The sequence below is a fragment of the Streptomyces sp. H39-C1 genome (genome assembly GCF_027158125.1).
Lineage (GTDB): Bacteria > Actinomycetota > Actinomycetes > Streptomycetales > Streptomycetaceae > Actinacidiphila > Actinacidiphila fildesensis.
On the sequence record NZ_JAPVLS010000018.1, the window covers coordinates 1 to 42,312 of the forward strand.

The 42,312-nt window shown below is 71.5% G+C and carries 39 protein-coding genes and 1 pseudogene; 6 read left to right on the top strand and 34 right to left on the bottom strand.

Annotated features, from left to right (window positions below; all coding sequences use genetic code 11):
• From O3W51_RS14390 to pyrR, 14 genes and pseudogenes are all read right to left on the bottom strand, one after another.
• A pseudogene (locus tag O3W51_RS14390) lies at positions 1 to 1,104 on the bottom strand (primosome assembly protein PriA); the annotation flags it as partial.
• Positions 1,105 to 1,200: 96 nt separating this feature from the next.
• A complete protein-coding gene (gene metK / locus O3W51_RS14395; protein WP_138352590.1) occupies positions 1,201 to 2,409 on the bottom strand; it encodes a methionine adenosyltransferase in 1,209 nt (402 codons plus the stop codon).
• A 232-nt stretch (positions 2,410 to 2,641) separates the two neighbouring features.
• Positions 2,642 to 3,850: a bifunctional phosphopantothenoylcysteine decarboxylase/phosphopantothenate--cysteine ligase CoaBC gene (gene coaBC, locus O3W51_RS14400; protein WP_138352591.1), complete on the bottom strand. Its 1,209-nt coding sequence runs from the start codon at positions 3,848 to 3,850 to the stop codon at positions 2,642 to 2,644.
• Between the two features lie 99 nt (positions 3,851 to 3,949).
• Positions 3,950 to 4,219: a DNA-directed RNA polymerase subunit omega gene (gene rpoZ / locus O3W51_RS14405; protein ID WP_138352592.1), complete on the bottom strand. Its 270-nt coding sequence runs from the start codon at positions 4,217 to 4,219 to the stop codon at positions 3,950 to 3,952.
• Positions 4,220 to 4,263: 44 nt separating this feature from the next.
• Entirely contained in the window at positions 4,264 to 4,857 is a 594-nt protein-coding gene (gene gmk, locus O3W51_RS14410; RefSeq protein ID WP_269286054.1) for a guanylate kinase, read from the bottom strand.
• A 38-nt stretch (positions 4,858 to 4,895) separates the two neighbouring features.
• Positions 4,896 to 5,219: an integration host factor gene (locus tag O3W51_RS14415; protein ID WP_138352594.1), complete on the bottom strand. Its 324-nt coding sequence runs from the start codon at positions 5,217 to 5,219 to the stop codon at positions 4,896 to 4,898.
• Positions 5,220 to 5,474: 255 nt separating this feature from the next.
• Positions 5,475 to 6,320, bottom strand: coding sequence for an orotidine-5'-phosphate decarboxylase (gene pyrF / locus O3W51_RS14420; RefSeq protein ID WP_138352595.1), 846 nt, complete (start codon positions 6,318 to 6,320; stop codon positions 5,475 to 5,477).
• Positions 6,317 to 7,426 carry a quinone-dependent dihydroorotate dehydrogenase gene (locus tag O3W51_RS14425; RefSeq protein ID WP_138352596.1) on the bottom strand — a complete coding sequence of 370 codons (1,110 nt, stop codon included), beginning with the start codon at positions 7,424 to 7,426 and terminating at the stop codon, positions 6,317 to 6,319. Before O3W51_RS14425 ends, pyrF begins: the two co-directional genes overlap by 4 nt.
• Positions 7,427 to 7,503: 77 nt before the next feature.
• Complete coding sequence (gene carB / locus O3W51_RS14430; RefSeq protein WP_198357472.1) at positions 7,504 to 10,815, bottom strand: carbamoyl-phosphate synthase large subunit; 3,312 nt, start codon at positions 10,813 to 10,815, stop codon at positions 7,504 to 7,506.
• On the bottom strand, positions 10,808 to 11,950 hold the full coding sequence (gene carA, locus O3W51_RS14435) for a glutamine-hydrolyzing carbamoyl-phosphate synthase small subunit (RefSeq protein ID WP_269286057.1): 1,143 nt from the start codon (positions 11,948 to 11,950) through the stop codon (positions 10,808 to 10,810). The genes carB and carA overlap by 8 nt, the downstream gene beginning before the upstream one ends.
• The gene (locus O3W51_RS14440; protein WP_244809091.1) at positions 11,947 to 12,591 is read right to left on the bottom strand and encodes a PH-like domain-containing protein; all 645 of its coding nucleotides are present in this window, start codon (positions 12,589 to 12,591) and stop codon (positions 11,947 to 11,949) included. The genes carA and O3W51_RS14440 overlap by 4 nt, the downstream gene beginning before the upstream one ends.
• The gene (locus tag O3W51_RS14445) at positions 12,588 to 13,874 is read right to left on the bottom strand and encodes a dihydroorotase (RefSeq protein WP_138352599.1); all 1,287 of its coding nucleotides are present in this window, start codon (positions 13,872 to 13,874) and stop codon (positions 12,588 to 12,590) included. Before O3W51_RS14445 ends, O3W51_RS14440 begins: the two co-directional genes overlap by 4 nt.
• Entirely contained in the window at positions 13,871 to 14,902 is a 1,032-nt protein-coding gene (locus O3W51_RS14450; protein WP_138352600.1) for an aspartate carbamoyltransferase catalytic subunit, read from the bottom strand. Before O3W51_RS14450 ends, O3W51_RS14445 begins: the two co-directional genes overlap by 4 nt.
• Before the next feature lie 83 nt (positions 14,903 to 14,985).
• Positions 14,986 to 15,558: a bifunctional pyr operon transcriptional regulator/uracil phosphoribosyltransferase PyrR gene (pyrR, locus tag O3W51_RS14455; RefSeq protein ID WP_138352601.1), complete on the bottom strand. Its 573-nt coding sequence runs from the start codon at positions 15,556 to 15,558 to the stop codon at positions 14,986 to 14,988.
• 237 nt (positions 15,559 to 15,795) lie between these two features.
• On the opposite strand from pyrR, the gene bldD reads away from it, so the two are divergent.
• The gene (gene bldD, locus O3W51_RS14460) at positions 15,796 to 16,296 is read left to right on the top strand and encodes a transcriptional regulator BldD (protein ID WP_138352602.1); all 501 of its coding nucleotides are present in this window, start codon (positions 15,796 to 15,798) and stop codon (positions 16,294 to 16,296) included.
• Between the two features lie 116 nt (positions 16,297 to 16,412).
• Here the strand turns inward: bldD and O3W51_RS14465 are convergent, their stop codons facing one another.
• The 15 genes from O3W51_RS14465 to O3W51_RS14535 all read right to left on the bottom strand — a co-directional run bounded on the left by O3W51_RS14465 (position 16,413) and on the right by O3W51_RS14535 (position 31,145).
• Positions 16,413 to 17,873 carry a pyridoxal phosphate-dependent decarboxylase family protein gene (locus O3W51_RS14465; RefSeq protein WP_138352603.1) on the bottom strand — a complete coding sequence of 487 codons (1,461 nt, stop codon included), beginning with the start codon at positions 17,871 to 17,873 and terminating at the stop codon, positions 16,413 to 16,415.
• A 94-nt stretch (positions 17,874 to 17,967) separates the two neighbouring features.
• Positions 17,968 to 18,393: a transcription antitermination factor NusB gene (gene nusB / locus O3W51_RS14470; RefSeq protein WP_138352604.1), complete on the bottom strand. Its 426-nt coding sequence runs from the start codon at positions 18,391 to 18,393 to the stop codon at positions 17,968 to 17,970.
• 1 nt (position 18,394) lies between these two features.
• Entirely contained in the window at positions 18,395 to 18,961 is a 567-nt protein-coding gene (gene efp, locus O3W51_RS14475) for an elongation factor P (protein WP_138352605.1), read from the bottom strand.
• 53 nt (positions 18,962 to 19,014) lie between these two features.
• A complete protein-coding gene (locus O3W51_RS14480; protein ID WP_138352606.1) occupies positions 19,015 to 20,124 on the bottom strand; it encodes an aminopeptidase P family protein in 1,110 nt (369 codons plus the stop codon).
• A gap of 69 nt (positions 20,125 to 20,193) precedes the next feature.
• Positions 20,194 to 20,892 carry an AAA family ATPase gene (locus O3W51_RS14485; RefSeq protein WP_138352607.1) on the bottom strand — a complete coding sequence of 233 codons (699 nt, stop codon included), beginning with the start codon at positions 20,890 to 20,892 and terminating at the stop codon, positions 20,194 to 20,196.
• A 136-nt stretch (positions 20,893 to 21,028) separates the two neighbouring features.
• Positions 21,029 to 21,469 (bottom strand): type II 3-dehydroquinate dehydratase, encoded by a 441-nt coding sequence (gene aroQ, locus O3W51_RS14490; protein WP_138352722.1) that lies wholly within the window; start codon positions 21,467 to 21,469, stop codon positions 21,029 to 21,031.
• Positions 21,470 to 21,474: 5 nt separating this feature from the next.
• A complete protein-coding gene (gene aroB / locus O3W51_RS14495; protein WP_138352608.1) occupies positions 21,475 to 22,566 on the bottom strand; it encodes a 3-dehydroquinate synthase in 1,092 nt (363 codons plus the stop codon).
• Entirely contained in the window at positions 22,563 to 23,078 is a 516-nt protein-coding gene (locus tag O3W51_RS14500) for a shikimate kinase (RefSeq protein WP_138352609.1), read from the bottom strand. Before O3W51_RS14500 ends, aroB begins: the two co-directional genes overlap by 4 nt.
• Positions 23,075 to 24,259 (bottom strand): chorismate synthase, encoded by a 1,185-nt coding sequence (gene aroC, locus O3W51_RS14505; RefSeq protein WP_138352610.1) that lies wholly within the window; start codon positions 24,257 to 24,259, stop codon positions 23,075 to 23,077. Before aroC ends, O3W51_RS14500 begins: the two co-directional genes overlap by 4 nt.
• 172 nt (positions 24,260 to 24,431) lie before the next feature.
• Positions 24,432 to 25,274 carry a shikimate dehydrogenase gene (locus O3W51_RS14510; protein WP_138352611.1) on the bottom strand — a complete coding sequence of 281 codons (843 nt, stop codon included), beginning with the start codon at positions 25,272 to 25,274 and terminating at the stop codon, positions 24,432 to 24,434.
• Positions 25,274 to 27,091, bottom strand: a complete 1,818-nt coding sequence (gene mltG, locus O3W51_RS14515) for an endolytic transglycosylase MltG (RefSeq protein ID WP_269286066.1) — start codon at positions 27,089 to 27,091, stop codon at positions 25,274 to 25,276. Before mltG ends, O3W51_RS14510 begins: the two co-directional genes overlap by 1 nt.
• Positions 27,092 to 27,211: 120 nt before the next feature.
• On the bottom strand, positions 27,212 to 27,676 hold the full coding sequence (ruvX, locus tag O3W51_RS14520) for a Holliday junction resolvase RuvX (RefSeq protein ID WP_138352613.1): 465 nt from the start codon (positions 27,674 to 27,676) through the stop codon (positions 27,212 to 27,214).
• Positions 27,677 to 27,678: 2 nt separating this feature from the next.
• Positions 27,679 to 30,348, bottom strand: a complete 2,670-nt coding sequence (gene alaS, locus O3W51_RS14525; protein ID WP_138352614.1) for an alanine--tRNA ligase — start codon at positions 30,346 to 30,348, stop codon at positions 27,679 to 27,681.
• The gene (locus O3W51_RS14530; RefSeq protein WP_138352615.1) at positions 30,348 to 30,704 is read right to left on the bottom strand and encodes a DUF6167 family protein; all 357 of its coding nucleotides are present in this window, start codon (positions 30,702 to 30,704) and stop codon (positions 30,348 to 30,350) included. The genes alaS and O3W51_RS14530 overlap by 1 nt, the downstream gene beginning before the upstream one ends.
• 6 nt (positions 30,705 to 30,710) lie before the next feature.
• On the bottom strand, positions 30,711 to 31,145 hold the full coding sequence (locus tag O3W51_RS14535) for a DUF948 domain-containing protein (protein WP_138352616.1): 435 nt from the start codon (positions 31,143 to 31,145) through the stop codon (positions 30,711 to 30,713).
• 182 nt (positions 31,146 to 31,327) lie between these two features.
• On the opposite strand from O3W51_RS14535, the gene O3W51_RS14540 reads away from it, so the two are divergent.
• The gene (locus O3W51_RS14540) at positions 31,328 to 33,478 is read left to right on the top strand and encodes an ATP-binding protein (RefSeq protein ID WP_198357476.1); all 2,151 of its coding nucleotides are present in this window, start codon (positions 31,328 to 31,330) and stop codon (positions 33,476 to 33,478) included.
• 22 nt (positions 33,479 to 33,500) lie between these two features.
• On the opposite strand, the gene rpsD is transcribed toward O3W51_RS14540, so the two are convergent.
• Entirely contained in the window at positions 33,501 to 34,112 is a 612-nt protein-coding gene (gene rpsD / locus O3W51_RS14545; protein ID WP_138352618.1) for a 30S ribosomal protein S4, read from the bottom strand.
• Positions 34,113 to 34,236: 124 nt separating this feature from the next.
• Here rpsD and O3W51_RS14550 point away from each other — a divergent pair, with 124 nt between their 5' ends.
• Entirely contained in the window at positions 34,237 to 34,965 is a 729-nt protein-coding gene (locus O3W51_RS14550) for a DUF2470 domain-containing protein (RefSeq protein WP_138352723.1), read from the top strand.
• Between the two features lie 10 nt (positions 34,966 to 34,975).
• Positions 34,976 to 35,275, top strand: coding sequence for a YciI family protein (locus tag O3W51_RS14555; RefSeq protein WP_138352619.1), 300 nt, complete (start codon positions 34,976 to 34,978; stop codon positions 35,273 to 35,275).
• Between the two features lie 34 nt (positions 35,276 to 35,309).
• Here O3W51_RS14555 and O3W51_RS14560 read toward each other — a convergent pair whose 3' ends face one another.
• The 4 genes from O3W51_RS14560 to O3W51_RS14575 form a co-directional block, all read right to left on the bottom strand.
• On the bottom strand, positions 35,310 to 36,659 hold the full coding sequence (locus O3W51_RS14560; RefSeq protein WP_198357478.1) for a replication-associated recombination protein A: 1,350 nt from the start codon (positions 36,657 to 36,659) through the stop codon (positions 35,310 to 35,312).
• A 10-nt stretch (positions 36,660 to 36,669) separates the two neighbouring features.
• Positions 36,670 to 37,389: a gamma-glutamyl-gamma-aminobutyrate hydrolase family protein gene (locus tag O3W51_RS14565; protein WP_138352621.1), complete on the bottom strand. Its 720-nt coding sequence runs from the start codon at positions 37,387 to 37,389 to the stop codon at positions 36,670 to 36,672.
• Between the two features lie 86 nt (positions 37,390 to 37,475).
• Complete coding sequence (gene eat / locus O3W51_RS14570) at positions 37,476 to 38,975, bottom strand: ethanolamine permease (protein ID WP_198357479.1); 1,500 nt, start codon at positions 38,973 to 38,975, stop codon at positions 37,476 to 37,478.
• A 117-nt stretch (positions 38,976 to 39,092) separates the two neighbouring features.
• Positions 39,093 to 39,848, bottom strand: coding sequence for a FadR/GntR family transcriptional regulator (locus O3W51_RS14575; RefSeq protein ID WP_138352623.1), 756 nt, complete (start codon positions 39,846 to 39,848; stop codon positions 39,093 to 39,095).
• Between the two features lie 74 nt (positions 39,849 to 39,922).
• Between O3W51_RS14575 and O3W51_RS14580 the strand changes: the two genes are divergently transcribed.
• Together O3W51_RS14580 and O3W51_RS14585 are read left to right on the top strand one after the other, a co-directional pair.
• Positions 39,923 to 41,284 carry a glutamine synthetase family protein gene (locus tag O3W51_RS14580; RefSeq protein ID WP_138352624.1) on the top strand — a complete coding sequence of 454 codons (1,362 nt, stop codon included), beginning with the start codon at positions 39,923 to 39,925 and terminating at the stop codon, positions 41,282 to 41,284.
• Between the two features lie 12 nt (positions 41,285 to 41,296).
• A partial coding sequence (locus O3W51_RS14585; protein WP_269286075.1) for an aldehyde dehydrogenase family protein occupies positions 41,297 to 42,312 on the top strand: 1,016 nt, incomplete at its 3' end.

A 42,312-nucleotide genomic window follows, 5' to 3' on the forward strand; every position in this document is an offset into this window, starting at 1 on the left:
ACGGGTGGCGTCCACCGGCAGCGCCCACTGGGTCTCGACGAGCTGGGCGCCTTCGACGGTGCGGATGAGGCCGCCGAGCAGGAAGGCCGCCCGCTCCTCCGTGGCCCGCAGCAGCAGCACGTCCCGGGCGTGCGGCATGGGGGCGTGCGGCTCGGCGTGGCTGGAGTCGCCGTCGTCCCACAGCGCGACCAGGCCGAGGTCCTGCACCGGGGCGAACATCGCGGCCCGGGTGCCGACGACCGCCCGGACGGCGCCCCGGCTGACCGCCAGCCAGCGCCGGTAGCGCGCCTCGGGGCCGGCATCCGCGGTGAGCAGGACGTGGTGGCCCTCGCCGAGCAGCGCGGTGAGCGCCGCGTCGACCCGGGCGGCGGCCCGGCCGTCGGGCAGCACCGCGAGCGCGCCGCGGCCCGAGGCGAGGGGGGCGGCGATGGCGGCGGCCAGCTCGGCGGGCCAGTGCGGGCCCGGCAGCGCGGTCCACACGGCGCGCGGGGAGTCACCGCGGCCCAGCGCGCGCAGCAGCGCGGGGCCGGTCGGATAGCGCGACCAGGTGCCGGGCTCCGGTGGGGCGGGGGTGGCGGGCGGTTCCGGGGAGGGCTTCTTCTCCACCCGGCCGTGCCGGGCGGGCACGGCGAGCTGGATCACGTCGGCGAGCGATCCGGCGTACCGGTCGGCGACCGCGCGGCAGAGCCGCAGCAGCGCCGGGCTGAGCACCGGCTCCGGGGACACCACCTGGGCGATCGCCGCGAGCGGGCCTGCGTAGTCGGACTCGGTGAGCCGGGCGACGACGAAACCGTCGATCAGCCCGCCGCCCTCACGGCGTCCGCTGACGACGTTGTGCGCCCCGGCGCCGAAGCGGACCCTGACCCGGACCCCGGGCTGCGCGTCCGCGTCCATCGCGGCGGGCACCGCGTAGTCGAAGTACTTGTCGAGGTGCAGCACGCCTTTGTCGACCAGGACGCGGGCGACGGGCAGCCCCTCGGCGAGATCGGCACCGCGCCAGGTGCCACGCCTGGCCTTGGGTTCCTTCGCCTTGCGCACGGACTCGCGGATGAGCGCCAGCTGCTCCCCCGCCGGTGGATTCGTCCGCTCGTCCTCGCTGCTCACAGCCCCAGTCCTACCAGACGTCCCGGACAGCGCGACGGCCCCGGACCGCAGGGTCCGGGGCCGTACGCGTGGTGCGGGTGTGTCTGCTGCCGGGTCCTACAGACCGGCGGCGGCGCGCAGCGCCTCGACACGGTCGGTGCGCTCCCAGGTGAAGTCCGGCAGCGCGCGGCCGAAGTGGCCGTACGCGGCGGTCTGGGAGTAGATCGGACGCAGCAGGTCCAGGTCGCGGATGATCGCGGCCGGGCGCAGGTCGAAGACCGACGCGATGGCCTGCTCGATCTTCTCGACGTCCACGGACGCGGTGCCGAAGGTCTCGACGAACAGACCCACGGGCTCGGCCTTGCCGATCGCGTAGGCGACCTGGACCTCGCAGCGCGAGGCGAGGCCCGCGGCGACGACGTTCTTGGCGACCCAGCGCATGGCGTACGCGGCGGAACGGTCGACCTTGGACGGGTCCTTGCCCGAGAAGGCACCGCCGCCGTGACGGGCCATGCCGCCGTAGGTGTCGATGATGATCTTGCGGCCGGTGAGGCCGGCGTCGCCCATCGGGCCGCCGATCTCGAAGCGACCGGTCGGGTTCACCAGCAGGCGGTAACCCTCGGTCTCCAGCTTGATGCCGTCACCGAGCAGCGCCTTGAGCTCGTGCTCGACGACGAACTCGCGGATGTCGGGCGCGAGCAGCGACTCGAGGTCGATGTCCGAGGCGTGCTGCGAGGAGACGACCACGGTGTCGAGGCGGACGGCCTTGTCGCCGTCGTACTCGATGGTGACCTGGGTCTTGCCGTCCGGGCGCAGGTACGGGATGGTCCCGTTCTTGCGGACCTCGGAGAGCCGGCGGGCGAGCCGGTGTGCCAGGTGGATCGGCAGCGGCATCAGCTCGGGGGTCTCGTCGCAGGCGTAGCCGAACATCAGGCCCTGGTCGCCGGCGCCCTGCTTGTCGAGCTCGTCCTCGTCACCCTCGACACGCTGCTCGTAAGCGGTGTCCACACCCTGGGCGATGTCGGGCGACTGCGCGCCGATGGACACCGAGACGCCGCACGAGGCGCCGTCGAAGCCCTTCTTCGACGAGTCGTAGCCGATCTCGAGGATCTTGTTGCGCACCAGGGTCGCGATGTCCGCGTATCCCTTGGTGGTGACCTCACCGGCGACGTGCACCTGGCCGGTGGTGATCAGCGTCTCGACCGCGACCCTGGAGGTCGGGTCCTCCTTGAGGAGGGCGTCGAGGATCGTGTCGCTGATCTGGTCAGCGATCTTGTCGGGATGTCCCTCGGTGACGGACTCCGAGGTAAACAGGCGGCGGGACACATTGCTCCCTGGGGTTGCAGCGGCTGCTGGCTGATCATGGGGTGGGACGCGCGGGGCTGCGCCCGGCGTTCCGTGGCTAGTTTATCGTTCGCTCCGGCCGGACCGACAAGCCATCTCGGTACTTGGATATGCCGTGACCTGCGACACCACTGGCGCCGGTACGACGATCGGCCTTGTCGCACGGGCAGAATGCCGCAGAATTCCGGTTTTGGTACACCCGGAGGAAACTATTTCACGTCAACCGGGCCAGCGTGAGATCCCACACCTGGTCGGCGAGGGCTTCCTTCGGACCGTACGGTACCGGGGTCTCGCTGCCGTCCGCACCCAGCACCACGGCTTCGTTCTCCTCGGAGCCGAACGCCTTGTGGTCCCCGACCTCGTTGACAACGAGCAGGTCACAGCCCTTGCGGAGCAGTTTGGCCCGACCGTTCGCCAGTACATCGTCGGTTTCGGCGGCGAACCCGACGATGAGCTGTCCGGGGTATGAACGTTGTGTGGCGAGTTCGGCGAGGACGTCGGGGTTGCGGACGAGTTCCAGGGGCGGCTGCTCCTGGTCGTCCTTCTTCTTGATCTTGCCTTCGGCGTAGTACGCGGGCCGGAAGTCCGCCACGGCCGCCGCCATGACGACCACATCGGCGTCCGCCGCCGCCTTCAGCACCGCCTCGCGCAGCTGCAGCGCGGTGCCGACCCGCACCACATCGGCGCCCGCCGGGTCGGCGAGGTCGGTGTTGGCGGCCACCAGGGTGACCCGGGCGCCGCGGGCGACCGCCGTACGGGCCAGTGCGTAGCCCTGCTTGCCCGAGGAGCGGTTGCCCAGGTAGCGCACCGGGTCCAGCGGCTCACGGGTGCCGCCGGCGCTGATCACCACATGGCGCCCGGCGAGATCGGTCGCGAGCCCCCGCGGGCCGCGGGCGAGCACCCGGCGGCAGACCTCGAAGATCTCGGCGGGGTCGGGCAGCCGGCCCTTGCCGGTGTCCACACCGGTCAGCCGGCCGACGGCGGGCTCGATCACGATCGCGCCCCGGCGGCGCAGGGTGGCGACGTTCTCCTGGGTGGCGGGGTGTTCCCACATCTCGGTGTGCATGGCCGGCGCGAACACCACCGGACATCGCGCGGTGAGCAGAGTGTTGGTGAGCAGGTCGTCGGCGAGGCCGTGCGCGGCCTTGGCGAGCAGGTCGGCGGTGGCCGGGGCGACCACCACGAGGTCGGCGTGCTGGCCGATCCTGACGTGCGGGACTTCCTGGACGTCGTCCCACACCCGGGTCGAGACGGGGTTGCCGGACAGCGCCGACCAGGTGGCCTCTCCCACGAAGTGCAGCGCCGAATCGGTGGGGACCACGCGTACGCCGTGCCCGGACTCGGTGAGCCGCCGCAGCAGCTCGCACGCCTTGTAGGCGGCGATCCCGCCGCTCACCCCCAGGACGACCTGTGGCTGGCCCATCGTCTCTCCCGCCGAGCTGTGGATTCTCTGGTGTCCATCACACACCACGGGCCCGGCAGCGGTGCTGCCGGGCCCGTGGTGACAAGGATTCGGGTACTGCTAGCCGGCCGACTCGATGGCCTCGGAGGTCAGCAGTCCCGCGTTGATCTCGCGCAGCGCGATCGACAGCGGCTTCTCGTGGACGTGGGTGTCCACCAGGGGGCCGACGTACTCCAGCAGGCCTTCACCGAGCTGGGAGTAGTACGCGTTGATCTGGCGCGCGCGCTTGGCCGCGTAGATCACCAGGCTGTACTTCGAGTCCGTGGCCTCGAGCAGCTCGTCGATCGGCGGGTTGATGATGCCCTCGGGCGTGGTGATGGAAGAGGACATTCTCTACCTACCCCTACTTGCTTGTGGAAAAGAATGGAAGTGGATCATACAACTCTCATCAAGGCTAGCAGCTCACGTGCTACATCCTCGACGGAGGTATTGACAAGGGTGATGTCGAACTCGGATTCGGCAGCCAGTTCGACCTTGGCCGCGGCCAGCCGCCGCTCGATCACCTCGGGCGATTCGGTGCCCCGCCCGGTGAGCCGGCGGACCAGCTCGTCCCAGCTCGGAGGGGCCAGGAAGACGAGCTGCGCCTCGGGCATCGACTGGCGGACCAGCCGGGCACCCTGCAGATCGATCTCCAGCAGCACGGGTTCGCCCGCGTCGAGCCGGTCCAGGACCGCCTTGCGCGGGGTGCCGTAGCGGCTGCCCGCGAACTCGGCCCACTCCAGCAGTTCACCGTTGGCGACGAGCTTGTCGAACTCGTCGTTGTCCACGAAGAAGTAGTGCACTCCGTGCTGCTCGCCCGGCCGTGGCCGACGAGTGGTGGCCGACACCGAGAGCCATACCTCGGGGTGGACCTTGCGCATATGAGCGACGACCGTGCTCTTGCCGACCCCGGAGGGGCCGGAGAGCACGGTCAGCCGCGGACGTACGTCCGGGGGCACGGGGGACGTCCCCCGGGATGTTGCAGCCATGAAGCGATTATCCCGGTTCCCGGAGGTGCTGGGGACCGTCAGGCGGCGCCGCCGCCGAATTCACGCTCCAAAGATGCGATCTGGTTGGAGCCGAGACCCCGCACCCGGCGGCTTTCGGAGATGCCGAGCCGCTCCATGATCTGCTTGGCGCGGACCTTGCCCACACCGGGCAGGGACTCAAGGAGGGCCGAGACCTTCATCTTGCCGATGACATCGTTCTCTCGGCCCGACTTGATGACCTCGTGCAGCGAAGCGCCGGAGTGCTTGAGCCGATTCTTGACCTCGGCGCGCTCCCGGCGAGCCGCAGCGGCCTTCTCGAGCGCGGCAGCGCGCTGTTCAGGGGTAAGGGGCGGAAGAGCCACGCCTACGTCACCTCGGATATCGAACTGTCGGATACGGACCGGTTGTGGAACCTAGTCGCCCTCACCTGCAGGGCAACGAACGAAGCACTTGCGTGCTCGCTCTCGTCGGAGACTAGCGGTCACGGCGGCTCAAGTCAGCGAGAACAGACGAAAAGTCCTGGTCAGACTCGATCCGCTGGGATTTTTAGGACATATCGGCACCGGTTGACGCTGTCGCGGCTCCCGACAGGGGTCCTGAAGGGCGCCGGTTGCCGCTCAGCCCGCCAGGGCGGCACGGACCTCGTCGGAGAACCGGGCCGCGGCGTCCCGCAGTCCGGCCGCGTCGGGGCCGTGCCGCAGCACATCGCGGCTCACGCTCGGGAGGACGTTGCCGACCGCGGACCCGAAGAGCCCGGGAAGACCGGCGGGCGTCGCGCCCTGGGCGCCGATACCGGGGGCCAGCAGCGGCCCGTTGACGTCCAGGTCCGCGCCGGCCTCGCCGAGGGTGGCACCGACCACGGCGCCGACGGATCCGAGCGGCCGCTCGCCGGCGTTCTCCGCCGCGATGTGGTCGAGCATCACCTGGGCGAGCGACTTACCGTTCGCCGCCGTGGCCCGCTGGACCTCGGCGCCCTCCGGGTTGGAGGTCAGAGCGAGGACGAAGACCCCGGCGCCGGAGATCCGCGCCGCGTCCAGCGCGGGGCGCAGCGAGCCGAAGCCGAGGTACGGGCTGACGGTGACCGCGTCGGAGAAGAGCGGGGAGTCCTTGTCGAGGAACGTGGCGGCGTAGGCGGCCATGGTGGAGCCGATGTCACCGCGCTTGGCGTCCATCAGCACCAGCGCGCCGGCGGCGCGGGCGTCGGCGACGGCCCGCTCCAGCACGGCGATGCCCTTCGAGCCGAAGCGCTCGAAGAACGCGCTCTGCGGCTTGAGGACGGCGACCCGGTCGGCGAGGGCCTCGACCACGGTGCGGGTGAAGCGCTCCAGACCGGCCACGTCGTCGTTGAGGCCCCAGGAGGTCAGCAGCGCCGCGTGCGGGTCGATGCCGACGCAGAGCTGACCGCGGGTGTCCATCGCGTGCCGCAGCCGCGCGCCGAAGGGTTCCAGGTTCTCCACGCTCATGAGCTCACCTTCCGGTGTTCGGCGCCGACCGCGTCGGCGAGGGTGGCGTACGGGCTCGCGGCCAGCCGGGCCGCGAGGCCCTTGTGGAGGGCGCGGCACCAGAACGGGCCCTCGTAGATGAAGGCGCTGTACCCCTGGACCAGGGTGGCGCCGGCCAGGATGCGCTCCCAGACGTCGTCGGCGGTCGTGACGCCGCCGACCCCGACCAGGGTGATCCGGTCGCCGACCCGGGCGTACAGCCGGCTCAGCACCTCCAGTGAGCGGGATCGCAGCGGAGCGCCGGACAGCCCGCCGGTCTCCTGGACCAGCGCCGGGTCCGAGGTCAGCCCCAGGCCGTCGCGGGCGATCGTGGTGTTGGTGGCGATGATGCCGTCCAGACCGAGTTCGACGGCGAGGTCGGCGACCGCGTCGATGTCGTCGTCGGCCAGGTCGGGGGCGATCTTCACCAGCAGCGGTACCCGGCGGGTGGTGACCGTGCGGTCGGCGGCCTCGCGCACCGCGGTCAGCAGCGGGCGCAGCTGGTCGACGGCCTGCAGATTGCGCAGGCCCGGGGTGTTCGGCGACGAGACGTTGACGACGAGGTAGTCCGCGTGGGCCGCGAGCCGCTCGGTGGACGTCACGTAGTCCCCGGTGGCCTCGTTCTCGGGGACCACCTTGGTCTTGCCGATGTTGACGCCGACCGTCGTCCGGAAGACCGGGTTACGGGCCGCCAGCCGGGCGGCGACCGCGGCGGAGCCCTCGTTGTTGAAGCCCATGCGGTTGATCAGCGCCCGGTCCTGGACGAGGCGGAAGAGCCGTTTCTTCGGGTTGCCGGACTGCGGCTGCCCGGTGACGGTGCCGATCTCGATGTGGTCGAAGCCGAGCATCGCCATGCCGTCGATCGCGACGGCGTTCTTGTCGAAGCCGGCCGCGAGGCCGAACGGGCCGTGCATGCGCAGGCCCAGCGCCTCGGTGCGCAGCGCCTTGTGGCGGGGCGCGAGCACGGCCGCCACGAGGGTACGCAGGACCGGGACGCGGGCGGCGAACCGGATCCAGGCGAACGCCAGGTGGTGCGCCCGCTCGGGGTCCATGCGCCGGAAGAGCAGTCGGAAGAGGAGGGGATACATGCGGAGCCTTCTACGGGATTCTGCGGGGCGGCGGTCACATGGCGAGGGGGACACCGGTCGGTGTCCCCCTCCTGGCGCTATCCCTCGCGGGCGGCGTTCAGCCGTTCCGCGTGTTCCTGCAGCGATCTGACCCCGATGTCACCGCGGTTGAGCGCGTCGATGCCCTGCACGGCGGCGGCGAGCGCCTGCACCGTGGTCAGGCACGGGACACCGCGGGAGACCGCGGCGGTCCTGATGTCGTAGCCGTCGAGGCGGCCGCCGGTGCCGAACGGGGTGTTGACGATCAGGTCGATCTTGCCGTCGTGGATCAGCTGCACCACGGTCGGCTCACCGTCCGGGCCGGTGCCCTCGCTCTGCTTGCGCACGATGGTGGCGTGGATGCCGTTACGGCGCAGCACCTCGGCGGTGCCGGAGGTGGCGAGCAGTTCGAAGCCGTGGTCGGCGAGCGCGCGGGCCGGGAAGACCAGGTTGCGCTTGTCGCGGTTGGCCACCGAGATGAACGCGGTGCCCTTGGTGGGCAGCGCGCCGTACGCGCCGGCCTGGGACTTGGCGTAGGCGGTGCCGAAGACGGAGTCGATGCCCATGACCTCGCCCGTGGAGCGCATCTCCGGGCCCAGCACGGTGTCGACGCCGCGGCCGTGGATGTCGCGGAAGCGGCTCCACGGCATGACGGCCTCCTTGACGGAGATCGGCGCGTCCAGCGGCAGGGTGCCGCCGTCGCCGGTCTTCGGGAGCATGCCCTCGGCCCGCAGTTCGGCGACGGTCGCACCGAGCGAGATCCGGGCGGCGGCCTTGGCCAGCGGCACCGCGGTCGCCTTCGAGGTGAAGGGGACGGTGCGCGAGGCGCGCGGGTTGGCCTCGAGGACATAGAGGATGTCCCCGGCCAGCGCGAACTGGATGTTGATCAGACCCTGGACGCCGACACCCTTGGCGATGGCCTCGGTGGAGGCGCGCAGCCGCTTGATGTCGTAGCCGCCGAGGGTCATCGGGGGCAGTGCGCAGGCGGAGTCGCCGGAGTGGATACCGGCCTCCTCGATGTGCTCCATGACGCCGCCGAGGTAGAGCTCGGTGCCGTCGTAGAGCGCGTCGACGTCGATCTCGATGGCGTCGTCGAGGAACCGGTCGACCAGGACCGGGCGGGTCGGGCTGATCTCGGTGGACTCGGCGATGTACGAGGAGAGCCGGGCCTCCTCGTAGACGATCTCCATACCGCGGCCGCCGAGCACGTACGACGGGCGGACCAGGACCGGGTAACCGATCTCGTCGGCGATGGCCTTGGCCTCGTCGAAGGTGGTCGCGGTGCCGTGCTTGGGGGCGGGCAGTCCGGCCTCGGCCAGGACGCGGCCGAAGGCGCCGCGGTCCTCGGCAAGGTGGATGGCCTCGGGCGAGGTGCCGACGATCGGCACCCCGTTGTCCTTGAGGGCCTGCGCCAGGCCGAGTGGGGTCTGGCCGCCGAGCTGGACGATGACGCCCGCGATCGGGCCGGCCAGCGACTCGGCGTGCACGATCTCCAGCACGTCCTCGAGCGTCAGCGGCTCGAAGTACAGGCGGTCGGAGGTGTCGTAGTCCGTCGAGACGGTCTCGGGGTTGCAGTTGACCATCACGGTCTCGTAGCCCGCGTCGTGCAGCGCGAACGAGGCGTGGACGCAGGAGTAGTCGAACTCGATGCCCTGGCCGATGCGGTTGGGGCCCGAGCCGAGGATGATCACGGCGGGCTTCTCGCGCGGCGCGACCTCGGACTCCTCGTCGTAGGACGAGTAGAAGTACGGGGTCTTGGCGGCGAACTCGGCGGCGCAGGTGTCGACCGTCTTGTAGACCGGGCGCACCCCCAGCGCGTGCCGGACCTCGCGCACGACGTCCTCGCGCAGTCCCCGGATCTCACCGATCTGAATGTCGGAGAACCCGTGCCGCTTGGCGTCGGCGAGCAGCTCGGGGCCGAGCTTGTCGGCGGCCGCCAGATCGTCGGCGACCTCCTTGATCAGGAAGAGCTGGTCGGTGAACCACGGGTCGATCCGCGTCGCGTCGAAGATCTCCTCCGGGGTGGCGCCGGCGCGGATCGCCTGCATGACGGTGTTGATCCGGCCGTCGGTCGGCACCGCCGCCGTGGCCAGCAGCGCGTCCTTGTGGCCGGGCTCGCCGGTGAAGGTGAACTGGCTGCCCTTCTTCTCCAGCGAGCGCAGCGCCTTCTGCAGCGCCTCGGTGAAGTTGCGGCCCATCGCCATGGCCTCGCCGACCGACTTCATGGTGGTGGTGAGGGTCGCGTCGGCCGCCGGGAACTTCTCGAAGGCGAAGCGCGGCACCTTGACGACGACGTAGTCGAGCGTCGGCTCGAAGGACGCCGGGGTCTTCTCGGTGATGTCGTTCGGGATCTCGTCGAGCGTGTAGCCGACGGCGAGCCGGGCGGCGATCTTGGCGATCGGGAAGCCGGTGGCCTTGGAGGCGAGCGCCGAGGAGCGCGAGACCCGCGGATTCATCTCGATGACGATGACGCGGCCGTCTTCGGGGTTGATCGCGAACTGGATGTTGCAGCCGCCGGTGTCGACGCCGACCTCGCGGATGATCGCGATACCGACGTCCCGCAGGTTCTGGTACTCGCGGTCGGTCAGCGTCAGCGCCGGGGCGACGGTGATGGAGTCGCCGGTGTGGACGCCCATCGGGTCGAAGTTCTCGATGGAGCAGACGACCACGACGTTGTCGTTGCGGTCGCGCATCAGCTCCAGCTCGTACTCCTTCCAGCCGAGGATGGACTCCTCCAGGAGCACCTCGGTGGTCGGCGAGAGCGTGAGGCCCTGGCCGGCGATACGGCGCAGTTCTTCCTCGTCGTGGGCGAAGCCGGAGCCGGCGCCGCCCATGGTGAAGGACGGGCGGACGACGACGGGGTAGCCGCCGAGGGTGTCCACCCCCGAGATGACGTCGTCCATCGAGTGGCAGATGACGGAGCGGGCGGACTCGCCGTAGCCGATCTTGGCGTTGACGGCCTCGACGACGCCCTTGAAGAGCTGGCGGTCCTCGCCCTTGTTGATCGCCTCGACGTTGGCGCCGATCAGCTCGACGTTGTACTTGTCCAGGACGCCGTTGTCGTGCAGCGAGATCGCCGTGTTGAGCGCGGTCTGGCCGCCGAGGGTGGGCAGGAGCGCGTCGGGGCGCTCCTTGGCGATGATCTTCTCGACGTACTCCGGCGTGATCGGCTCGACGTAGGTGGCGTCGGCGATCTCGGGGTCGGTCATGATCGTGGCCGGGTTGGAGTTCACGAGGATGACCCGCAGGCCCTCGGACTTCAGCACCCGGCAGGCCTGGGTACCGGAGTAGTCGAACTCCGCTGCCTGGCCGATGACGATCGGGCCGGAGCCGATGACCAGGACGGACTGGATATCGGTGCGCTTAGGCACGCTGGCCCTCCATCAGAGATACGAAGCGGTCGAACAGGTACGCGGCGTCGTGCGGGCCGGCGGCTGCTTCGGGGTGGTACTGGACGCTGAACGCCAGCTGGTCGAGGAGGTGGAGTCCCTCGACCACGTTGTCGTTCAGGCAGACGTGGCTGACCTCGGCCCGGCCGTAGGGCGTGTCGGAGACCGTGTCGAGCGGCGCGTCGACGGCGAAGCCGTGGTTGTGCGCGGTGACCTCGACCTTGCCGGTGGTGCGGTCCTGGACCGGCTGGTTGATGCCGCGGTGGCCGTACTTGAGCTTGTAGGTGCCGAACCCGAGCGCGCGGCCCAGGATCTGGTTGCCGAAGCAGATGCCGAAGAGCGGGGTCTTCCGCTCCAGCACACCGCGCATCACCGCGACCGGGTGGTCGGCGGTGGCCGGGTCGCCGGGGCCGTTGGAGAAGAACACCCCGTCGGGCGCGACGGCGTACACGTCCTCGACGGTCGCGGTGGCGGGCAGCACATGGACCTCGATGCCGCGCTCGGCCATCCGCTGCGGCGTCATCGCCTTGATGCCGAGGTCGATCGCGGCCACGGTGAAGCGCTTGGTGCCGATCGCCGGGACGATGTACGACTCCTTGGTCGCCACCTCGGCCGACAGGTCGGCGCCCTTCATCTCGGGCGCCTGGAGGACCTTGGCGAGCAGGTCCGCGTCGGTGCCGATGCCGGCACCGGAGAAGATGCCGACCCGCATGGCGCCGCGCTCGCGCAGATGGCGGGTGAGGGCGCGGGTGTCGATGCCGCTGATGCCGACGACGCCCTGGTTGCGGAGTTCCTCGTCGAGGGTGCGGCGGGCGCGCCAGTTGGAGGAGACCCGGGCGGGGTCGCGGACCACATAGCCGGCGACCCAGATGCGGGAGGACTCCGGGTCCTCGTCGTTGACGCCGGTGTTGCCGATGTGCGGGGCCGTCATGACGACCACCTGGCGGTGGTACGACGGGTCGGTCAGCGTCTCCTGGTAACCGGACATGCCGGTGGAGAAGACGGCCTCGCCGAAGGTCTCCCCCACCGCGCCGTAAGCACGGCCGCGGAAGATCCGGCCGTCTTCCAGGACGAGTACGGCGGGGGTCCTGTCTGCCCGCTGAGTGGAGGTCGTCATCGTGGGCCTTCCTGGTGGAGCGGGGCGGCGACGGCACTGTCGCCGGGGTGCTGGTCGGGTTCGGGGGCGTCCGCTGCGGATGCCGCGGCCCCGGATGTTGATGCCATGGAGTCGACCGCGTCGACCCAGCCGGCGTGCTCGGCCGCGTGCTCGGAGCGGAAGCCCGAGTCGATGAGCCGGCCGCCGTGCTCCCAGGTGATCACCAGCAGGCCGCCCTCGGTGAGGACCTTGCCGGCGATGCCCTTGTCGAGCCGGGCGCCGCGCAGTGCGGCGGTGGGGACGAAGAAGTCCGGCGCGCCGGTCCGTTCCGCGCGCAGGCCCTGCTCCGTCAGAGTGAGCACGACCATGCTGCGCACCCCGAGACCGTGGGCGACGATGCGGTCAAGCCACTGACCCGCGGTGGTGCTGCCGTGGTAGCGGCCCTCGAGGGTCAGCAGCGGTTCGGCGCCGTCCTCGGGGGCGGTGGGCAGCTCGGGCAGGCCGCCCTGCAGGGTGCCGCGCCACTTCCAGCCCTCGCGCATCAGCCAGTAGACGAGCGCGACGAACAGGCCCAGGCCGACGATCCAGCCGATCCGTGCGGACCAGTCGGTGACCTGCTGGGACTTCTGGTCCGCCGCCAGCAGAAGAGTCAGAGTTGTCACGCGAGTTTCCCGTCCACGACCGTCGCCCTGCCCCGCAGGAAGGTGGCGATCACCCGGCCCGGCAGCTCGCGGCCCTCGTACGGGGTGTTGCGGCTGCGGGAGGCGAAGCCCGCGGGGTTCACCACTCCACGGTATGCCGGATCGACGAGAGTGAGGTTCGCGGGCTCGCCCGCGGCGACCGGCCGTCCGTGTCCTGCCAGCCGGCCGATGGCGGCGGGCCGCGCCGACATGCGGTCGGCGACGCCGGCCCAGTCGAGCAGACCGGTGTCGACCATCGTCTGCTGGACGACGGACAGCGCGGTCTCCAGGCCCACCATGCCCATGGCGGCCGCGGCCCACTCGCAGTCCTTGTCCTCGTGCGGGTGCGGCGCGTGGTCGGTGGCGACGCAGTCGATGGTGCCGTCGGCCAGCGCCTCGCGCAGCGCCATGACGTCGGCCTCGGTGCGCAGCGGCGGGTTGACCTTGTAGACCGGGTTGTACGAGCGGACCAGCTCGTCGGTGAGCAGCAGGTGGTGCGGGGTGACCTCGGCGGTCACGTTCCAGCCCTTGGACTTGGCCCAGCGGACGATCTCGACGGAGCCGGCCGTGGACAGGTGGCAGATGTGCACCCGGGAGTCGACGTGCGCGGCGAGCAGCACATCGCGGGCGATGATCGACTCCTCGGCGACGGCCGGCCAGCCGATCAGGCCCAGTTCGCCGGAGACGATGCCCTCGTTCATCTGGGCGCCCTCTGTGAGGCGGGGCTCCTGGGCGTGCTGGGCGACGACACCGTCGAAGGCCTTCACGTACTCCAGCGCGCGGCGCATGATCACCGCGTCGTCGACGCACTTGCCGTCGTCGGAGAAGACCCGCACACCGGCGGCGGAGTCGGCCATCGCGCCGAGCTCGGCGAGCTGCTTGCCCGCCAGGCCGACGGTGACGGCGCCGACCGGCTGCACGTCGCAGTAGCCGGACTCGCGGCCGAGCCGCCAGACCTGCTCGACGACGCCCGCGGTGTCCGCGACGGGGAAGGTGTTGGCCATCGCGTGCACGGCGGTGTAGCCGCCGATGGCGGCGGCGCGGGTGCCGGTCAGGACCGTCTCGGAGTCCTCGCGGCCCGGCTCGCGCAGATGGGTGTGCAGGTCGACGAGGCCCGGCAGGAGGATCATGCCGTCGGCCTCGACGACGGTGGCGTCGCCGGCCTCCAGAGCGGTTCCGACGGCGGCGATCGTCTCGCCGTCGATCAGGACGTCCTGCGGGTCGCCGCCAAGGATCTTCGCGCCTCGGATCAGGGTCTTGCTCATGACTGGTGGTTCTCCTCGGTGCGGGCGGCGGGGGCGGCCGTGGCGATGGCGGGTTCGTTCCCGCCGAGCAGCAGGTACAGGACGGCCATCCGGATGCTGACGCCGTTGGCGACCTGCTCGACGACGGTGCAGCGCTCGGAGTCGGCGACCTCGGCGGTGATCTCCATGCCGCGGTTCATCGGGCCGGGGTGCATGACGATGGCGTGTTCCGGCAGGGCGGCCATCCGGCCGCCGTCGAGGCCGTAGCGGCGGGAGTACTCGCGCTCGGTGGGGAAGAACGCGGCGTTCATCCGTTCGCTCTGCACCCGCAGCATCATCACGGCGTCGGACTTGGCGAGCACCGCGTCCAGGTCGTAGGAGACGTCGCAGGGCCAGGTGTCCACGCCGATCGGCAGCAGGGTCGGCGGGGCGACCAGGGTGACCTGGGCGCCGAGCGTGTTGAGCAGATGGACGTTGGAGCGGGCGACCCGGCTGTGCAGGATGTCGCCGACGATCGTGATCCGGCGGCCCGCCAGATCGCGCCCGCTTCCGTCACCGGGGCCGCGGTGGAACGTGGGGCCGCCGTCCTTCGCGCCCGCCAGGTGGCGGCGCATGGTGAAGGCGTCGAGCAGCGCCTGGGTGGGGTGTTCGTGGGTGCCGTCACCGGCGTTGACGACCGAGCCGCCGATCCAGCCGGAGGTGGCGAGCCGGTGCGGGGCTCCGGAGGAGCCGTGCCGGATGACGACGGCGTCGGCGCCCATCGCCTCCAGGGTCAGCGCGGTGTCCTTGAGGGACTCGCCCTTGGAGACCGAGGAGCCCTTGGCGGAGAAGTTGATGACATCGGCGGAGAGCCGCTTGGCGGCGGCCTCGAAGGAGATGCGGGTGCGGGTCGAGTCCTCGAAGAAGAGGTTGACGACGGTGCGGCCGCGCAGGGTCGGCAGCTTCTTGATCGGCCGGTCGGCCACGCGGGCCATTTCCTCGGCGGTGTCGAGTACGAGGATGGCGTCGTCGCGGGTCAGGTCGGCGGCCGAGATCAGGTGGCGCTTCATCGGGTCACTCCGAAGGGGGTACTGGGACGGCGGAGGGCATGCTCGTGGGCCCGGACCACACAGGGGTCCGGGCCGTGCTTGCGCTATTCGTCCGCCGGGGAGCCCTCGCGCACGCCGAGGAGGACCGTGTCACGGCCGTCCTCTTCGGTGAGGTGGACCTTGACGGTCTCGCGCAGCGAGGTGGGGAGGTTCTTGCCGACGTAGTCGGCCCGGATCGGGAGTTCGCGGTGGCCGCGGTCGACCAGGACGGCGAGCTGTACGGCTCGCGGCCGGCCGATGTCGTTGAGCGCGTCGAGGGCGGCGCGGATCGTGCGGCCCGAGAAGAGCACGTCGTCGACGAGGATCACCAGCCGGCCGTCGACGCCGTCACCGGGGATGTCGGTGCGGGCCAGCGCGCGGGCCGGGTGCAGCCGCAGGTCGTCGCGGTACATGGTGATGTCGAGCGACCCGACCGGGACCTTGCGGCCGGTGATGTCGGCGAGCTTGTCGGCCAGTCTGCGGGCGAGGAAGACACCGCGGGTGGGAATGCCGAGGAGCACCACGTCGTCGGCGCCCTTGGCGCGTTCGACGATCTCGTGGGCGATGCGGGTCAGGACCCGGGCCATGTCCGGTGCTTCGAGCACCGGGCGTGCGGATGTACTGCGGTCTTCAGCCATGAAGGGCTCTCCTTCCCCGCCTCACAGGACGGGTCTTAAAGGACGCCAGGGATACAGCCTCACGTTACCAGGCGCGCAGGTCGCGTTCTCGGGCGGTCACCCGCACGATAGGCACACCGGTACGAATCGGACGCTCGTGCAGTACAGGGAGACCGGTCCGGACCATTCGGCTTGACGAAGTCAAATTACGCTGCGTAACCTCACAGTGAGTCACCGAGATTCCGTCCGGGGAGCCTTATGTCCAGCGATTACGCCAAACAGCTCGGAGCCAAGCTCCGCGCCATCCGCACGCAGCAGGGTCTCTCCCTTCACGGCGTCGAGGAGAAGTCCCAGGGCCGCTGGAAGGCCGTCGTCGTCGGCTCGTACGAGCGTGGCGACCGCGCCGTGACCGTACAGCGACTCGCCGAGCTGGCGGACTTCTACGGAGTGCCGGTCCAGGAACTGCTGCCCGGCACCACGCCGGGCGGGGCCGCCGAGCCGCCGCCGAAGCTTGTCCTGGACCTGGAGCGACTGTCCCAGGTCCCGCCGGACAAGGCCGGTCCGCTGCAGCGCTACGCCGCCACCATCCAGAGCCAGCGCGGGGACTACAACGGCAAGGTGCTGTCGATCCGCCAGGACGACCTGCGCACGCTGGCCGTGATCTACGACCAGTCGCCGTCGGTCCTCACCGAGCAGCTCATCGGCTGGGGCGTCCTCGACGCCGACGCGCGCCGCGCGGTTCAGCACGAAGACGGCTGAAAACGGCTGTCAAACACAAGTGCAGAAACGTACCGCCCGGGGCGGTGTCCGCAGGGACACCGCCCCGGGCGGTTCTGTTTGCCCCGGAGCCCGGAAGGGGCCCGCGGCGGTCTCCGTCACTCGTACGGCCCAGTCCGCGCCCGGTAGAGCCGGCCGATGACTTCCGGCAGCAGCCGTTCGGTCAGCCGGGGCGGCAGTTCCTGCAGGACCGCCAGCACCGGGGCCATCCGCTCCGGGAGCGCCCCGTCGTCGGAAATGCCGGCGAGCTGGAGGGCCAGAGCGACCTCCTCGGGGCCGAGCGTGTCGGGATCGAGCTGGGCGGCGAGCCCGGCGAGCCCTTCGTCGACGGTGGCCGGGCCGAGGTCACGGGCCCGCCGTACGGCGCCGCCGAGCTCCTCCAGCAGCAGGGCGATCCGCCCGGGGGACGCCACCGCGGCCGTGACGGTCAGATGCAGATTGGGCGGGGAGCCGCCGAAGGCGGGCTGCGGCTGCAGGAACCACCCGCGCAGCCGCATCTCGTCGGCGACGACGAAGGGGTCGAGCCCCGGGTCGTCGGAGGCCACGGCGACCAGCGACGCCTGCGGGCTGCCCAGCACCCGCAGCCCGTCGATTCGGCCGATGCCCCCGACGAGGGCCTGTACCGCCTCGTGCACGCGCCCGGAGAGCTCGGCGTAGGCCGAGGGGCCGATCCGCCGCAGGACCGCCCAGGCGGCGGCCAGCGGCCCGGCGGACTTGGTGCCCTGGAGCGTCGCGTTGACCACCGGGTAGCCGGGCCATGAGGCGTCCGCGAACCAGCCGTGCCGGCGCAGCTCGGCGTCCCGGAGGAGCAGCACCGAGGCGCCCTTGGGGGTGTACGCGTACTTGTGCAGGTCCACCGAGAGCGACGTGACGCCCGGCACCGCCAGGTCGAACGCGGGCGGCCGGGGCAGCGTCCTGGGCAGGTGCGCCAGGTACCAGCCGCCGATGCAGGCGTCGACATGGCACAGCACCCCGCGCCCGGCCGCCGCGGCGGCGATCTCGGTGACCGGATCGATCACCCCGTGGGCGTAGGACGGTGCCGAGGCCACCACCAGGGCCGTCCGGTCGGTGGTGGCGGCCGCCATGGCCTCCGGGCGGGCCCGGAACGTCACCGGGTCCACCGGGACCGTGACGACGGTCAGGCCGAAGAGCGCGGCGGCCTTGCGGAAGGCCGCGTGGGCGGTGGCGGGCAGCACGAGTTCCGGGGCGGTGACGCCCCGGGTGCGGCGGGCGTGGTTCCGGGCGGTCAGCACGGCGAGCAGACAGCTCTCGGTACCGCCGCTGGTGAAGGTGCCGGCTGTCCGGTCGTCCCCGCCGAGCAGTCCGGCGGCCCGGCCGACGATGTCGTTCTCCAGGGCCACCACGCTGGGAAAGGCCGTCATGTCCAGGCCGTTGACCCCGGCGAAGGCCGCCTGGGCGCGCTCCGCGAGGTCGTCGAGACCGTCCAGCCCGGAGTCGTAGACGTACGCCATGGTGCGGCCGCCGCGCACCGGCAGGTCCTGGGACCGCAGCGCCGTCAGCCGGTCGATGATCTCCTGATCGGTCTCCTGATCGGACATGCCAGCGAAACTAGGCCACCGTCCGGGAAACGCACCAGGCCCAAAGCAGAAGATTGTTCAGCTTCTGCTCCGGGCCTGGTCGGTGCGGGTGACGCTATCGCCGGAGAGTCGGCTTGAGGTCCTTCAGACGGGCCAGCAGCCCGTTGACGAAGGCGGGCGACTCATCGGTGGAGAACTCCTTGGCGAGCTGGACCGCCTCGTCCAGCACGACCGCGTCCGGGGTCTCGTCCTCCCAGATCAACTCATAGGTGCCGAGCCGCAGGACGTTCCGGTCGACGACCGGCATCCGGTCCAGCGTCCAGCCCACCGAGTAGGTCGCGAGCAGCTCGTCGATGCGGGGCGCGTTGGCGGCGTACCCCTCGACCAGCTGCATGGTGTACTCGGTGACCGGCGGCTGCCGGTCGTCGGTCCGGGCGAGCCGGATCCAGTCCGCCATGGCGGTCTTCGGGTCGACACCCCGCTGATCCGCTTCGAAGAGGATCTGGAAGGCACGCTTGCGGGCCTTGTTCCGAGCAGCCACGTTAGCTGTTCACCCGGCCGAGATAGTCACCCGAACGGGTGTCGACCTTGATCTTCTCACCGGTGGTGATGAAGAGCGGAACGCCGATCTCGTAGCCGGTCTCGAGCCGGGCCGGCTTGGAGCCACCGGTGGACCGGTCGCCCTGGACACCCGGCTCGGTGTACTCGATGACCAGCTCGACGGAGGCCGGGAGCTCGATGTAGAGCGGAGCGCCCTCGTACATCGCCACGACGGCCTCGAAGCCTTCGAGGAGGTAGTTGGCGGCGTCGCCGACGACCTCGGGGGTGATGTACACCTGGTCGAAGGTGTCGGTGTCCATGAAGACGAAGTCGGTGCCGTCCTTGTAGGAGAACTGCATACCGCGCTTGTCGACGTTGGCCGTCTCGACCTTGATGCCGGCGTTGAAGGTCTTGTCGACGACCTTGCCGGACAGCACGTGCTTGAGCTTCGTGCGGACGAAGGCGGGGCCCTTGCCGGGCTTGACGTGCTGGAACTCGACAACGGTCCAGAGCTGGCCGCCGTCGAGCTTGAGCACGAGGCCGTTCTTGAGGTCGTTCGTGGATGCCACGGTTGCGGAATCTCCTGAAAGTGCAGCTTCGGAGACCGAGGGGGCGCGCCCTTTTACAGGGCGAGCAGTTCCTTGGTCGTAATGGTGAGTAGCTCGGGCCCGCCGTCCGTCGGTGGACGTACGACGAGTGTGTCGTCGATGCGGACACCGCCGCGGCCCGGAAGGTGGACCCCCGGTTCGACGGTGACCGGCACGCAAGCGTCCAGTTTACCCATGGCCGCAGGTGACAGCCGAGGGTCCTCGTCGATTTCGAGTCCCACGCCGTGTCCCGTCACCTCTCCGAGGGCCTCCCCGTAGCCCGCGGCGGCCAGTACGGAGCGTGCCGCGTGGTCCACATCACGGCAGGCCACACCGGGTGCGAGCGCCTCCCGGCCGGCCCGCTGGGCGGCGAAGACCAGCTCGTACAGCTCGATCTGCCAGTCGGCGGGAGAAGTCCCCACGACGAAGGTGCGGCCGACCTCGCAGCGGTATCCGCGGTAGCAGGCGCCGAGCCGGACGGTGAGGAAGTCGCCCTCCTCGACGCGCCGGTCGGTGGGGACGTGCCGCGCGGCCCCCGAGTGCGGCCCGGTGCCCACACAGGTGGGGAAGGCCGGACCGTCCGCGCCGTGGTCGACCAGCCGGCGCTCCAGTTCCAGCGCGAGGTGCCGCTCGGTCCTGCCGACCAGGATCGACTCCAGCAGCTCGCCGAGCGCCTGGTCGGCGAGTTCGGCGGCGATCCGGATCGAGGCGATCTCCTGCTCGTCCTTGACCACCCGCAGCTGTTCCACGGCCCCGCGGAGGTCGGTCAGCCGCAGGCCTGGCGCGACCGAGCCGATCGCCCGGTGCCGGCTGACCGTGAGGTGGTGTTCCTCGACGGCCAGCGTGTCGCCCCGCCGGTCGAGGACCAGTCCGGCGGCGGCCACCACCGGATCGCCGTCCGACCGGGCCAGGACCACGGTCCGTACGTCCTCCGGCGGCTGCGCCTCGGACAGGTCCCCGACCGCGGGGCGGCTGCGGACCAGCGCGTCCTGGTCGCCGGGGCCGATCAGCAGGACCGCGCCGGCCGGCGCGCAGCCGGTCAGATAGCGGACGTTCGCGGGGCGGGAGACCAGCGCCGCCGCCGCTCCGGACGCCGCGCATCGGTCGCGCAGGCGCTCTCTGCGGGCTGCGTGCACGTCGGACATGTCGCGAGCGTACGTGCGGGCCGTCCGGGGGGCCGCCCGAGCGCGTCCGACCGGGGACGGCCCGCCGGGCTACCAGACGGGCGGGCCCTGGACGCTGCGGGCCACGACCCGGTCCAGGGCCGCGGCCGCCGCGACCACGTCGAGCTGCGAATTGTCGATGATCGGCAGTCCTGATCCGTACCAGCCGGCCATCCGGCCGTGGATCCGGGCGACCTCCTCGTCGGACAGCCGCCGGTTCCCGTTGCGCGCGGCGTTGCGGGCCAACACCACGTCCAGGCCCGGGAGCAGGACGACCGGCAGCAGGCCGGGGCCGACGTGCCGCTTCCAGCCACCGAGGCCGACGACCGGCCGGTCCGGGAAGACCGCGTCGTCGATGATGCACGATATGCCGTTGGCCAGGAAGTTCCGGGCCGAGAAGCCGCAGGTGCGGCGGGCCAGCCGGTACTGGGCCTCGGAGTGCTCGTTCCAGCCGGCCTGCGGGTCCGCGAAACCGGAGCGGACCCACTCGCGGACGTCGTCGAGGCTGATGTGGGCGGTCGGTACGCCGCGGTTGTCCGCCCAGTGCCGGGCGATGGTGGTCTTGCCGGCCCCGGCCGCGCCGATCAGCAGGACCGCCACGGGCCCCGGGCCGCCGCCCGGCGGCGAGCCGCCGGAAGCGGCGGGCAGCTGGACCGGGCCGGCGGCAGGCAGGGGGAAGTGGCCGGTGGTGCTGGGGGCCGGCTGAGGTCCCGGCCGGCCGGGCTGCGGTGCCCCCACAGCGTGCTGCATCCCGTCCCACTCCATCTCGTGCCGGAGGTTCTGCTTCCGTGACGGCCGGGAACAGGCCGTTCGAACCGAACCGTACCGTCCCCGGAGGCTCTTGTGTGAACGGCCGGGGAGCGGCACAGGTGCCCGGACGGCGATGTCAGCCGGTGATCTCCTCCGCCAGGGCGCGCAGCGCCAGCCGGTAGGAGCCGATGCCGAAGCCGGCGACGGTACCGGTGGAGACGGCCGCGATGACCGAGGTGTGGCGGAATTCCTCACGGGTGTACGGGTTCGAGATGTGCACCTCGATGAGCGGAGCGGTGCGCTGGGCCGCCGCGTCCCGGATCCCGTACGAGTAGTGGGTGAACGCGCCGGGGTTGATGACGACCGGGATCCGGCCGTCGGCCGCCTCGTGCAGCCAGCGGATCAGCTCGCCCTCGTCGTTGGTCTCGCGGACCTCGACGTCGAAGCCGAGCTCCTTGCCGAGGGTGGTGCAGGCCTCGACGAGCCCGGCGTACGAGGTGGCGCCGTACACGTCGGGCTCGCGGGAGCCGAGCCGGCCGAGGTTCGGCCCGTTCAGCACCAGGACGCGGCCGCTCACCCCGGTCACTTGGAGACCTCCGCGTAGGCGGCCACCAGGACCGCCGGGTCCGGGCCCTCCAGGACGGTGGGCTTGGCCAGCCCGTCCAGCACGATGAAGCGCAGCAGGTCACCGCGGGACTTCTTGTCGACGCGCATGGTGTCCAGCAGCTTCGGCCACTGGTCCCCGCGGTAGGTCAGCGGCAGCCCCACCGACTCCAGGACGGTGCGGTGCCGGTCGGCGGTCGCGTCGTCCAGCCGGCCGGCCAGCCGGCCCAGCTCGGCGGCGAAGACCATGCCGATGGAGACCGCGGCGCCGTGCCGCCAGTTGTAGCGCTCGTTCTTCTCGATGGCGTGCGCCAGGGTGTGGCCGTAGTTCAGGATCTCGCGCGGGCCGCTCTCCTTGAGGTCGGCGGAGACCACGTCGGCCTTGACCTGGATGGAGCGCACGATCAGCTCGGCGGTGTGCTCGCCCTGCGGCGTACGGGCCCCGGCCGGGTCGGCCTCGATCAGGTCCAGGATCACCGGGTCGGCGATGAAGCCGGCCTTGATGATCTCGGCGAGGCCGCTGATGTAGTCGTTGGGCGGCAGCGAGTCCAGCGCCGCGAGGTCGCACAGCACCCCGGTCGGCGGGTGGAACGCCCCGACCAGGTTCTTGCCCTCGGCGGTGTTGATGCCGGTCTTCCCGCCGACCGCCGCGTCCACCATGCCCAGCACGGTGGTGGGGACGGCGATCCAGCGCACTCCGCGCAGCCAGGTCGCCGCCACGAAGCCGGCGATGTCCGTGGTGGCTCCGCCGCCGACGCCGACGATCACGTCGGTGCGGGTGAAGCCGGTCTGGCCCAGCGCCTTCCAGCAGTAGGCGGCGACCTCGACGGTCTTGGCCTCCTCGGCGTTCGGCAGCTGGATCGCGATGGCCTCGAAGCCCTGCTCGGCGAGGTCAGCGCGCAGCGCCTCGCCGGTGGCGGCGAGCGCCTCCGGGTGCAGGACCGCGACCCGCTTGGCGGCCGGCCCGATGAGGGCGGGCAGCTCGGCCAGCAGCTGGCGTCCGACCAGCACCTCGTAGGGTTCCGTACCCGCGGTGCCGGCGATCGCGATACGGGTGGGGTTCTCGCTCATGCGTCCTTCAACTCCAGTGCGTCGAGGACCGCTTCGGCAGCGTCCTCGGGGGTGCGGTCGTCGGTGGAGACGACCGCGCGGGCGACCTCGGTGTACAGCGGACGGCGCTTCTCCATCAGCTCGCGCCACTGCTGGCGCGGGGCGACGGCGAGCAGCGGGCGTGGGGCGTCCAGCCCGACCCGCTTGACGGCGTCGTTGACTCCGACGTCCAGGAAGACCACCGGGCGGCCGCGCAGCAGGCTGCGGGCGACCGGCGACATGATCGCTCCGCCGCCGAGCGCCAGTACGCCGGTGTGCTCGGCGAGGGCGTCGGTGACCGCGGCCAGTTCGAGCTGCCGGAAGTGGTCCTCACCGTCGTTGATGAAGATCTCCGGGATGGACTTGCCCGCCGTCTGCGCGACATCCGCGTCGGTGTCCCGGTAGGTGGTGCCGAGCCGGGCCGCGAGCAGCATGCCGACGGTGGTCTTGCCCGCACCGGGCGGGCCGACGAGGACGACCAGCGGCCCGGTCAACGGATCGCCAGGTTCTCGAGGTACCCCTGGACGTTGCGCCGGGTCTCGCCCACCGAGTCGCCGCCGAACTTCTCCGCGACCGCGTCGGCGAGCACCAGCGCGACCATGGCCTCCGCGACGATCCCGGCGGCCGGCACCGCGCAGACGTCCGAGCGCTGGTGATGGGCCGCGGCGACCTCACCGGTGGTGACGTCGACGGTGGCCAGGGCGCGCGGCACCGTCGCGATCGGCTTCATCGCCGCCCGGACCCGCAGCAGCTCACCGGTGCTCATCCCGCCCTCGGTGCCGCCGGAGCGGCCGGTGGAGCGGCGGATGCCCTCGGGGCTGGGCACGATCTCGTCGTGCGCCTGCGAACCCGGCACCCGGGCCAGCCCGAAGCCGTCGCCGACCTCGACGCCCTTGATCGCCTGGATGCCCATCAGGGCGGCGGCCAGCCGCGCGTCGAGCCGGCGGTCCCAGTGGACGTGGCTGCCGAGTCCGACGGGAACGCCGTACGCCAGCACCTCGACGACTCCGCCCAGGGTGTCGCCGTCCTTGTGGGCCTGGTCGATCTCGGCGACCATCGCGTCGCTCGCGTCGGAGTCCAGGCAGCGCACCGGGTCGGCGTCGAGGCGGGCCTCGTCGGCGGGCACCGGCACGACCCCGTACGGGGCCTTGGCCGCGGCCAGTTCGACGACATGGCTGACGATCTCGATGCCCGTCGTCTCCTTGAGGTAGGAGCGGGCGACGGCGCCCAGCGCGACGCGGGCGGCGGTCTCCCGGGCGCTGGCGCGCTCCAGGATCGGCCGGGCCTCGTCCAGCGCGTACTTCTGCATACCGGCGAGGTCCGCGTGGCCGGGGCGCGGGCGGGTCAGCGGCGCGTTGCGCCCCAGACCGGCCAGGATCTCCGGGTCGACGGGGTCGGCCGCCATGACCTGTTCCCACTTGGGCCACTCGGTGTTGCCGACCATGATCGCGACCGGGCTGCCCATGGTCAGGCCGTGCCGTACGCCGCCGAGGAAGGTGACCTCGTCCTGCTCGAACTTCATCCGGGCACCGCGGCCATAACCCAGCCGCCGGCGCGCCAGCGCGTCCGCCACCATCGCCGTGGTGACGGGTACGCCGGAGGGCAGCCCCTCCAGCGTCGCGACGAGTGCGGGGCCGTGCGACTCCCCCGCGGTCAGCCAGCGCAACCTGCTCAACGGTGCTCCTCTTGCTCGCGCCTCGAACGTCCGAAATTCAACGGCACGGCCGGGTGCGCGGCCCTGGCCCGCCACCACCGATCCTCCCACGGCCGGGGCGGACGTCCCGCCTCCGGTCCAGGTTGTGGACGTGGCGGCGCGGCGGGCTCAGAACGGGTGGACGCCGCCGGTGTCAGACACCCAGTGCCGCCTCGCCGGCGGCGCGCATCGCCGCGAGCGGTGCGGGAGTCCGGCCGGTCATCCGCTCGACCTGGAGCACGGCCTGGTGCACCAGGAGGTCGAGGCCGCCGACGACCTCGCCGCCGCGGGCCGTCCAGGCGGCCGCGAGGGCGGTCGGCCACGGGTGGTACAGCACGTCGAAGAGCGCGCCCGGCCGCTCCGGCACGAACTCGGCGAGGCCGTCGGTGGCGCCCGCCGGGGTGGTGGCGATCACCAGCGGTGCCTCGAACGCCTTCGCCGCGTCGCCCCAGTCCTCGGTGCGCACCCGCACGCCCAGCCGTTCGCCCCACTCGCGCATCTCGGCGGCGCGCGCGGCGCTGCGCACGTACACGGTGACCTCGCCGGCGCAGATCCGGGCGAGCGCGGCCAGCGCGGACGAGGCGGTCGCCCCGGCGCCGAGCACCACCGCGGACTCCACGCTCGTCACACCGTGTTCGCGCAGCGCGGCGGCGATTCCCGGGATGTCGGTGTTGTCGCCGGTCAGCCGGCCGTCCGCGGTGAAGACCACGGTGTTGACGGCCTCGACGGAGGCCGCGGTGGCGCTGACCTCGTCCAGCAGCGGGATGACCGCGCGCTTGAGCGGCATCGTCAGCGACAGCCCGGCCCAGCTGCCCGGCTCCCCCGTGCCGTCCCGGACCCCGGCCAGGAAGCCGGGCAGCGCCGCCTCACCCACCTCGAAGGGGTCGTAGCGCCAGCCGGTGAGACCGAGCTCGGCGTACGCGGCCCGGTGCAGCACCGGTGAGAGCGAGTGGGAGATCGGCGAGCCGAGGACTCCGGCCCGGCGTGGTGCACTCATCAGCCGGTGCCCTTGTTCTTGTTGAACTCCTGGACGTTCTTCTGGTGCTCCGTGTAGCTGTCGGTGAAGCGCGTGTCGCCCTTCTTGACCGTGACGAAGTACAGCCAGTTGCCCGTCGTCGGGTGCAGCGCCGCGTCGATCGCCTGGTGTCCCGGGTTGCCGATCGGACCGGGCGGCAGGCCCTTGTGGAGGTAGGTGTTGTACGGCGACGGGAACTTGGTGTCCTTGGTGGACGTGTTCAGCGTGGAGCGGCCCATGGCGTAGTTGATCGTCGAGTCGAAGCCCAGCGCCATGTCCTTGTCGAGGCGGTTGTAGATGACCCGCGAGACCTTGCCGAACTCCTCGTCCTCCTGCGCCTCGGCCTGGATGAGGCTGGCGATGGTGACGATCTGCAGCGGCGTCTTGTGGACCTTCTTCGCCTCTTCCTCGATGTTGTCCTTTTTGTACTCGCTCTGGGCCTGCGCGACCATCTGCTTGAGCAGGTCGAGCGGCTTGGTGGCCTTGCCGACGCTGTACCTCGACGGGAAGAGGAAGCCCTCGACATTGCCCTGCGCCCAGGCGGGCAGGCCCAGGTCGGCGCCCTTGGCGGCGGCCTGTGTGGTGCCCGCCTTGATGCTCAGCCGCTTGTCGATGGCGGCGTAGATCTCGGTGGCCCGCAGCCCCTCGGGAATGATGATGGCGCTCTGCTTGGTCGGGTCGGTCATCATCGTGACCGCCGCCGCGGCCGACATCTCCTTGTGGAGGAGGAAAATGCCGGCCTGGATGCTCTTGCCCTTGGGATTCTTGCCGGCCGCCGCGGTGAAGGCGTCGACGCTCTTGACCACGCCGGCGGTCTTGAGAATGTTGCCCATGTCCGTGAGCGTCGAGCCCTTGGGGATCGTGACCTGCACGTCTCCGGTGCCCTCGCCCGAGAAGTCGGGTGCCGCGCCGAAGTGGCTCTCGTAGAACTGGTAGCCGAAGTAGCCGGCACCGCCGACGCCGCCGCCGAGGACCAGCAGGACGACCAGGCAGGCGCAGCCGCTGCGGCGCTTCTTGCCCTCTTTCTTGCCGCCCTTGCCGCCGCGCTTGCGGCCGCCGCGGCCGGCCGGGGTGTCGTCGTCCGGCTCTTCCTCGTCCGTGCCGTCGGCGAAGAAGGCGTGCGTCTCGGGCTCGGACTCGGCCTCCCAGTCGCCGGTGTTGTCAGGGGCGGACCGCATCGGCTGCTGGGGCTGCTGCTCCGGCGGCTGCCGGTGCTGCGGCTGCTGCGGGGGCGGGTAGCCGCCCTGGCCGTAGAAGTCGGGCTGCTGGGAGCCGTAGGGATCGGCCGGCGGCTGGCCGCCGTAGGGATCGCCGGGGTTGGCACCGTACGGGGCGGACGAACCCCCGGAGGTGTCCCAGTCGTTGTACTGCTGCTGGCCCTGTTGCTGGCCCTGCTGGAGGTGCTGTTGCTGCTGCTGCTGCTGGCCCTGTTGCTGGCCCTGCTGGAGGTGCTGTTGCTGCTGCTGCTGCTGCGGGTACTGCTGTTGCTGCTGCTGGGGGTACCCCTGCTGCGGGTACTGCTCCTGCTGGGGGTACTGCTGCTGTTGCGGATTCTGCGGGTATTGCTGCTGTTGGGGGTTCTGCTGCTGGTTCTGGGGGTATTGCTGCTGCGGGGGGTACTGCTGCTGGGGAGCCTGCTGACCGTTGTACGGGTACTGCGGCTGCTGCCCGGTGGCGTAGGGGTCCCAGTCGTCCTGCGGCTGCGGCTGGCGCGGCTGCTGCTGGTACCCCTGGTCACCGAAGAGCGGGTCCTCGGGATGCCACGGTTCGGAGCCGGAGCCCCGGCCATAGTCAGTCATCGATCCCCTTGGTACGCGTCGGTACGCGGGGCGATCGCATCCTCGGAACTGGCCGCCCCTTGCGAAACGGGCGGCGCCAAGTGGCGCCGCCGTGTCGCGCGGAACGTTACCGTACCGCGATCAGATGACCACTTCGACGCTCTCCCCCGCTGGTTTCCCCGACACCCGTTCGGTCTCGAGGGCGCTCTGCAGGATGACGATCGCGGCTGCCTGATCGACCACCGCACGGCCCTTCTTGGCCTTGACGCCCGATGCCCGCAGGCCCTGGGTGGCGGTGACCGTGGTCATCCGCTCGTCCACCAGCCGCACCGGGACGGGCGCGATGATTTTTGCCACATCCTGCGCGAACGCCCGGACCTTGACCGCCGCGGGACCCTCGTTCCCGCTCAGCGAGCGCGGCAGCCCCAGGACGACCTCGATCGGCTCGTACTCCTCGATGATCGCCGCGAGGCGGCGCAGCGCCGCCGGGACGTCCCGCCCCGGAACCGTCTCGACCGGTGTCGCGAGGACCCCGTCGGGGTCGCACGAGGCGACCCCGATCCGGGCATCCCCGACATCGACGGCGATACGCCTGCCTCTGCGCACCGTCAGGCCTTCTCTTCGACCAGGCGCTGGACCGCGGCGACGGCCTCGTCCACGGCGGCCGGGTTCTGGCCGCCGCCCTGCGCGACGTCGTCCTTGCCGCCGCCGCCACCACCGAGGGTCTTGGCGGCGGACCTGACGAGTTCACCGGCCTTGATACCGCGCTCGCGAGCGGCCTCGTTGGTGGCGATGACGGTGAGCGGGCGGCCGTTGGCCACGGTGAACAGCGCGACGACGGCGGCCCGGCCGCCCCCGATGCGCTGCCGCACGTCCAGGACGAGCTTGCGCAGGTCGTCGGCGCCGGTGCCCTCCGGCACGGTGCCGGTGACCAGGGCCACGCCCTTGATGTCCTGGGCGCCCTGCGCCAGTCCGGCCGCTGCCTGCAGGACCTTGTCGGCGCGGAACCGCTCGATCTCCTTCTCCGCGTCCTTGAGCTTGGCGAGCATGCCCGAGATCTTGTCGGGCAGCTCCTCGGGACGGCCCTTCACCAGCTCGGTGAGCTGCGCGACGACCGTGTGCTCACGGGCCAGGAACTTGTACGCGTCCACCCCGACCAGCGCCTCGACCCGGCGCACTCCGGAGCCGATGGACGACTCACCGAGCAGCTTGACCAGCCCGAGCTGGGCGGTGTTGCCGACGTGCGTACCGCCGCACAGCTCCTTGGAGAAGTCGCCGATGGTGACCACGCGGACCCGGTCGCCGTACTTCTCGCCGAACTCGGCGATGGCGCCCTGCTTCTTGGCCTCTTCCATGCTCATGACCTCGGCGGTCACGTCGAGCTCCCGGGCGAGCACCTCGTTGATCTTCTGTTCGACGTCGGTGAGCACCGTGCCGGGTACGGCGGCGGGCGAGCCGAAGTCGAAGCGGAAGCGCCCCGGGGAGTTCTCGGAACCGGCCTGGGCGGCGGTGGGGCCGAGCGCGTCCCGCAGCGCCTGGTGCGTGAGGTGCGTCGCGCTGTGCGCGCGGGCGATGGCCCGGCGGCGCACCAGGTCGATCTGGGCGAGCGCGCCGGCGCCGAGGGTGACCTCGCCGACCTGGACGACGCCCTTGTGCACGCTGACGCCGGCCACCGGCTGCTGCACGTCGCGGATCTCGATGATCGCGCCGGTGTCGATCCTGATCCGGCCGGTGTCGGCGAGCTGGCCGCCGCCCTCGGCGTAGAACGGGGTGCGGTCCAGGACGATCTCGACCTCGTCGCCCTCGTGGGCGGCCGGCGACGGGACACCGTCGACGAGCAGTCCGACGACGGTGGCCTCGTTCTGGTTGGAGCTGTAGCCGGTGAACTCGGTGGTGCCGGAGCGGTCGGCGACCTCGCGGTAGGCCGAGAGGTCGGCGTGGCCCTGCTTCTTGCCGCGGGCGTCGGCCTTGGCGCGGTCCCGCTGCTCCTTCATGAGCCGGCGGAAGCCCTCCTCGTCCACCGACAGGCCCTGCTCGGAGGCCATTTCGAGGGTGAGGTCGATCGGGAAGCCCCACGTGTCGTGCAGCAGGAACGCCTTGTCGCCGGAGAGGACGGTGCCGCCGGCGGCCTTGGTCTCGCTGACGGCGGAGTCCAGGATGTTGGTGCCGCCGCTGATCGCCTTGAGGAAGGCGACCTCCTCGGAGAGGGCGACGGTCTCGATGCGCTTGCGGTCGGTGACCAGCTCCGGGTACTGCTCGCCCATCGTCTTGATGACGGTGTCCACGAGCTCGCCGACGACCGGCCCGGTGGCGCCCATCAGCCGCATGTTGCGGATGGCGCGGCGCATGATGCGGCGCAGCACGTAGCCGCGGCCCTCGTTGCCGGGGGTGACCCCGTCGCCGATGAGCATCACGGAGGTGCGCATGTGGTCGGCGACGACGCGCAGCGAGACGTCGGTGCCGTGGTCGGCGCCGTACCGGACACCGGTGAGTTCGGTGGCCGTGTCCATCACCACGCGCAGGGTGTCGGTCTCGTACATGTTCTGCACGCCCTGCAGGATCATCGCGAGGCGTTCGAGGCCGAGGCCGGTGTCGATGTTCTTCGACGGCAGCTCGCCGAGGATCTCGAAGTCGTCCTTGCCCTGGCCGGGGCCGCGCTCGTACTGCATGAAGACCAGGTTCCAGATCTCCACGTAGCGCTCGTCGTTGACGGCCGGGCCGCCCTCCTCGCCGAACGCCGGGCCCCGGTCGTAGTTGATCTCGGAGCAGGGTCCGCACGGTCCGGGGACGCCCATGGACCAGTAGTTGTCGGCCTTGCCCAGGCGCTGGATCCGCTCGGCGGGGACGCCCACGACCTCGCGCCAGATGCGCTCGGCCTCGTCGTCGTCCAGGTACACGGTGACCCAGAGCTTCTCGGGCTCCAGGCCGTAGCCGCCGTCCGCCACGGAGCTGGTGAGCAGCTCCCAGGCGTACGTGATGGCGCCTTCCTTGAAGTAGTCGCCGAAGGAGAAGTTGCCGCACATCTGGAAGAACGTGCCGTGCCGGGTGGTCTTGCCGACCTCTTCGATGTCGGGCGTCCGCACGCACTTCTGCACGCTGGTGGCGCGCTCGAAGGGCGGCTTGACCTCGCCGAGGAAGTACGGCTTGAACGGGACCATGCCCGCCGGGACCAGCAGCAGCGTCGGGTCGTCGGCGATGAGGGACGCCGAGGGCACGACCGTGTGCCCGCGCTCCTCGAAGAAGCGCAGCCAGCGGCGGCGGATTTCTGCCGACTCCATCAGTGATTGTCCTTCCGGTTGTACGACTGCTTGTGCGACTGCTTGTAGGACTTCTGGGGGTGTGACTGCTGCGGGAGCGGCTGCGGTGCGTCGAGTTCGGCCCGGCGCTGCCCGGGGAGGTCTCCCTCGGCGGCCTCCAGGCCCAGCGCGTCCTTGAGTTCGATCTCGCGCTCGGTCATCCCGGCGCGCACGTCCTGGGCGAAGAGCCGCAGGCGGGCGCCGGTTTCGAGCGCCTTGTCGGCCGCCGTCGCGGCGAGGCTGTCCGGGGAGAGCCTGCGCACCGCGCGGTTGACCTTGGTGGTGGCCCAGACGCCCGCGGCGGCGCCGGTGAAGAACCAGAACAGGCGGCGGAACATGGTGTGTCAGCCCTTCGAACGGTTGCGTCGGCTGCCGCGCCGGGCGGCCGGCAGCGCCTTGCCGACCACGACGGTGCGGGTCTTCCCCGCGCCCTTGGCCTGCAGGCCGACCGCGCGCCGCACCCCGTAGCCGAAGGCGGCGACCTTCACCAGCGGCCCGCCGAAGGTGGAGGCCACCGTCGAGGAGAGCGCGGAGGCGTTGGCGGTCACCTCGGCGACGTCCGCGGTGATCGTGTCGACCCGGTCCAGCTGGGTGTGCGCGGAGCGGAGCGCCGAGGTCGCCTCGCCGAGCAGCGGAACGGCCTGTTCGGTGACGTTCGCGACCAGTTCGGTGGTCTTCCTGAGCGTCTGGGACAGCCGGACGAGCGCCACCGCCAGGAACGACACCAGGATCGCCCAGAAGACGGCCACGATCAGGCCGGCCACCTCTCCACCGGACACGTTGCTGCGCTCCCTCACCGTCACCACTTCACAACAACAATCAGCTACCGACCCTATCGCGCCCGGCCTCGGCGTTCGTACCGCATTCCCGGCGCGGCGGCAGCGTCGCAGGGTAGTGCCCCGGGCCCCCGGAGGTGGCGTGATTGTACGTTCCGCTTACCACCCCGTACTCTCCGTAGACCATGGACACTGCGGGAAACCTCCCCGCCGAGCTGAACAGCTTCGTCGGGCGGGCCGCCGAACTCTCGGCCCTCGCCGGTTTGCTGGAGCAGGCGCGGCTGGTCACCATCACCGGGGTCGGCGGCGTCGGCAAGACCCGGCTGGCGGTGCGGACGGCACGGCAGGTGGCCGGCAGGTTCCCCGACGGGGTGTGGCTCGTGGAGCTGTCCGCCCTGTACAACGCGGAGCTGCTGGAACACAGCCTGGCCGAGGCGCTGAAGCTGGCCGACCACACCGGACGGCCGCCGCGGACCGTGCTCGCCGAGGAACTGGCCGAACGTGAACTGCTGCTGGTGCTGGACGGTTTCGAGCATGTGGTGCGGGAGTGCGCGGAACTCGTCGCGGAACTGCTGCGCCGGGCGCCCGGGCTGCGGGTGCTGGCCGCCGCGCGCCGGCCGCTGGGCATCACCGGCGAGCACACCGTCCCGCTGGCGCCGCTGCCCGCGGCGGCCGCGGACGGTGACGCCGTCCGGCTGTTCGCCGACCGGGCGGCCGCCGTGCTGCCGGGCTTCACGGTCACCGCGGCCGACCAGGAGGCCACGGTGGAGCTGTGCCGGCGGCTGGACGGCATTCCGCTGGCGCTGGAACTGGCGGCGGGCCGGCTGCGGGCGCTCTCGGTGGGCCAGGTGCTGCAGCGCCTCGACGACCGTTTCCGGCTGCTGACGGGCGGCGACCCCAGCGCGCCGACCCGGCATCACACACTGCGGACCGCGATCGGCTGGAGCCACGAACTGTGCACGCCCGCCCAGCGGCTGCTGTGGGCCCGGCTCTCGGTCTTCGCCGGACTGTTCGACCTGGAGGCCGCGGAGTACGTGTGCTCCAGTCCCGATCTGCCCGCCGAGGACGTCATGGAGACGGTCGCCCAGCTGGTGGCGCAGTCGGTGGTGGCCTGCGAGGCGGGCGTCGGATACCGGATGCTGGAGACCGTCCGCGAGTACGGCGCCGGCTGGCTGGAGGCGCTGGACGACACGGAGCGCATGCAGCGCCGGCACCGCGACTGGTACCTCGGGCTGGCCACCTGGTGCGAGCTGGACTGGTTCAGCCCCCGGCAGGCCGAGGTCGCCGCCCGGGTCGAGACGGATCTGCCCAATCTGCGGCTGGCGCTGGAGTTCAGCCTCAGCGGCGCCGAGGATCCGCACGTGGGCCAGTACCTCGCGGCCACCCTCTGGTTCTACTGGGTGGGCTGCGGCCGGCTGTCCGAGGGCCGGCTCTGGCTGGCCAGAGCGCTGGAGCTGGAGACCTCGCACGCCGAGGCGCGGGCCAAGGCGATGTGGGTGTACGGGTATGTGGCCGTGCTGCAGGGCGATCCGGTGTGCGCGCTCGGCGTGCTGCAGGAGTGCCGCGACGAGGCCGCGCTGACGGGCAACGCGCCGGCCTCGGCGTACGCGGTGCACCGGCTGGGATGCCTCGCGCTGCTGTCGGACGACATGGTCAGGGCCGAGGAGCTGATCGGGGCGGCGCTGGACGCCTACCGCGAGATCGGCGAGCTCAACAGCAATGTGCTGATGGCGCAGGTCGAGCTGGCGATGGCGGTCGCCTTCCGGGGCGATCTGGAGCGGGCGGTGGCGCTGAGCGAGGAGGTCCGCGACATCTGCCGCGACCACGGTGAGCGCTGGGCGCTGGCCTACGCGCTCTATGTACTGGGGTACGCGGCCTGGCTCGGCGGGGACCCGGCCACCGCCCGGGAACTGGTCGAGGAGTGCCTGGTCATCGACCACGCCTTCCACGACCTGGTCGGCGCGGTGCTCGCCATCGAGCTGCTGGCGCTGATCACCGAGGGCGAGGGCGCGCCGTACGAGGCGGCGGTGCTGCAGGGCGCGGCCGGCCGGCTCTGGCGCTCGGTGGGCCTGCGGCTGTTCGGCTCGCAGTTCTTCAACGCGCCGCACGAGCTGTGCGAGAAGCGGGCCAGGACCGCCCTGGGCGATGCCGCCTATGAGGCGGGGCTGGCTGAGGGCGCGCGGTTCGGCCTGGACGCGGCGGTGGCACGGGCGCTGCGCGAGCTGCCGGCGGAGCAGCCGCCTGAGCGGCTCGGCACGGTGGCGCGGGTGGCCGGCCCCCGTACGCACGAACCCGCCGCCTCCCCTGCCGTGGGCGGCGGGGAGACGGCGGGCTGAGAGTACGGGGGCTCTCGCTGGATCAGCGGGCGTAGTACTCGACGACGAGCTGCTCGTCGCAGATCACCGGGATCTCGCGACGGTTCGGGTCGCGGTCCAGGCGGAAGGCCAGGGCCTGCAGGTTGACCTGCAGGTACTTCGGCGTCTCGCCCTCGCCGGCCCAGCCACCCTCACGGGCGACCTGGAACGGGGTCTTCTCGCGGCTGCGCTCGCGGACCATGACGACGTCGTCGGGGCGCACGCGGAAGGAGGGCTTGTCGACCTTGCGGCCGTTGACCTCGATGTGACCGTGCACGACCATCTGCCGGGACTGGTAGATGGTGCGGGCCAGACCGGCCCGCAGGACGAGCGCGTCCAGACGGCGCTCCAGCTCGATGATCAGCGCTTCGCCTGTCTTGAGGTCGACCTTCCGAGCGCGGTCGTAGGCACGGCGCATCTGCGTTTCGCTGATGTCGTACTGGGCACGCAGACGCTGCTTCTCGAGCAGACGGGTCTTGTAGTCGCTGTTCTGCTTGCGACCGCGACCGTGCTCGCCGGGCGGGTAGGGGCGGGCCTCGAAGTACTTGACTGCCTTCGGGGTCAGCGCGATGCCGAGCGCACGCGACTTCTTGACCTTGGGACGCGACTGGTTCACGTGGAACGATCCTCCATGTAAATTAGGTAAGGCTTACCTTAGCTGAGGAGATCGCATGATTCGACCCGGGAACCCCATGCCTGCGCACGGTCAGCCGCGCCCCGACGTGGACGATGCGCTCCGGATGCCATCGGCAGCCGAACGCGCGCGAACTCTAGTCGAGGGTAACCCGTCGGCTGTCCTGGTCATTCCCGGGCTGGACCCCGTACTGCCCGGTCAGATGGTCCCCGAGATGCGCAGCGTCGGCCCCGAGGGCGACGTGTTCCTGCTGTTCCCGGTGGATTCCCCGGCCGTGCGGGCCGCCACCCACGCCGAGGCCGACGAGCTGACCGCTGTGCTGGAGATCACGGACGTCGCACCGGTCTCGGTGCCGTACCGGATCCGCGGGCGGGCCTGGATCGCGGGCTGGCTGACGCCGGTGCGCGACGAACCGGTCGTGCCCGGCACCGCGCTGCTCCGGCTGGAGGTCGGCGAGGCGTCCGTGGACGACCTGTGGGGCGCGGAGCAGGTGGAACCCGACGAGTTCGCCGACGCCACCGCCGACCCGCTGGCGGCCCACGAGTCCGAGCTGCTCCAGCACCTGGCCGCCGCGCACGAGGACCAGGTGGGGTGGCTGTGCGGGCTCGTCGGCGGCTACGGCGGACGGGGCCCCGAGTGCGCCGGCACCCGGACGGCGGTGCCGGTGGCGCTGGACCGCTTCGGGCTGCGGGTCCGCTTCACCGACCCCGACGGCAGCTTCGACGCGCGCTTCGACTTCCCCGAACCGGTGCGCGGCCACGAGGAGTTGCACCACGCGATGCACACCCTCTTCGACGCGGCCCGCGCCTCCGCGGACGATCTTCACGGGGCGTAGCCTGACCTTCATGTTCGTACTCGACATCACGTACACCGCCCCCGTGGAGCAGGTCGACGCCGTCCTCGCCGATCACGTCGGCTGGCTGGACCTGCAGTACGCGGCCGGGGCTTTCCTGGCCTCGGGCCGCAAGGAGCCGCGCGAGGGCGGGGTGATCCTCGCGGTGGCCCGGGACCGGGCGGCGATCGAGGAGATCGTCTCCGGCGACCCGTTCGTCACCGCGGGGGTCTGCGCCTACCGGATCACCGAGTTCCTGGCCACGAAGACGGTGCCGGCGATGGCGGAGTACCGCCAGGAACTGCCGGTCTGATCACGGGCCCGGCCACTTCGCCCTGCCGGCGGGGTCACTCCCCCGACAGGCGTTCCCGGACGCGGTCGAGGATGTCGGCGTACCGGGCCTCCGCACCGTAGCGGGTGGGCTCGTAGTAGCGGCGGCCGTGGATCTCGTCGGGGGCGTACTGCTGGGCGGCGATGGCGCCGGGCAGATCGTGCGGGTACTGGTAGCCCTGCGCGTGGCCGAGCTTGGCCGCGCCCTTGTAGTGCCCGTCGCGCAGATGCGGCGGCACCGGCCCCGCCAGGCCCTTGCGCACATCGGCGAGCGCCGCGTCGATCGCCATGTACGCCGCGTTGGACTTCGGCGCCAGGGCGAGCGCGATCGCGGCCTGCGACAGGATGATGCGCGCCTCGGGGAAGCCGATCATCGCGACGGCCTGCGCGGCGGCGACCGCGGTCTGCAGCGCGATGGGGTCGGCCATGCCGACGTCCTCGCTCGCCGAGATCATCAGCCGGCGGGCGATGAAGCGGGGGTCCTCCCCCGCCTCGATCATGCGCGCCAGATAGTGCAGCGTGGCGTCCACGTCCGAGCCCCGGATGGACTTGATCAGGGCGCTCGCCACGTCGTAGTGCTGGTCGCCGTCCCGGTCGTACTTCACCGCGGCCCGGTCGACGGACTCCTCCAGCGTGCTGAGGGTGATCTCCGCTTCGCCCTTGGCGATGGCCGCGCCGGCGCCCGCCTCCAGGGCGGTCAGGGCCCGCCGTGCGTCCCCGCCCGCGATGCGCAGCAGATGGGCCTCGGAGTCGGCGGGGAGAGTGACGGCGCCGCCGAGACCGCGCTCGTGGGTCAGCGCCCGGCGCAGCACTCCGCTCAGGTCCTCGTCGGTGAGCGGCTCCAGGGTGAGCAGCAGCGAGCGGGACAGCAGCGGGGAGATGATCGAGAAGTACGGGTTCTCGGTGGTGGCCGCGATCAGGGTGACCCAGCGGTTCTCGACGGCCGGCAGCAGCGAGTCCTGCTGCGCCTTGCTGAAGCGGTGGATCTCGTCCAGGAAGAGCACCGTCTCCCGGTCGTAGCCGCCGGACTGCCGCTTGGCGCTCTCGATGACCGCGCGGACCTCCTTGACGCCCGCGGTGATCGCCGAGAGCTCGACGAAGCGCTTGTTGGTGGCCTTGCTGACCACGTACGCGAGCGTCGTCTTGCCGGTGCCGGGCGGGCCCCACAGGATCACCGAGGACGGCCCCGCCGGGCCGCCGCTGCCCTCGCCGACGAGCCGGCGCAGCGGTGCTCCCTGCTTGAGCAGATGCTGCTGGCCGACCACCTCGTCCAGGACGCGCGGACGCATCCGCACGGCGAGCGGGCTGTTGCCCGGCTCCCTCTCCTGGCGTTCCTCGGCAGCTGCGGTGAACAGGTCGGGCTCCATTCGTCCGAGCCTATGGCACGGGTGTGACAGCGCCTCCTGCCGCGGCCAGCAGCGCCCGCACCAGCCGCGGGTCGGAGCCCATCTCGGGGTGCCACTGCACGCCCAGCGCGAAGCCGGGCCCGGGCAGCTCGACCGCCTCCACGGTGCCGTCCTCGGCGTACGCGCTCACCGTCAGACCGGCGCCGAGCGAGCCGACGGCCTGGTGGTGGTAGGTCGGCACCTTCTCCGGGGCCGGGGTGATCCGGGCCAGCAGGGTGCCCGGCACCGGTGTCACGACGTGGTCGCCGAAGACCCCCGGCGTGACGGCGTGCCCGTCGTGGCCGACCTGCTCCGGGAGGTGCTGGACGAGCGTCCCGCCGCACAGCACGTTCAGCAGCTGCATCCCGCGGCACACGGCCAGGACGGGTGTGCCGGAGTCGATCGCGGCCCGCAGCACCGCCAGTTCCCACCGGTCGCGCTCGCGCGCCTGCGGCCCGGTGCGCGGATGGCGCGGTTCCCCGTAGAGCGAGGGTTCGACGTCGGGGCCGCCGGCGACGATGACGGCGTCCATCCTGGCGACCGCCGCGGCCGCGACGTCGGGATCGTCCGGCGGCAGCAGCGCGGCGATGCCGCCCGCGGCGCGGACCATGCGGGGGTAGACCTCCGGCAGGAGTACGGCGCTGGTCTCCCAGACGCCCCACCTGGCGGTGTCGAGATAGGTCGTGACGCCGACCAGCGGCTGCTCGGGCATGAACTGATCCTCCTGGATGACGGGGTCGATTGTGGCGCGGACGGCTGCCGGGCGTCCGGAGCCGCGCGGGTGTCGCGCGGCGGCCGTCAGTCCCGTGCCAGCTCGGCCTCGGCGGCGGCCAGTGCCGCGAACTCCTCCTCGGGGGCGGAGGCGACCAGCCGCTTGCGGCTGTAGAGGGCGAAGTAGGCGATGGCCACGGCGTAGACGGCGAGCGCGGTGAGGGCCGCGTCGATGTCGACCAGGAACGTGGCGACCACGGCCGCGACGGCGAGCACGAAGGCGACGGCGGAGGTGACGATGCCGCCGGGGGTGCGGTAGGGCCGGTGCAGGGCGGGCTCGCGCAGCCGCAGCACGATGTGCGACAGCGCCATGAGGACGTAGCTGACCGCCGCGCCGAAGACCGCCATGTTCAGGACCTTGGACCCGTCGTCGGCGTTGGCCGCCGCCAGGACGAAGCCGATGGTGCCGGGGACCACCAGCCCCAGGTACGGGGCCTTGCGCTTGCTGGTCAGGGAGAGGAAGCGGGGCAGATAGCCGGCCCGGGACAGGGCGAACAGCTGCCGCGATCCGGCGTAGATGAGCGAGAAGAACGAGGCGACCAGACCGGCGAGACCCGCGTAGTTGACGATCTGGCTCAGTGCGGAGGACTTCCCGCCGTTGGCCGTCTGCAGCGCTTCGACCAGCGGGTTCCCGGACTCCTTGAGCGCGTCGGCGCCGCCCGCTCCGACCGTCGGAAGCAGGGTGATGACGGCGAGCACCACGAGGATGCCGATGGAGAGCGCCATGGCCCTGGGCAGGCTCTTCACCGGGTCCTTGGTCTCCTCGGCGGCGAGCGGAACGCCTTCGACGCCCAGGAAGAACCACATTCCGAAGGGGAACGCGGCCCAGATCCCCATCAGGCCGAAGGGCAGCCAGGATCCGGCGCCGACCGCGTCGGTCACCTTGATGTCGTTGAGCCGGCTCGCGTCGAAGGAGCCGAGGGCTCCGACGGCGAAGACCACCAGCGCGAGGACGGCGACGGCGGTGACGACGAAGCTGAACCGCAGCGCCTCGCCGACGCCCCACAGATGCACGCCGATGAAGATCACGAAGCAGGCGAGGAAGACCGGCCAGCCGGAGGTGAGCCCGAAGAGGTTGAGGGACTCGACGTAGGCACCGATGAACGTGGCGATGGCGGCGGGCGCGAGCACGTACTCGATGAGGATGGCGGTACCGGTGAGGAAGCCGCCCCAGGGTCCGAGGGCGCGGCGGGCGAAGCCGTAGCCGCCGCCGGCCGTGGGCAGCACCGAGGACATCTCGGCGAGCGAGAAGACCAGGCAGGTGTACATCAGGCCCATCAGGGCGGTGGCGATGGCCAGTCCGCCGAAACCGCCCTCGCGCAGGCCGAAGTTCCAGCCGGAGTAGTCGCCCGAGACGACGTAGGCGACGCCGAGTCCGGTGAGCAGCAGCCAGCCCGCGGTGCCGCGGCGCAGGGTGCGGCGCTCCAGGTAGTCGTCGCCGCCGGGCGGGGCGCCGGGCGGGGTCGCCGTCGCCGTGCTGCCTGCCGTGCTGCCTGTTGGGAACGGTGAATCGCCGGGCTGGGGCATGCGTCACTCCCGTACGGGACGAGGGGTAAAGGTTTGAACGCATACCTTTACGGCTGTCGCGGAGATGCGCAAGCCCCCGGCAGGGACCGGCCGGCCGGTTCGCCGGCCACGGCGGGGTCAGGCGAGGAAGCCGCGCAGCAGGGCCGCGGTGCCCTCGGCGTGCTCGCGCATCACCGCCGCCGCGGCCTCCTCCTCGCCGTCGAGAATGGCCTCGACCAGCGCGGTGTGCTGGCCCTGCGAGTGTTCGAGGTTGCGTACCAGGATGGGGATGCAGTCCAGGAGTTCGTTGACCTGGGCGCGCACCGCGGCGTACTGCGTGACCAGCGAAGGGGAGCCGCAGAGCTCGGCGATGGCCAGGTGCAGCAGGGTGTCGGCGCGCCGGTAGTCTGCGGTGGGCGCGTCGCCCGTCTCGCGCAGCCGGCGGCGCAGCAGGTCCGTCTGCTCCCCGGTCAGTTCGGTGCGGGCGCAGAGACCGGCCGCCCCGACCTCCAGGACCTCGCGGAAGCGCAGCACGTCGTCCAGGCCGCCGGTGCCCAGTCCGGCCGCCCTGCGCCGCAGTTCGTTCTCCGCGTCCGCCCGGCCCGCGCCGTGGGACGGCGGGCGGTTGCGGACGAAGGTGCCGCCGTGCCGGCCGCGGCGGGTCTCGACCAGCCCCTGCTCGTGCAGGACCTTCAGTACCTCGCGCAGGGTGACGCGGCTGATCCGCAGCCGTTCGGCCAGTTCGCGCTCGGCGGGCAGCCGCTCGCCGTCGGGCACCAGACCGAGCCGGACGACCTGGAGCACCTGCTCCAGCGCCTCCTCGAAACCATTGCCGCCGCGGACCGGCCGTAGCACCGAGGCGAGCGGATCCGCGGAGATTTGCTGCTCACTCATGCGCGGGCCCCTTCCCAATCAATGGTTCCAACCCATACCTTAGTGCTTCCGCCCGATCCGAGAGGACCTCCCTCGTGGCAGATCGCACACCCCCCCTGTCCGTCGACGCCCTGCGCGCCCTGGTGGCAGCGGGGAAGATCCACACCGTCATCCTCGGCTTCGCCGATATGCAGGGGCGGCTGCAGGGCAAACGATTCGCCGCACCGTTCTTCCTCGACGAGGTGCTGGCCCACGGTACCGAGGGCTGCAACTACCTGCTCGCGGTGGACGTCGACCTCAACACCGTCGACGGCTACGCGATGTCCTCCTGGGAACGCGGCTACGGCGACTTCGCCATGCACCCCGACATCAGCACCCTGCGCCACGTCCCCTGGCAGGACGGAACGGCGCTGCTCATCGCCGACCTCGCCTGGAACGACGGCAAGCCGGTGGTCGCCGCGCCCCGGCAGATCCTGCGCCACCAGCTGGGCCGGCTCGCGGACCAGGGCTGGACCGCCCATGCCGGCACCGAGCTGGAGTTCATGGTCTTCCGCGACACCTACGAGCAGGCATGGGACGGCGGCTACCGCGGCCTGACCCCCGCCAACCAGTACAACGCCGACTACTCGGTGCTCGCCACCTCCCGCGTCGAGCCGCTGCTGCGCCGGATCCGCAACGAGATGGCCGGGGCGGGCCTGACCCCGGAGTCCGCCAAGGGCGAGTGCAATCTCGGCCAGCACGAGATCGTCTTCCGCTACGACGAGGCGCTCGTCACCTGCGACCAGCACACCGTCTACAAGACCGGGGCCAAGGAGATCGCCGCCCAGGAGGGCGCCTCGCTCACCTTCATGGCGAAGTTCAACGAGCGCGAGGGCAACTCCTGTCATATCCACCTCTCCTTGCGGGACGAGGCGGGACGCCCTGTCATGGCGGGCGAGGACGGCGAGATGTCGCCCCTCATGCGGCACTTCCTGGCCGGGCAGCTCGCCGCCCTGCGCGACTTCTCCCTGTTGTACGCGCCCAACATCAACTCCTACAAGCGTTTCCGGCCGGGCTCCTTCGCCCCCACCGCGGTCGCCTGGGGCGTCGACAACCGCACCTGCGCGCTGCGCGTCGTCGGGCACGGCGCCTCGCTGCGCCTGGAGAACCGCGTCCCGGGCGGCGACGTCAACCCGTACCTGGCCGTGGCGGGCATGGTCGCGGCGGGTCTGTACGGCATCGAGCACAAGCTCGAACTGCCGGAGGCCTGCACGGGCAACGCCTACACCGCCGACTACGCGCAGGTGCCCGGCACCCTGCGGGAGGCCGCCGGACTGTGGGCGGCCAGCCCGATCGCGCGGGAGGCCTTCGGCCAGGACGTCGTCGACCACTACAGCAACATGGCGCGGATCGAGCAGGAAGCGTTCGACACCGCCATCACGGACTGGGAGCGGTTCCGCTCCTTCGAGCGGATGTAAGGAAGCAGCCCCGTGACCGAGCACCACCAGGTACTCAACCCCGCCACCGAGGAGGTCGTCGCCACGGTCGCGGCGACCACCCCGGAGGGCGTGGACACCGCCGTCGCCGCGGCGGCCAAGGCCCAGCAGGGCTGGGCGGCGCTGGCCCCGGCCGACCGGGCGCGCGGCCTGCGCCGGTTCGCCGCCGAGGTCGACGCGCACGCCGAGGAGCTCGCCGCGCTGGAGGTCCGCGAGGCCGGCCACACCCTCGGCAACGCCCGCTGGGAGGCCGGGAACGTCCGTGATCTGCTCGACTACGCCGCCGGCGGCGTGGAACGGCTCAGCGGCCGGCAGATCCCGGTCGCCGGCGGCATCGACCTCACCTTCCACGAGCCGATCGGCGTCGTCGGCGTCATCGCCCCGTGGAACTTCCCGATGCCGATCGCCGCGTGGGGCACCGCCCCGGCGCTCGCGGCGGGCAACGCCGTCCTGCTCAAACCGGCCGAGACCACCCCGCTGACCGCACTGCGGCTGGCCGAACTCGCCCTGTCCGCGGGCCTGCCCGAAGGGCTCTTCCAGGTACTGCCCGGCGCGGGCCCGGTCACCGGGACCCGGCTCGTCGAGCACCCGGACGTGCGGAAGATCGTGTTCACCGGCTCCACCGCCGTCGGCAAGCGGATCATGGAGCAGTGCGCACGTCAGGTGAAGCGGGTCACCCTCGAACTCGGCGGCAAGAGCCCGAACATCGTCTTCGCCGACGCGGACCTGGAGAAGGCCGCGGCGGCGGCCCCGATGGCGTTCCTGGACAACGCGGGCCAGGACTGCTGCGCCCGCACCCGGATCCTGGTCCAGCGGGAGGTCTACGAACGGTTCCTGGAGCTGCTGGTCCCGGCGGTCGAGGCCGTCCGGGTAGGCGACCCGTCGGACCCCGCCACCGAGATGGGTCCGCTGATCTCGGCGGTCCAGCGGGATCGGGTCCGCTCGCTCGTCACGGACGACCTGCCGGTCGCCGCCCGCGGCAGCGCCCCCGAAGGACCCCGCTTCTGGAA

Bases quoted from the DNA above. Each gene is read 5' to 3' on its own strand.
- coaBC (WP_138352591.1), bottom strand. From the start codon at position 3,850: ATGGGCCAGCCACAGGTCGTCCTGGGGGTGAGCGGCGGGATCGCCGCC.
- rpoZ (WP_138352592.1), bottom strand. From the start codon at position 4,219: ATGTCCTCTTCCATCACCACGCCCGAGGGCATCATCAACCCGCCGATC.
- gmk (WP_269286054.1), bottom strand. From the start codon at position 4,857: ATGGCTGCAACATCCCGGGGGACGTCCCCCGTGCCCCCGGACGTACGT.
- pyrF (WP_138352595.1), bottom strand. From the start codon at position 6,320: ATGAGCGTGGAGAACCTGGAACCCTTCGGCGCGCGGCTGCGGCACGCG.
- O3W51_RS14425 (WP_138352596.1), bottom strand. From the start codon at position 7,426: ATGTATCCCCTCCTCTTCCGACTGCTCTTCCGGCGCATGGACCCCGAG.
- carA (WP_269286057.1), bottom strand. From the start codon at position 11,950: ATGACGACCTCCACTCAGCGGGCAGACAGGACCCCCGCCGTACTCGTC.
- O3W51_RS14445 (WP_138352599.1), bottom strand. From the start codon at position 13,874: ATGAGCAAGACCCTGATCCGAGGCGCGAAGATCCTTGGCGGCGACCCG.
- O3W51_RS14450 (WP_138352600.1), bottom strand. From the start codon at position 14,902: ATGAAGCGCCACCTGATCTCGGCCGCCGACCTGACCCGCGACGACGCC.
- pyrR (WP_138352601.1), bottom strand. From the start codon at position 15,558: ATGGCTGAAGACCGCAGTACATCCGCACGCCCGGTGCTCGAAGCACCG.
- bldD (WP_138352602.1), top strand. From the start codon at position 15,796: ATGTCCAGCGATTACGCCAAACAGCTCGGAGCCAAGCTCCGCGCCATC.
- O3W51_RS14465 (WP_138352603.1), bottom strand. From the start codon at position 17,873: ATGTCCGATCAGGAGACCGATCAGGAGATCATCGACCGGCTGACGGCG.
- O3W51_RS14480 (WP_138352606.1), bottom strand. From the start codon at position 20,124: ATGTCCGACGTGCACGCAGCCCGCAGAGAGCGCCTGCGCGACCGATGC.
- O3W51_RS14485 (WP_138352607.1), bottom strand. From the start codon at position 20,892: ATGCAGCACGCTGTGGGGGCACCGCAGCCCGGCCGGCCGGGACCTCAG.
- aroB (WP_138352608.1), bottom strand. From the start codon at position 22,566: ATGAGCGAGAACCCCACCCGTATCGCGATCGCCGGCACCGCGGGTACG.
- O3W51_RS14510 (WP_138352611.1), bottom strand. From the start codon at position 25,274: ATGAGTGCACCACGCCGGGCCGGAGTCCTCGGCTCGCCGATCTCCCAC.
- mltG (WP_269286066.1), bottom strand. From the start codon at position 27,091: ATGACTGACTATGGCCGGGGCTCCGGCTCCGAACCGTGGCATCCCGAG.
- alaS (WP_138352614.1), bottom strand. From the start codon at position 30,348: ATGGAGTCGGCAGAAATCCGCCGCCGCTGGCTGCGCTTCTTCGAGGAG.
- O3W51_RS14530 (WP_138352615.1), bottom strand. From the start codon at position 30,704: ATGTTCCGCCGCCTGTTCTGGTTCTTCACCGGCGCCGCCGCGGGCGTC.
- O3W51_RS14540 (WP_198357476.1), top strand. From the start codon at position 31,328: ATGGACACTGCGGGAAACCTCCCCGCCGAGCTGAACAGCTTCGTCGGG.
- O3W51_RS14550 (WP_138352723.1), top strand. From the start codon at position 34,237: ATGCCATCGGCAGCCGAACGCGCGCGAACTCTAGTCGAGGGTAACCCG.
- O3W51_RS14555 (WP_138352619.1), top strand. From the start codon at position 34,976: ATGTTCGTACTCGACATCACGTACACCGCCCCCGTGGAGCAGGTCGAC.
- O3W51_RS14560 (WP_198357478.1), bottom strand. From the start codon at position 36,659: ATGGAGCCCGACCTGTTCACCGCAGCTGCCGAGGAACGCCAGGAGAGG.
- O3W51_RS14565 (WP_138352621.1), bottom strand. From the start codon at position 37,389: ATGCCCGAGCAGCCGCTGGTCGGCGTCACGACCTATCTCGACACCGCC.
- eat (WP_198357479.1), bottom strand. From the start codon at position 38,975: ATGCCCCAGCCCGGCGATTCACCGTTCCCAACAGGCAGCACGGCAGGC.
- O3W51_RS14575 (WP_138352623.1), bottom strand. From the start codon at position 39,848: ATGAGTGAGCAGCAAATCTCCGCGGATCCGCTCGCCTCGGTGCTACGG.